This is a genomic window from Micromonospora sp. NPDC023869 (genome assembly GCF_055559695.1).
The window spans coordinates 718,968-761,630 of the sequence record NZ_JBVHKD010000001.1 but is presented as its reverse complement, the minus strand read 5'-3'; the positions used below and the strand labels follow the sequence as shown (position 1 = coordinate 761,630).

42 protein-coding genes (1 of these 42 cut by a window edge) are annotated in these 42,663 nt (G+C 72.0%); 10 read left to right on the top strand and 32 right to left on the bottom strand.

Features of this window, described 5'->3' with window-relative positions; all coding sequences use genetic code 11:
• Both ACZ31C_RS03215 and ACZ31C_RS03210 read left to right on the top strand, forming a co-directional pair.
• The coding region (locus tag ACZ31C_RS03215) for a CARDB domain-containing protein (protein WP_465793973.1) at window positions 1-2,980 on the top strand (2,980 nt) is incomplete at its 5' end.
• A gap of 186 nt (window positions 2,981-3,166) precedes the next feature.
• Entirely contained in the window at window positions 3,167-4,018 is an 852-nt protein-coding gene (locus tag ACZ31C_RS03210) for a Rieske (2Fe-2S) protein (RefSeq protein WP_465793972.1), read from the top strand.
• Between the two features lie 61 nt (window positions 4,019-4,079).
• Here the strand turns inward: ACZ31C_RS03210 and ACZ31C_RS03205 are convergent, their stop codons facing one another.
• From ACZ31C_RS03205 to ACZ31C_RS03150, 12 genes are read right to left on the bottom strand one after another with little or no spacing between them, the layout of a single operon-like run.
• Entirely contained in the window at window positions 4,080-5,213 is a 1,134-nt protein-coding gene (locus ACZ31C_RS03205) for a LysM peptidoglycan-binding domain-containing protein (RefSeq protein WP_465793971.1), read from the bottom strand.
• Between the two features lie 15 nt (window positions 5,214-5,228).
• The gene (locus tag ACZ31C_RS03200) at window positions 5,229-5,654 is read right to left on the bottom strand and encodes a pilus assembly protein TadG-related protein (protein WP_465793970.1); all 426 of its coding nucleotides are present in this window, start codon (window positions 5,652-5,654) and stop codon (window positions 5,229-5,231) included.
• The gene (locus ACZ31C_RS03195) at window positions 5,651-6,115 is read right to left on the bottom strand and encodes a TadE/TadG family type IV pilus assembly protein (RefSeq protein ID WP_465793969.1); all 465 of its coding nucleotides are present in this window, start codon (window positions 6,113-6,115) and stop codon (window positions 5,651-5,653) included. Before ACZ31C_RS03195 ends, ACZ31C_RS03200 begins: the two co-directional genes overlap by 4 nt.
• Window positions 6,100-6,540 carry a TadE/TadG family type IV pilus assembly protein gene (locus tag ACZ31C_RS03190; protein WP_465794350.1) on the bottom strand — a complete coding sequence of 147 codons (441 nt, stop codon included), beginning with the start codon at window positions 6,538-6,540 and terminating at the stop codon, window positions 6,100-6,102. Before ACZ31C_RS03190 ends, ACZ31C_RS03195 begins: the two co-directional genes overlap by 16 nt.
• A gap of 2 nt (window positions 6,541-6,542) precedes the next feature.
• Window positions 6,543-6,770 (bottom strand): hypothetical protein, encoded by a 228-nt coding sequence (locus ACZ31C_RS03185; RefSeq protein WP_396741363.1) that lies wholly within the window; start codon window positions 6,768-6,770, stop codon window positions 6,543-6,545.
• A gap of 27 nt (window positions 6,771-6,797) precedes the next feature.
• Entirely contained in the window at window positions 6,798-7,661 is an 864-nt protein-coding gene (locus tag ACZ31C_RS03180) for a type II secretion system F family protein (protein WP_396741361.1), read from the bottom strand.
• Entirely contained in the window at window positions 7,658-8,599 is a 942-nt protein-coding gene (locus ACZ31C_RS03175) for a type II secretion system F family protein (protein ID WP_396741359.1), read from the bottom strand. Before ACZ31C_RS03175 ends, ACZ31C_RS03180 begins: the two co-directional genes overlap by 4 nt.
• Window positions 8,560-10,089, bottom strand: coding sequence for a CpaF family protein (locus ACZ31C_RS03170; protein ID WP_465793968.1), 1,530 nt, complete (start codon window positions 10,087-10,089; stop codon window positions 8,560-8,562). Before ACZ31C_RS03170 ends, ACZ31C_RS03175 begins: the two co-directional genes overlap by 40 nt.
• Window positions 10,079-10,879, bottom strand: coding sequence for a CpaE/TadZ family protein (locus ACZ31C_RS03165; protein ID WP_350697542.1), 801 nt, complete (start codon window positions 10,877-10,879; stop codon window positions 10,079-10,081). Before ACZ31C_RS03165 ends, ACZ31C_RS03170 begins: the two co-directional genes overlap by 11 nt.
• Before the next feature lie 2 nt (window positions 10,880-10,881).
• On the bottom strand, window positions 10,882-11,550 hold the full coding sequence (locus ACZ31C_RS03160) for an SAF domain-containing protein (RefSeq protein ID WP_350697541.1): 669 nt from the start codon (window positions 11,548-11,550) through the stop codon (window positions 10,882-10,884).
• Window positions 11,547-12,482 carry a hypothetical protein gene (locus ACZ31C_RS03155; RefSeq protein WP_465793967.1) on the bottom strand — a complete coding sequence of 312 codons (936 nt, stop codon included), beginning with the start codon at window positions 12,480-12,482 and terminating at the stop codon, window positions 11,547-11,549. Before ACZ31C_RS03155 ends, ACZ31C_RS03160 begins: the two co-directional genes overlap by 4 nt.
• Before the next feature lie 29 nt (window positions 12,483-12,511).
• The gene (locus ACZ31C_RS03150; RefSeq protein WP_465793966.1) at window positions 12,512-13,084 is read right to left on the bottom strand and encodes a hypothetical protein; all 573 of its coding nucleotides are present in this window, start codon (window positions 13,082-13,084) and stop codon (window positions 12,512-12,514) included.
• A gap of 706 nt (window positions 13,085-13,790) precedes the next feature.
• Between ACZ31C_RS03150 and ACZ31C_RS03145 the strand changes: the two genes are divergently transcribed.
• Entirely contained in the window at window positions 13,791-14,492 is a 702-nt protein-coding gene (locus ACZ31C_RS03145) for a prepilin peptidase (RefSeq protein WP_465794349.1), read from the top strand.
• Between the two features lie 83 nt (window positions 14,493-14,575).
• Window positions 14,576-16,960: a glycoside hydrolase family 65 protein gene (locus ACZ31C_RS03140; protein ID WP_465793965.1), complete on the top strand. Its 2,385-nt coding sequence runs from the start codon at window positions 14,576-14,578 to the stop codon at window positions 16,958-16,960.
• A gap of 100 nt (window positions 16,961-17,060) precedes the next feature.
• On the opposite strand, the gene ACZ31C_RS03135 is transcribed toward ACZ31C_RS03140, so the two are convergent.
• Together ACZ31C_RS03135 and ACZ31C_RS03130 are read right to left on the bottom strand one after the other, a co-directional pair.
• Window positions 17,061-17,513 carry a hypothetical protein gene (locus ACZ31C_RS03135; RefSeq protein ID WP_350697538.1) on the bottom strand — a complete coding sequence of 151 codons (453 nt, stop codon included), beginning with the start codon at window positions 17,511-17,513 and terminating at the stop codon, window positions 17,061-17,063.
• A 403-nt stretch (window positions 17,514-17,916) separates the two neighbouring features.
• Window positions 17,917-18,615, bottom strand: coding sequence for a DUF4386 domain-containing protein (locus ACZ31C_RS03130; protein ID WP_465793964.1), 699 nt, complete (start codon window positions 18,613-18,615; stop codon window positions 17,917-17,919).
• A 240-nt stretch (window positions 18,616-18,855) separates the two neighbouring features.
• Between ACZ31C_RS03130 and ACZ31C_RS03125 the strand changes: the two genes are divergently transcribed.
• Window positions 18,856-19,545 (top strand): TetR/AcrR family transcriptional regulator C-terminal domain-containing protein, encoded by a 690-nt coding sequence (locus tag ACZ31C_RS03125; RefSeq protein ID WP_465793963.1) that lies wholly within the window; start codon window positions 18,856-18,858, stop codon window positions 19,543-19,545.
• Between the two features lie 12 nt (window positions 19,546-19,557).
• On the opposite strand, the gene ACZ31C_RS03120 is transcribed toward ACZ31C_RS03125, so the two are convergent.
• The gene (locus tag ACZ31C_RS03120; RefSeq protein ID WP_465793962.1) at window positions 19,558-20,316 is read right to left on the bottom strand and encodes a hypothetical protein; all 759 of its coding nucleotides are present in this window, start codon (window positions 20,314-20,316) and stop codon (window positions 19,558-19,560) included.
• A gap of 499 nt (window positions 20,317-20,815) precedes the next feature.
• Between ACZ31C_RS03120 and ACZ31C_RS03115 the strand changes: the two genes are divergently transcribed.
• Both ACZ31C_RS03115 and ACZ31C_RS03110 read left to right on the top strand, forming a co-directional pair.
• Entirely contained in the window at window positions 20,816-21,901 is a 1,086-nt protein-coding gene (locus ACZ31C_RS03115; protein ID WP_449953843.1) for a sensor histidine kinase, read from the top strand.
• On the top strand, window positions 21,898-22,572 hold the full coding sequence (locus tag ACZ31C_RS03110) for a response regulator (RefSeq protein WP_465793961.1): 675 nt from the start codon (window positions 21,898-21,900) through the stop codon (window positions 22,570-22,572). Before ACZ31C_RS03115 ends, ACZ31C_RS03110 begins: the two co-directional genes overlap by 4 nt.
• A 26-nt stretch (window positions 22,573-22,598) precedes the next feature.
• On the opposite strand, the gene ACZ31C_RS03105 is transcribed toward ACZ31C_RS03110, so the two are convergent.
• On the bottom strand, window positions 22,599-23,510 hold the full coding sequence (locus ACZ31C_RS03105; protein WP_465793960.1) for a UbiA family prenyltransferase: 912 nt from the start codon (window positions 23,508-23,510) through the stop codon (window positions 22,599-22,601).
• Between the two features lie 229 nt (window positions 23,511-23,739).
• Here ACZ31C_RS03105 and ACZ31C_RS03100 point away from each other — a divergent pair, with 229 nt between their 5' ends.
• On the top strand, window positions 23,740-24,405 hold the full coding sequence (locus tag ACZ31C_RS03100) for a helix-turn-helix transcriptional regulator (RefSeq protein WP_465793959.1): 666 nt from the start codon (window positions 23,740-23,742) through the stop codon (window positions 24,403-24,405).
• On the opposite strand, the gene ACZ31C_RS03095 is transcribed toward ACZ31C_RS03100, so the two are convergent.
• The 16 genes from ACZ31C_RS03095 to ACZ31C_RS03020 are packed head-to-tail and all read right to left on the bottom strand — an operon-like array spanning window position 24,337 to window position 41,100.
• Window positions 24,337-25,113 (bottom strand): 4'-phosphopantetheinyl transferase family protein, encoded by a 777-nt coding sequence (locus ACZ31C_RS03095; protein ID WP_465793958.1) that lies wholly within the window; start codon window positions 25,111-25,113, stop codon window positions 24,337-24,339. The two genes, ACZ31C_RS03100 and ACZ31C_RS03095, sit on opposite strands and share 69 nt — an antisense overlap.
• Window positions 25,113-26,468, bottom strand: a complete 1,356-nt coding sequence (locus ACZ31C_RS03090; RefSeq protein ID WP_465793957.1) for a condensation domain-containing protein — start codon at window positions 26,466-26,468, stop codon at window positions 25,113-25,115. The genes ACZ31C_RS03095 and ACZ31C_RS03090 overlap by 1 nt, the downstream gene beginning before the upstream one ends.
• A complete protein-coding gene (locus ACZ31C_RS03085) occupies window positions 26,456-27,814 on the bottom strand; it encodes an MATE family efflux transporter (RefSeq protein WP_465793956.1) in 1,359 nt (452 codons plus the stop codon). The genes ACZ31C_RS03090 and ACZ31C_RS03085 overlap by 13 nt, the downstream gene beginning before the upstream one ends.
• Window positions 27,807-28,958: an acyl-CoA dehydrogenase family protein gene (locus ACZ31C_RS03080; protein ID WP_465793955.1), complete on the bottom strand. Its 1,152-nt coding sequence runs from the start codon at window positions 28,956-28,958 to the stop codon at window positions 27,807-27,809. The genes ACZ31C_RS03085 and ACZ31C_RS03080 overlap by 8 nt, the downstream gene beginning before the upstream one ends.
• Window positions 28,936-29,505 (bottom strand): acyl-CoA dehydrogenase family protein, encoded by a 570-nt coding sequence (locus ACZ31C_RS03075; RefSeq protein ID WP_465793954.1) that lies wholly within the window; start codon window positions 29,503-29,505, stop codon window positions 28,936-28,938. Before ACZ31C_RS03075 ends, ACZ31C_RS03080 begins: the two co-directional genes overlap by 23 nt.
• A complete protein-coding gene (locus ACZ31C_RS03070) occupies window positions 29,499-30,371 on the bottom strand; it encodes a hypothetical protein (protein WP_465793953.1) in 873 nt (290 codons plus the stop codon). Before ACZ31C_RS03070 ends, ACZ31C_RS03075 begins: the two co-directional genes overlap by 7 nt.
• A 2-nt stretch (window positions 30,372-30,373) precedes the next feature.
• Window positions 30,374-30,664, bottom strand: coding sequence for an acyl carrier protein (locus ACZ31C_RS03065; RefSeq protein WP_350697526.1), 291 nt, complete (start codon window positions 30,662-30,664; stop codon window positions 30,374-30,376).
• Window positions 30,661-31,998: a type III PLP-dependent enzyme gene (locus ACZ31C_RS03060; RefSeq protein ID WP_396741321.1), complete on the bottom strand. Its 1,338-nt coding sequence runs from the start codon at window positions 31,996-31,998 to the stop codon at window positions 30,661-30,663. The genes ACZ31C_RS03065 and ACZ31C_RS03060 overlap by 4 nt, the downstream gene beginning before the upstream one ends.
• Window positions 31,995-33,365: a preATP grasp domain-containing protein gene (locus tag ACZ31C_RS03055; RefSeq protein ID WP_465793952.1), complete on the bottom strand. Its 1,371-nt coding sequence runs from the start codon at window positions 33,363-33,365 to the stop codon at window positions 31,995-31,997. Before ACZ31C_RS03055 ends, ACZ31C_RS03060 begins: the two co-directional genes overlap by 4 nt.
• An 8-nt stretch (window positions 33,366-33,373) precedes the next feature.
• Complete coding sequence (locus ACZ31C_RS03050; RefSeq protein WP_465793951.1) at window positions 33,374-34,306, bottom strand: 3-oxoacyl-[acyl-carrier-protein] synthase III C-terminal domain-containing protein; 933 nt, start codon at window positions 34,304-34,306, stop codon at window positions 33,374-33,376.
• Window positions 34,303-34,581: an acyl carrier protein gene (locus tag ACZ31C_RS03045; RefSeq protein WP_350697522.1), complete on the bottom strand. Its 279-nt coding sequence runs from the start codon at window positions 34,579-34,581 to the stop codon at window positions 34,303-34,305. Before ACZ31C_RS03045 ends, ACZ31C_RS03050 begins: the two co-directional genes overlap by 4 nt.
• Window positions 34,582-34,628: 47 nt before the next feature.
• Complete coding sequence (locus tag ACZ31C_RS03040; protein WP_465793950.1) at window positions 34,629-36,314, bottom strand: acyl-CoA dehydrogenase; 1,686 nt, start codon at window positions 36,312-36,314, stop codon at window positions 34,629-34,631.
• Complete coding sequence (locus ACZ31C_RS03035; RefSeq protein ID WP_465793949.1) at window positions 36,311-37,918, bottom strand: acyl-CoA dehydrogenase family protein; 1,608 nt, start codon at window positions 37,916-37,918, stop codon at window positions 36,311-36,313. Before ACZ31C_RS03035 ends, ACZ31C_RS03040 begins: the two co-directional genes overlap by 4 nt.
• On the bottom strand, window positions 37,915-39,687 hold the full coding sequence (locus ACZ31C_RS03030; protein ID WP_465793948.1) for a fatty acyl-AMP ligase: 1,773 nt from the start codon (window positions 39,685-39,687) through the stop codon (window positions 37,915-37,917). Before ACZ31C_RS03030 ends, ACZ31C_RS03035 begins: the two co-directional genes overlap by 4 nt.
• Complete coding sequence (locus ACZ31C_RS03025) at window positions 39,684-39,902, bottom strand: ferredoxin (protein ID WP_396741309.1); 219 nt, start codon at window positions 39,900-39,902, stop codon at window positions 39,684-39,686. Before ACZ31C_RS03025 ends, ACZ31C_RS03030 begins: the two co-directional genes overlap by 4 nt.
• A gap of 4 nt (window positions 39,903-39,906) precedes the next feature.
• Window positions 39,907-41,100 carry a cytochrome P450 gene (locus tag ACZ31C_RS03020; protein WP_465793947.1) on the bottom strand — a complete coding sequence of 398 codons (1,194 nt, stop codon included), beginning with the start codon at window positions 41,098-41,100 and terminating at the stop codon, window positions 39,907-39,909.
• Window positions 41,101-41,405: 305 nt separating this feature from the next.
• Between ACZ31C_RS03020 and ACZ31C_RS03015 the strand changes: the two genes are divergently transcribed.
• Entirely contained in the window at window positions 41,406-42,410 is a 1,005-nt protein-coding gene (locus tag ACZ31C_RS03015) for an endonuclease domain-containing protein (protein WP_465793946.1), read from the top strand.
• On the top strand, window positions 42,397-42,663 hold the start of the coding sequence (locus tag ACZ31C_RS03010) for a hypothetical protein (protein WP_465793945.1). The gene runs 408 nt beyond the window's last position; only the first 267 of its 675 coding nucleotides appear in the window; it begins with the start codon at window positions 42,397-42,399; the stop codon falls past the right edge of the window. Before ACZ31C_RS03015 ends, ACZ31C_RS03010 begins: the two co-directional genes overlap by 14 nt.

The window sequence follows — 42,663 nt, the reverse complement described above, 5'->3', positions numbered from 1 at the left end:
GGTGACCGGGTACGACGTGTATGCCAACGGTGCGCTGCGGGCGAGTGTGTCGGGTACGACGCTGGCGTACACGGACACGCAGTCGGCGGGTGCCACGGTGTCGTACTTCGTGCGGGCGAAGGACGCGGCGGGCAACGTCTCCGCGAACAGCAACACCGTCACCCGCACCGGCAGCACGCCCGGCGGCACCGACCTGGCCGCCGGCAAGCCGGCCACCGCCTCGTCGATGGTGCACGTCTTCGCCGCGGCCAACGCCGTCGACGGCGACGTCACCACCTACTGGGAGGGCGCGCCGGGCGCGTACCCGAGCACGCTGACGGTCGCGCTCGGCGCCAACGCCAGCGTCAGCGCGATCGTGGTGAAACTGAACCCGGACCCGGCGTGGGGTCCGCGTACCCAGACCTTCTCGGTGCTCGGCCGCGAGCAGTCCGCCACCGGCTTCAGCACGCTGGTCGGCTCGGCGAACTACTCGTTCAGCCCGGCGGGCAGCAACACGGTCACCATCCCGGTCTCGGCGACCGCCGCCGACGTGCGGCTCTCCTTCACCGCCAACACCGGGTCGTCCAACGCGCAGGTCGCCGAACTCCAGGTGATCGGCACCCCGGCACCGAACCCGGACCTCACCGTCACCTCGGTGACCTCCGCCCCGGCCAACCCGGTGGAGACCGACCAGCTCACACTCACCACCACCGTCCGCAACGCGGGCGCCCTGGCCTCCGTCGCGACCACGGTCGACTTCGCCCTGGACGGGACGAAGGTGGGCCAGGCGGCCGTCGGCGCGCTCGCCGCCGGTGCGTCGACGAACGTGTCGACCACCGTCGCGGCCCGGAACGCGGGCAGTTACCAGCTCAGCGCCACGGTCGACCCGGCGAACACGGTGATCGAGCAGAACGAGGGCAACAACGCGTACACCAACCCGACCCGGCTGACGGTCAGCCCGGTGGCCAGCTCCGACCTGGTCGCCTCGGCGGTCACCTGGTCACCGGGTACGCCGAGCGCGGGCGCCACCGTCCGCTTCACGGTGACCCTGCGCAACCAGGGCACCATCGCCTCGGCGAGCGGGTCGCACGGCATCACGCTGACCGTGCTCAACGACGCCGGCACGGTGGTGCGGACGCTCACCGGATCGACGGGTGGCGGCCTCGGCGCGGGCGCCACGGCGAGCCCGGTCGATCTGGGCACCTGGACGGCGGCCAACGGCCGGTACACCGTCCGGGTAGTGATCGCTGCCGACGCCAACGAACTGCCGGTGAAGCGGGCCAACAACACCAGCGAGCGTCCGCTGTTCGTGGGACGCGGCGCCAACCTGCCGTACGACCACTACGAGGCCGAGGAGGGCTCGGTCGGCGGCGGCGCCCAGGTCATCGGGCCGAACCGGACCATCGGTGACCTGGCCGGCGAGGCGTCCGGCCGCCGGGCGGTGACCCTTAACACCACCGGCGCGTACGTCGAGTGGACCACCAAGGCACCGGCCAACGCCCTGGTCACCCGCTTCTCCATTCCGGACGCCCCGAACGGCGGCGGGATCACCTCGACGCTGAACATCTATGTCAACGGGGTGCTGCACAAGCCGATCAGCCTCACCTCGAAGCACATCTGGCTGTACGGCGCCGAGGCCAGCCCGAGCGACTCGCCGAGCGCCGGGCCGCCCCGGCACCTCTACGACGAGGCGAACGTGCTGCTCAACTCCACCATCCCGGCCGGCAGCCGGATCCGGTTGCAGAAGGACCCGGCGAACACCACCACGTACGCCGTCGACTTCGTCGACCTGGAGCAGGTGACACCCCGGGAGAACCCGGACCCGGCGCGTTACCGGGTGCCCAACGGGTTCAGCCACGCCGACGTGCAGAGCGCGTTGGACGCGGTCCGGATGGACGCCACCGGCAACCTGGTCGGTGTCTACCTGCCTGCCGGCACGTACGAGACCGCGCAGAAGTTCCAGGTGTACGGCAAGGCGGTGAAGGTCGTCGGCGCCGGCATGTGGTTCACCCGGTTCCAGACGCCGTCGTCGCAGCAGAACACCGACGCCGGGTTCCGGGTGGAGCCGAGCGCCAGCGGGTCGACCTTCTCCCACCTGGCGTTCTTCGGCAACTACACGGTCCGGCAGGACGGGCCGGGCAAGGTCTGGGGCGAACTCAAGGACGTCGACGACCTCACCCTGGACAACGTCTGGGTCGAGCACACGGTCTGCGCGTACTGGGGAGTGAGCGTCAGCGGCCTGAAGATCACCGACAGCCGGTTCCGGAACACCTTCGCCGACGCGGTGAACCTGACCAACGGCAGCACCGACAACCTGGTCAGCAACTCGGAGGGCCGCTCCAACGGCGACGACGCCTTCGCGCTGTTCTCCGCGACCGACCAGGGGGCGTCGACCGGCAACCACGGCAACGTGTTCGAGAACCTGACCGCCACGTTGACCTGGCGGGCGGCCGGGATCGCCGTGTACGGCGGCTACGACAACGTGTTCCGCAACCTCTACATCGCGGACATGCTGACGTACTCGGGCATCACTATCAGTTCGCTGGACTTCGGATATCCGTTCGTCGGATTCGGGTCCAGCCCACCGACCCGGTTCGAGAACATTTCGTTGGTCCGGGCCGGTGGCCATTTCTGGGGCGCGCAGACCTTCCCGGCGATCTGGGTGTTCTCCGCGTCCAAGGAGTTCCGGGGCATCCGCGTCAGTGACGTGGACATCGTGGACCCGACCTATTCGGGAATCATGTTCCAGACCAAGTACACGGGCAGCCAACCGGAGAACCCGATCACCGACACGATCTTCACCAACGTGTCGATCAGCGGTGCCCGGCGCAGCGGTGACGCCTTCGACGCCAAGTCGGGCTTCGGGATCTGGGTCAACGAGATGCCCGAGGCGGGTCAGGGCCCGGCGGTCGGCTCGGTCACCTTCACCAACCTACGGCTGAGCGACAACTGGCAGGACATCCGCAACACCACGTCCACCTTCACCATCAACCGCAACTGACCCACCCGCTCGTCGTCGATCATGGAGTTGTGGTGTAGATGAATGCCCATAGAAGGGTCAGAACCACCACCACAACTCCATGATCGCTGGGGTGGAGGGCGGGGGCGGGAGGGCCTGCTACGCGGTCGCCGACGATTCGTCCCGGACGACCGGTTTGCGACCGCGTACGGCGGGAAGTCGGTACGGGTGCGAGCGTTGTTGACGAAGATCGAGCAAGCGTCCGGGCTGGACCGGTTCGGTGACCGGTTGCAGCGAGCGGTGCAGGGCACCCTGCGCGGACAGCGGGTCCGGGACCTGCTGCACGGGGTGTGGCTGGGTCATCCGCTGCATCCGGCGATGGTGCAGGTGCCGGTCGGCTCGTGGATGAGCGCGGCCGTCCTGGACCTGATGCCCGGTCAGCGGCGGGCGGCTACCGCGCTCACCACGATCGGCACGGTGAGCGCGTTGCCGGCGGCCGTCGCCGGGCTCAACGACTGGGCGGCGCTCTCCCGTGACCAGCGTCGGGTCGGCCTGGTGCACGCCGCGTCGAACACCGTCGCGCTGGTCCTCTACTCCGGCTCGGTGGCCGCGCGGTTCTCCGGTCGTCACCAGCTCGGTCGTACGCTCGGCTGGCTCGGGCTCAGCGCGGCCGGAGCCGGCGCGTACCTGGGGGGACATCTGGCGTACAAGCAGGGTGCCCAGGTGAACGTGAGCGTCTCCGACCTGCACCTGATCAGCGACGGCTGGCACTCGGTAGCGGAGATGGCCACGCTGCCGCAGCGGCAACTGGTGACCCGCAAGGTGGACGACGTCTCGGTGATCCTCTATCGGCACGGCGAGGACGTCACCGTGATGCTGGAACGCTGCCCGCACCAGAGCGGCCCGCTCGGCGAGGGCGAGGTCACCGAGATCGACGGCCACGCCTGCGTGGTGTGCCCGTGGCACGGCAGCACCTTCCGCCTCAACGGCGGTGAGGTGGTGCACGGCCCGTCCGGCAACGACCAGCAGACCCTGCCGACCCGGGTGGTCGAGGGACGGGTGGAGGCCCGGCTGCCGTGAGGCGGGCCCGACCGGCGACGGTCGGTCCGCACCGGCCGGACCGCCCAGGGCGGTAGGCCCGTCAGTCCTTGCGGTGGCGGCCGACCGGCAGCTCACCGGGCGGACCGCTCCGGACCGGCTGCCGGACGGCGGCGACGGGCACCGGGCGACGCCGCAGGCCCAGCACCGCACCGATCTGCGCCCCGACGATACTGGCCACGGCGAGCACGGCGGAGATGGCGAGCGGACGGTTCACCCGGTCCGGTTCACCGGCCCGCGCCGCACCCACCGTCACCACCGGCGGGTGCCCCTCCGGTGCCTCGTCGTGCGGTGCCGGTCGCCCCTGCCCAGTGGCGGCGGGAGGCGGCGGCGTGGGCGCGGCGGACTCCGGCTGCTCCGCGTCCGGCGTCGACGGCGTCGGTGTCGATGGCGTCGGCTTCGACGGTGTCGGACGCGACTGCTCGGGCGCGGGACGGGCCTGCGCACCGACCAGCCGGCCGGTGGCGTGCGGCCGGGCACCCTGGTCGTCCGCGTCGGTCGGCAGCGTGATCAGTTGGCCGGGGCGGATCCGGTCCGGGTCCCGCAGGTTGTTGAGCGCGGCCAGCTTCCGATAGTCCTCGAAGTCGTCCAGGTAGCGGTCGGCGACCTTGCCGAGGTAGTCGCCCTTCGCCACCTTGTAGACCGGCGCGTCGGCCGTTGTGCGTTCCGTTCGAGACGTCACCGTCTCGAACGCCGTCGCCGGACCGGCAAGCGTCGCCGGTGCGGCGAACGACGCGGTGGCGGCCGGCGCGGAGTAGGCGGGGGCGGTGTACGCCGTGGTGGCGGCGGTTGCCGCCGGGCTGGCAGCGATGATCAACGCGACCGAGCCGACCAGGGCCGCTGCCGCCCGCTGCTGCCGACCCATCCCGGGCAGTCGGGGTGCCGGGCGGCGCAGCGACTGCGCGCCCAACTCCACGAGCACCGATAGCGCGAAGGTGGCCCAACCGAACCAGCCGACGATCGCCAGCGCCCGCAGGAAGACCTGCCCGTCGTCCCGGCTGGTCAGCGTGGTGCCGATCTCCGCGAGTGTGGGCACGTGGTCCGGCAGTGGGTTGCCGGCGAACGCCAGCAACGCGATCGGACCGCCGACCAGCAGGCCGATCAGCACCAGCAGTGCGCCGAATCCGGTCAGCACCCGACCGACCCGCCGTACGGCGGTGCCACCCGATGCGGCCATGGCTACCTTCCTTCCCTAGGGAGCCCCGGTCAGCGCCCGCGCGGTCGCCTCACCGGAGACGGTGACGGTGTTGGAGAAGCCGAAGAGGCCGAGCATGGCCCGGCGGTAGGTGACGGACACCCGTACCCGGATGACGGTCTCGCCGTCGACCACCGGAAAGGTCACGGTGTGGCCGGCGGCCCCGGCGGCGGCGAGGTAGTCCGCGACGGCCGCCCGGGCCTCGGTCTGGTCGATGCGTTTCGGTCCGCCCTCGATGGCGGTCACCCGGTCGATGGCCTGGCCACCGGTCCGGGCCGCCTCGGCCGCCAGGTTCTCGGCGCGTTGCAGCGTGCGGAGTTGACCAGCGCCGTCGAACGCCATGCCGATGATGCCGAGTACGCCGATCATCGCCACGGCGAGGAAGATGCTCACTCGCCCGGCGTCGCCCCTCGCGGCCGTCATCCCCGGCTCCGGTAGCGGTCCAGCGGCGAGGTGAACGAGGCGGTGACCCGATTCCCGCTCGGCATCCTCAGGGCGGAGATCCTGATGTCCTGGTAGGAAACAGTGCAGGCGATCTGCACGGTGACCGTGGCGTCCTGCCCGACGGAGCTGCTGAAGGCCTGACCGAAGGTGGTGGACCGTCCGTCGACCGATCCGCTGAAGGTCACCTGCGGCTCGCCGGAGCAGGACAACCCCCGCCAGTCGAGCTGGCTGCGGACCGCGTCGAGAGCCTCGGTGCGAGCGGTGCGGGCGTCGCGGGAGATGGAGGCTGCGCGGGCGGCGTCGTGTGCCGCCGCCTCCAGTGCCTCGCTGGCCACCGCGGTACGCCCGGCGACTCCGGCCAGCACCATCATGGCCAGGAACGCGGGCGCCAGGACGGCCACTTCGATCGACACCGAGCCCCGGCTCATGGTGCGGTCCATCGTTCCGCCGTCCCGTGTGCGGTTTGTCGAATGGGGAAGCTGACGCCCGGCACCACCGACAGAGAGCGGCCGGTCACCGTGCACGTCACGTCGGTGGCCGAGGCGACGCAGCTCGGCCCGGGGTCGTCCCAGTCGACCAGCCAGTCACCGGCCTGGGTGAGGAAGCGCGCGGCGCGTTCCTCGCCGGCGCCGGCCGGAGCCTGGTGAAGCCGCTGTGCGTTGACTCCGCTCTGTGCCGCGTTGAGCGCGGTGGACCTGGCGACGAAGACGGCGGCGACCTGGATCGAGCCGAACAGCAGGATCAGGATTGCCGGCAGTACCACTGCCAGTTCCACCGGGTTGCCGCCGCGCTCGCCGTCACCGGGCAGCCGACGGTGTCGGATGGCCGTGACCATCCGACACCCGGCGTAGCGGCGGCGGCGCATCGTCATGGCGCTGGCGGTCCGGGGATGCGACCCATCCAGTTGTTGGCGGCGGTCAGAGCCGCTGCCGTGACCGCCAACGCCACGGTCACCAGGCCGAAGATGATCACGGCGGTCGGTACCGGGCTGTCGCCCCGGTCGCCCCGCAGGTGCACCAGCCGCGCTCGCAGCGCGGTCTGTACGTGGGTCAGCCGCACGCCCAGCGCGGCGTTCAGTTCGGTGAGGACGGACATCGGGACTCCTTCGGTCGAGGTCGTGTGTCAGAGGCGGGCGAGGAACGGATAGATGGCGAAGCCGAGCAGGACGAAAACCAGCAGCGCGCCGGGAATGTCGAGTCGGCTGGTCACCCCCTCGGCCCGGGCCAGGTTGTCGGTGCGGATCTGGTCGCGCAGCGAGTCGGCGCGGCTGCGCAAGGTCTCGTGCACCTGGGCGCCCTCGCTGCCGGACGAGCGCATGATCGCGCCGACGTCGCCCAGCTCCGGGATGCCGATCCGGTCGGAGAGGTCGCGGAGTTCGTCCCACGGCGAGTGCATCTGCATCTGGGCCATCCGTAGTGCCTCGGAGATCCGGTCGAAGACCCAGCCCTCGCAGATGGCGGCGGCCCGCTCCAACGACTGCACCGGGCCGTGCGCGGCGGAGAGCTGCAACGCGACCAGGTCCAGATAGGTGCAGACCGCCTGCCGGAACTCGTCCCGGGCCGTCTCGGCGCGGGCGATCAGCGACCGGTGCGCGACCAGCGCGCAGAGCACTGCCAGACCGATGCTGCCCAGCACCGGCACGGTCAGCGGCAGCGAGACGCCCACGGCGAACAGCGTGAAGCCGAGCAGGGCCGGTGCGGCGAGCCCGATCAACGCGGACAGCAGGAGGGAGAGGGCGTACTGCTCGGGAGTGCGGTCGAGCAGGGCCAGTTGCCGGTGCGGCGGACGCAGCCAGCGGGCCAGCCCGGTCAGCCAGTCCAGCCGGCGGTCGGCCGGGGCGAGCCGGGCCGTCCCCGGCGGCTGGTGCAGCCGACGCAGCGCCGGACCGAGCGCCGGGGTCGCCGGGACCAGTTCGCGCACGATCAGGAAGACGCCCAGCCCGACCACGGCACCGCTGAGCACCGCGATGGTGAGGTGCAGGTTCACGCCACCACCTCCCGGGGGTCGGGGGCGGGCAGGAAGCGGGCCGGTCGCGGCGGCTGGCTCATCGACCGCACCCAGGCCAGCAGGCCGACGAAGGCGGCACCGAGCACCGCCATGACCACCTGGCCGAACGGAGTGTCGTACGGCTGCACGTACTCGCGGTTGAGCAGCCCGTACCCGATGGTGGCCAGGGTCATCCCGGTCAGGAAGCGGACCGCGAACCGGGGTTGGGTGCGCTTGGCCTCGATCTCGCGTCGGGTGGCGACCTCGGCGGACGCCGCCGCGGCGATCGAGCCGAGCACGTCGCCGAGGCGTTCGCCCCGGTCGGTCAGGTGCAGGATGAGCGCCGCCACCACCTGGTCGCAGACCGGGTCACCGATCTCGTCGGCGAACGCCAGCAGGGCGGAACGGGCCAGCCAACCGGCCTGGAGCCGGGCGGCGAGCAGGCGTACCTCCTCCTGGATCTCCTCCGGCGCGGTGCCGACGGTGCCGATGATCGCCTGTTGGAGACCCTGCCCGGTGGAGGAGACGTCCTTGAGTCGACGGGTCCACTCGCCGACCGCCTCGATCCGGGCGATCGCCCGCCGTTCCGCCCGGCCCACCGAGAACAGCCAGGGCGTGCCGGGTACCGCCACCGCGACCAGCAACCCGACCACCGGCAGCCCGGTCACCAGGAAGGCCAGCGCGCCCGCGACCACCGCGCCGATCAGCAACGCCTGGTGGGTCTGCTGTTCGCGCACGGTGCCGGAGCCGCGCCACAGCCGACTGAGCCCCGGACCTGCGCCGGGTGCTGGACCGGGCGGGCGGCGGGTGCCGACCAGCGCGACGACCGTGAGCACCAGCCCGGCCACGCAGGCCGCCCCGGAGACCACCGCGATGAGTTGGATGTTGTCGAGCACGGTCACCGCCGCCCGAGTCGGGTCTGCTTGGGGCGTCGCCACGCGCCCTGGCCCGCTTCGATCCAGCGGCTCAGCAGCCGGGCGTCGTAGCCCACCCGCAGCAGTTGGTCGCGGATCCGTTCCGGCAGGTGCCGGGGGACGGCCCGACCGTCCGGGCCGGGCCCGAACACCTGGGTGGTGGTGATGCGGCTGGCCTCGCCGACGCCGAGGACCTCCTCGACGTGCGAGACGAACCGGTGCTTGCGGCCACCGATCCCGGTCTCGTCCTCCACGTTGACATAGACGATCAGGTCGAGGGCGTTGCCCGCCATCCGGCGGGCCTGGTCGACGGTCATCTCCCGGCCGTGCGCCAGCGCCAACTCGATGATCCGTTCGCTCACCCCGCTGGGGGTACGCGCGTGGATCGTGCACATCGACCCCCGGCTGGTGGTCATCGCCTGGAGCATCGGCACGATCTCCCGGGACCGCACCTCGCCGACGATGATCCGCAGCACGCCCATCCGCAGCGAGACCGGGATCAGGTCGGCGATGCTCACCTCACCGGCCGGGCGGCCGTCCGGCCCGCGTTCGCCGTGCCCCTCCCGCGCCTCGAAGCTCATCACCGCCCGGTGCCGCGCGCCGCGCCGAGCAGGCAGCAGCTCCCGGCTCTCCTCCAGCAGCACGTACGGCTCGTCCGGCGGGATCTCGCTCATCAGCGCCCGGATGACGGTGGTCTTACCGGCGCCGGCCAGCCCGGCGACCATGATGTTCAGCCCGGCGCGCATCGACGCGCGGAGGAAGTCCCGCAGCAGCGGGTCGACCATCTCGTCCAGGTCGCCCCGCGCCCCGGCCAGGTCGTCCAGGGTCACGTCGAGCGTGTTGTGCTTGCGGATCACCGCGTACGGGCGGTGGCTGACCAGGAACACGGCGGCCAACCGGCTGCCGTCGGGCAGTTGCAGGTCCAGGGTGGGCTTCGAGGTGGAGAGCGATCGCTCGGTGGCGCCGGCCCGGCGGGCGGCTGCCTGGAGGATCTCCACCAGCTCGTCGTCGCTGTCCGCGATCGGGTCGGCCCAGTCCACACCGCCGCCGTGTCGGGTGATGCGCACCTGGTCGCAGCCGAGGATGTGCACCTCCTCGATGCTGTCGTCGACGAGCAGCGTCTGGAGCCGACCGAGACCGGCCAGCTCGGCGGTGACCTGGTCGAGCAGCAGCCGCTCCTCGCCCGCGGCCATCGGCGTACCGGCCCGGCGCACCGAGTCGGCGTACTCGGCGACCAGTTCGACCGCGAGCCGGGCCCGCTCGGTGTCCTCCTCGTCGACGGTGAACTCCCGGCCGCGCTGCCAGCGGGTGAGCCGCTCGCTCAACTCCCGGCGCAGCTCGCGGACGATCTGGAAGTCCACCCGGGGCCGGGGCGGCGGTTCGGGTGCCGTCGGCGCGACGGGGACCGGCATCGGGGGATGGTGCCGCCCGTTGACCGGTGGCAGCGGCGGCGCGGTCGAGGTCGCGCCGGGTGGCAACCGGCGGGGGTCCGACGAGACCGGCTCAAACCGCATCCGGCACCCCCTGGGTCACCGGCCAGGCCAGTCGGGCCCGTCGCCGTTCCAGCAGCGCGCCGACCGGTACCTCCAGGCCACGGGCCGCGCGCAGCAGCGGTCGGGACGCCCGGACGGTGCCGCCCAGGCTGAGCACCTCGGCGGTACGCGGATCGTGCGGCAACCGGGCGATGACCGGTGTGTGCAACGCCTTGCTGACCTCGGTCTTGCCGTGGCCGCCGCCGACCAGCAGCAGCCGGAGCGTGCCGGGCTGCACCCGGTGCTCGGCGAAGTCCCGTTCGATGGTCTGGATCATGGCGCGGGTGCCGGAGAGGTCGGGCAGTTGTGCCCGGCTCACCACCAGCACCACCGACGCGGCACGCAGCAGCGGCCACGGCGTGCCGACCACGTGCAGCCGTCCACAGTCGACGAGCACGTCGTACGGCGGGTCGCCGTGCTCCAGCCCGCCGAAGTAGTCGGCGAACCGCTGCCAGAGCGGGATGACGCTGCCCGCCTGGGCAGGGTCGACGACGCCGGGCAGCAGCAGCCGCTCGCGCCGGGGCGCGTCCAGGTCAACCAGTTGCGACCAGAACGTCGACTCCAGGCTGCCGTCGCGCAGCTCGCCGACGGCCAGCTCGCCGATGCCCCGGGGGCCGTCGAGCGCACCGCCGAGGTAACCGGCGAGCACCGAGCCGCCGGCCGGGTCGCACTCGGCGAGCACCAGCCGTCGATGCCAGCTCAACGCGCAGGCCAACGCCGTGGTGGTCACCCCCGGCGAGCCCTTGGCCGAGACCAGCGCGATGATCGCCATACTCAGGCCGCCTTGGTCAGCACGACCGCGATCCGGTCCTGGGCGGCCAGCGCCACCACGGCCGGTACGTCCCGAACGGCCAGGGCCAGATAGACCACGACCTCGTCGCGGCCCTCGGTGCTGACCGCGTCGGTGACAGTCGCGGTGAACCGGGTGGCGCTCGACGAGCCACCGCCGCTGCTGTTGCCGTCGTTGTTCGGGGTGCTCACCAGCAGGACCTGGTCGCCGGGGCGGAGCTTCGGTGCGGGGACCTGGGCCGCGCGCAGCCCGAGGGCGAGCTGCTGCTGACCGGGGCCGAGCAGCGGGTCGTCGGTGAGCTGGGCCATGGTCAGCAGCGTCCCCGGGGCGAGCGAGACGGCTGCCCGCATCCCGATCACCTCGGCGAGCCGGCCGGACGGCACCGGGTCGAGTCCCTGCCCGCCGGCCACCTGCACGGCCACCAGGTCGTCCGCGCCGATCACACTGCCCACCTCGACGGTCTGCGCCACCGCCAGGTAGCTGCCGGTGGCGCGGACCGAGGTGATCGCGAACGCCGAGCCCAGGCCGCCGAGGGCGATCAGCAGGACGGCCAGGCCGAGCAGGCCGGGGCGTACCCGGCGCTGCCGGACGACCCGGGGTGGGGCGACCGGCGCGTCCACCGAAGGGTTGCCGTTGCGGGTCGCCACGCTCATCGGGTCACCACCTGAAGCTCGTTGATCTGGATCTCGACCACTCCGGTGGTGCGGGTGACGCCGGGGATGGTGCCGCTCCGGTCGCCGCCCTCCCACGTCACGTCCCAGTGCGTCGTCGCCTGCACCTCGTACGTGTCGGCTCTCGGGTAGCCGCTGTGGTAGCCGCAGTCCGGAGACCTCTGGCCGGCGTGCCGGCCGTTCCGGTCGTACGCGGTGCCCGGGCCGTCGCAGGTGATCTTGACATCGTTGCCCATGTCCCAGACGACCTCTTTGACCACGGCGCGGATACTGACCGTCAGGCCCCGGTCCGAGGCGGAGGCGGTCAGCGGGCCGAACTGGTTGGGGCCGCGTTCCGCCCACATCCAGACCGGCAGGCCGACCAGGCCGGGCCCGATGCTCTTCCTTGGGGCGACCCTGGCCCGGGGAGCGACGAGGCTGATCGAGGCGAAGGCCCGACGGGCCAACTCCTCCGGGTCCGGCGGGGCCCCGAAGCCCGGTGGTGCCTCGGGCAGTTGGACGACCTCCACCGAGCCGAGATCGCCGCCGTTGCAGGTGCGTGTGTACCACCGGTGACCCTCTTTGGCCTCCGGCTGTGGCTCGCGGAGCTTGTAGTAGCAGCCGTCGTTGCTGTTGAACCAGCCCAACGCCTCGCTGTAGCAGGGGATCGTGCGTCCGTTCCACTGGCAGACGCCACTGCCGCCGCCCCCGTTGTCACCGCCGTTGTTGCCGCCGCCGTTGTTGCCACCGTTGCCGGGGGTGCCGGGGTCGTCGTCCCAGACGTTGCAGTTCGGCTGGGCGGGTGGGCACTCGGCGCCGGGGTCGGCGTGTGCCGGCACCGCCGGTCCGGTGGTCAGCAGCAGGGCCAGGGCGCTGCCGAGCAGCGCGCGGCGGACCAGCCGGCGAGCGGGACGTGATCGCCCGGTGTCGTCCACGCGCCGAATGGCTCGCGTCGCGCCCGCGGTCAGCACGGCTGGTCCCGGTGGGCGGCGCCGGTGCTGATCAGCCAGCGACCGTCGGGGTAGCGCATGGCGGTGGCGGTGGCCAGGTGTCGGGAGCCCCGGGTGCCGGGCACGGTCTTCTTCTCGTCGGAGCGGTAGACCAGCCGGTAGCCGGTGGCGTCGAGGCAGTCCTGGATCTCCACCGTGGGCGGTGAGGCGTCCAGGTTGACCGAGGTCACGGCGGGGTCGGAGCGGATCGTGCCGACGCTGACGGCACCGTTGTCGCGGGCCTTGACCAGGCTGAGCCGGACCCGGGTCAGCAGTGGGTCACCGAGGAAGCGGGTCAACTCCGGATGTTGCGGGTCGCTGTGGCGGCTCGCCGTGCGGGAGGCGGTGAGATAACCGGCGTACGCCGCCAGCGCCGCCTTTTCGGCGGCCTTCTCCTCGGCGACCCGCTGCGTGTCGGTCGGTGTCCCGCGTCGTTCGGCGGCTGTCGTGGTGGTCGTTTCCTGAGCGCCGCCGCAGGCGGTGGTCGTGCCGACCGCCGCCACCGCGACCAGTCCGGCCGTCCAGCGGCTGAGCTGCCGTGCTCGCACCTTCGTGCCCTCCTCGGTGCTGATCCGGCGACCGCCGTCGCCGGCGTTTCCCAGGCGTGCGGTAGTGCGACCGGAGGGGCGTTCCCCGGTCCTGCCCGAATCGCAGCCGCATTTACCTGTTTAGATCTCTAGAAATGCACTGCCTGGCTGGTGATGCCCCCGTGAACATGGTTGCGCCACGTCCAAGGGGCGAGCATAAGCTGATGCCGGCCGATGCAACAGAGGCAATTCAACCGAACACGCTGGGTCATGAATGGTGGTGGTGTCGGGTGGTTACCGGTAGGTTGCGGGCGTCGGTCGCGGCGCTCGGAGCGTCGGGCGGGCGCGTACGGTCGGTCGTGCCGAACCGTCGTTCGTGGAGCGGTCAATCAGCCGTTCGTCATGTGACGGGAAATGGCATGTGGTCCGATCTGTCCCCGGTCATATCGGGCTTGAGTTCGCGCCAATTGCATTCCATGGGAATTGCATCAGTCTCTCCGGCGCGTTTCGGCCGGCACTGCGCGAGTGCCGGAGGAGCCCCGGCCCGACGTTCGTTCCACCACGCGCACCGAGCGGACACACTACGGTCCGTGGTGGGGTCGACTGCGGAGTCTGCCGCATGAGCCGGCGCGACCCGAGCCCGCCGCTGCGCCAGCGGGCACCGGCCGAGCACCCACCGCCGCCGGACGCCCCCGCCACCCGCCGGCCGGGTCGGCGCGCCCCGGCCATGCTGGCGATCACCCCGCTGATGCGGTACGCGATCGCGCGGTTCGCCGTACCCGCCGAGGTCGACAACCGCTCCGGCTGCGACGCCTGCGGCGCTCCGATCAGCCTGGACCGGCCGTGGCCTGCGCTCGGGCCGACCGCCCGCTGCGACGCCTGCGGCGCTCGGGTCGGCGCGCCACCGGGCAGCGTCGAGCTGGTCGCTGTGGCCGTCCTCGCCGGGCTGCTGCTGACCCGCCCGCCGGTCGCCGAGTTCGCCGCTGCCGCGTGGTGGCTGGCCTTCGCGATTCCCCTGGTCTTCGTCGACCTCGCGGTACACCGGCTGCCGGACCGGCTCACCTGGCCGGCCGCCGCCGGAACCTGGCTGCTGCTCGGCGTCGCCGCGCTGACCGGTGCCGGGGTCGCACCCTGGGGGCGGGCCACCGCCGCCGGGCTCGGGCTGGCCCTCTTCTTCGCGGTCACCACGCTGCTGCTCGGTGCGCGCGGGTTCGGCATCGGGGACGCCAAGCTCGCGCTCAGCGCGGGCGCGTTGCTCGGCTGGTACGGCTGGAGCCTGCTCGTGACGGGGCTGCTGCTCGCGCTGGTCCTCTCCGGTCTGGTGGCGCTGGTCCTGCTGGTCACCGGCCGGGCCCGCTGGTCGAGCCACCTGCCGTTCGGGCCGTACCTGGTGCTCGGCACCCTGGGGGCGCTGCTGCTGGTGTGGTGAGCGGGTCGGCTCCTGGTGTGGTGCGGGGGCCGGCGGGGAAATGACGGTCCGCAGGGCTCGTCGTCGCACCCCCAGGAGGCGCTGTGCAGAGCACCCCCGACCAGCCGTCACCGCCATCGGACGACCGGTGGCGGATCGTCCGTACCCAGGACGACCTGGACCGGCTCGGCGAGACCGAATCGATCTTCGCGCTGAGCAACGGTTGGGTGGGCTGGCGCGGGACCCTCGACGAAGGCGACCCCTGTGAGATGCCGGGCAGCTACCTCAACGGGTTCCACGAGCGGCGGAAGCTCGACTACCCCGAGGACGGGTACGCCTTCCCGCAGCTCAGCGACACGCTGATCAGCGCGCCGAACGCCACCCTCGTCCGGCTCTGGGTCGGCGGGGAACCGCTGGACATCCGCACCGGAACGCTGCGCACCCACGAGCAGGTGCTCGACCTGCGGGCCGGGGTGGTGGAACGGGTCACCGAGTGGACCTCGCCCGCCGGGCACGGGGTGCGGATCCGCAGCACCCGGCTGGTGTCGCTGCCGCGTCGCCGGGTGGCCGCCCTGGACTGGACGGTGGAACCCCTGGACGACGCGGTGGAGCTGCGGATCTGCGCGGACCTGCTGGCCAACGAGCGGGTCCCGGAGCGCGCCGACGACCCCCGGGCCGCCTCGACGATCCACGATCCGCTGATCGCCGAGCGGCACCACGCCGACGGCACCGACGGCGTCCTGGTGCACCGCACCGAGCACAGTGACCAGCGGATCGCCGTCGCGGTGGCGCACCGGCTGTCGACCTCCCACGAGATCGCCACCAGCACCGACGCCACCGAGGACCGGATCCGACTCACCCTCACCGGGACGGTCGCGCCCGGCGAGCGGGTACGCCTCACCAAATACGTGGCGTACGAGTGGACGCCGGTCGACGACACCGACACCGACGCACTCGCCGACCAGGTGACCGCCGAGGCGTACGCCGCCCGCGAGGCGGGTTTCGACACCCTGCTCGCCGACCAGCGGGCCGCCCTCGACACCGCCTGGCAGACCGCCGACGTGCTGCTCGACGGTGACGAGGAACTGCAACTGGCGATCCGGTTCGCCATGTTCCACCTGATCCAGGCGGGCCGGTCGGACGACGCGTTGAGCATCCCGGCCAAGGGCCTGACCGGTAACGGGTACGACGGACACGTGCTCTGGGACACCGAGCAGTACGTGCTGCCGGTGCTGACGTACATTGCTCCCGGAGTGGCCCGTTCCGCCCTGCGCTGGCGGTACGCGCACCTGCCCCAGGCGCGGGAACGCGCGGCGGAGCTGCGGCTGACCGGCGCGACCTTCCCGTGGCGGACCATCGGCGGCGAGGAGTGCTCCGGCTACTGGCCCGCCGGCACCGCCGGGCTGCACGTCAACGCCGACATCGCCGACGCGGTGCTGCGCTACGCCGCTGCCACCGGCGACGAGGAGTTCCGGGCCGGGGCCGGGCTGGAACTGCTGGTGGAGAGCGCCCGGCTGTGGCACGGTTTCGGGCACTTCACCGACGACGGCGGTTTCCACATCTTCGGCGTCACCGGCCCGGACGAGTACGCCGCACTCGTCGACGACAACGCGTTCACCAACCTGATGGCCCGGCGGAACCTGCGCGGGGCGGCCGACGCCGTCGAGCGGTACCCGGAGGCGGCCGGTCAGTTGGGCGTGGACCCGGCCGAGGTCGCCGGTTGGCGGGCGGCGGCCGAGGCGATGGTGCTGCCGTACGACGCCAAGCGCGGGGTGCACCAGCAGGCGGCCGGCTTCACCAGCCAACCGGAGTGGAACTTCGCCGACACCGGGGACGACGACTATCCGCTGCTGCTGAGCTTCCCCTACCTGGAGCTGTACCGCCGTCAGGTGGTCAAGCAGGCCGATCTGGTGCTGGCCATGCTGCGCTGCCCCGGGGAGTTCACCGCCGAGGAGAAGGCGGCCAACTTCGCCTACTACGAGGCGCGTACGGTCCGGGACTCGTCGCTGTCCGCCGCGCCGCAGGCGGTGCTCGCCGCCGAACTGGGTCACCTCGACCTGGCGTACGACCTGTTCGCCGAGTCGGTGTTGCAGGACCTGTTGGACATCGGCGACAAGACGGGCGACGGGCTGCACCTGGCCTCGCTGGGCGGCTCCTGGCTGGCGCTGGTGCAGGGCTTCGGTGGCATGCGCGACGACCGTGAGCTGCTCTCGTTCGATCCCCGGCTGCCGGACCGGATCGACCGGCTGGCGTTCAGCCTGTGCTGGCACGGCCACCGGCTGCTGGTCACCCTCACCGCCGACGAGGCCCGCTACGAGCTGCCCGACGCCCCGGCCGACACCATCGTCGACCTGTGGCACCACGGCGAGCAGGTGCGGGTGGTCGCCGGCACCCCGACGCACCGCCCGATGCCGCCGGTGCCGGACTTCGGCGACGAGCCGACCGCACCCCCCGGCCGCCGCCCCACCCGCCGCGCCGCCGCCGGCTGAGCCGGCGCCGCACGCTGCTGAGGGCGCCGTGCAGGGGGTGCTGTGTAAGGAAGGGTCCCCTACTAACGCCTCGTGTATAGGAAGGGTCCCTTCCTAACTTCTAGCTGCCCGCCATCCGCTGCTGTACGGCGGCCAGGTCGTCGAAGGCGTACGCCCAGTTGTGGCATTTGAAGCTGCGTAGCCCGTCGATCGGCGAGCGGCAGTCGGTGCAGCGGACACCGGGGATGGCGGCGGGCAGCCCGGTGTTGACGTACCGGCGGTCGCCGAGGATCACGGTGGCGATCATCGCTGGGTCGTGGACGCCCTTCAACGCCGAGGCGACGATGTCGTACCAGGTGATCCGGCGACCGCACTTGGGACAGTCCGGCTGGTCACCGCTGACCCAGAGCGGTGCGCCGATGGTGCGCGGCGGCATGCCGAGCAGCTTCTCGATCCGCCGGACGTCGGCCTCCGGGGTTGTCCAGCGGTGCCGGCCGGGCAGCGACGCGGGTGAGTCGTAGACGGCCTGGAACAGCGTGGGGTCGACCTCCACGGTCTCGCGTTCACTGGTCATCGGCGTCCCTTCCGGTGGTCGGCGCCCCCACCGTGGTGGCCGGCGGGCAGCGGGCACAACCGGATCAACGACACGGCGGCCCGGCCGACCCGCGCAAGGGCGCGCCACCGGCCGGGCCGCCGCTCCCCGAGCGGGCCGCCGCTCCCATGCGGGCCGCCGCTCCCATGCGGGCCGCCGCTCCCATGCGGGCCGCCGCTCCCATGCGGGCCGCCGCTCCCATGCGGGCCGCCGCTTCCACGCGGGCCACCGCTCCCACCCGGATCCCCGCTCCCACCTGGGGCGTCGCGGTGACGGCCACACTCAGGCGAACGTCGTGACAGCGGCGCTCAGGGGCCGTCGTGACGGCGGTGCTCAAGCGGACATCGCGACGGCGGCACTCAGGGGACCGTCGTGACAGCGGCGCTCAGGCCGGCGTCGGGGCGGCGGACCGTGCCGGCTCGGTCAGCGCCGACCGCCGTACGCCCCGGATGATCAGGTAGCCGAGGATCCAGAACTCGCCCACGGTCGCCGGGACGACGAGCAGGTCGGCGAGGATCCCGGAACCGGGTACGAGGTACGTGACGAACGCGTTGAGCACGTAGCCGACGCCTCCGGCCACGAGGGTCCAGCCGAGGACGCGGGGCAGCCAGCCGGAGCGGAGCACGCACCAGCCCATCGGGATCAGCCAGAGCCCGAAGAAGATCCCACCGACCGTCCAGAGGTGACCGCTGACCAGGTACAGCAGTTGCACGGTGGATGCTGCGTCGCCGAACGGGTCGCCGGCCACCTCGACGGCGGTCGCGAGCAGCGCCGCGCTGCCCAGGATGGCGACGGCGTTGACCATGCCGAAGACGGCGATGCTGCCGGCGGCGGTGGCGTCGACGGCGCGGAACAGGCGGTAGAACCAGACGGCGGTGAACGTCTGGGCGAGCACCACGAGCAGTTCCAGGGCGATGCCGACGCGGGCGAGGGATTCGTTGCCGACCAGGTGGGCCAGGGTCGCGTCGGGGTCACCGGCGGCGAAGATCCGGGGCCGGACGGTCAGGAAACCCAGTGCGCCTGCGATGGCGAGGCTGAGGTAGAACAACCCGGTCGCGCGGGCGGTGCGGATCAGGGGGTGCATGGGAAGGCTCCTTCGGGATGCACGTCGGCGCGGCCGGTGTCAGGCCGGCAAGGCGGCGTCGGGTCGGGCAAGGCGGCGTCGGGTCGGAAAGGGCGGCGTCGGGTCGGGCGAGGCGGCGTCGGGCAGGGCAGTGCCGGTCGGCAAGGCAGTGCCGGGCAGGGCAGTGCCAGGCCGAGAAGGCAGCGGCCTTACGACGTAAGGCAACCATACGATGTAAGGTAAAGGGAAGAGGGGGGTCGGATGGGAGCGAGAAGACCTCGGGAGCCGCTGAGCCGGGAGCGCGCCCTCGCGGCGGCGATCGAGCTGGTGGACGCGGAGGGACTGGCCGCGCTGACGATGCGCCGCCTGGCCGCCGGGCTCGGCGTCGAGGCGATGTCGCTCTACTACCACCTGCCGGGCAAGGAGGGACTGCTCGACGGCCTGGTAGAAGCGGTCATCGCCGAGATCGAGGCCGCGGCGGAGGTCGCCGACGCGACGGCGGCCGGCGACGACTGGCGTACGCGTCTGCGACAGCGCTTCCTCGCCGCCCGCGCGGTGATGCTGCGCCATCCGTGGGCGCCCGGCCTGCTCGGCTCCCGCCCGACCGTGCCTTCCGGGGTCTACACCTACTACGATCAGATCATCGCCACGTTGCGCGACGGCGGTTTCTCCTACCGCATCGCCCACCGCGCCCTGCACGCGTTCGGCAGTCTCGCGCTCGGCTTCGCCCAGGAGGTGTTCCGGCCGGCGGCGGCCGGTGGGGCGACCGACGTCGAGGTCGCCGAGGCGGAGCTGGCCGCTATGGCCGAGAGGCTGCCCCACCTGACGGCGATGGTGGCCGCCGAGGCGCACGACGCGGACGATCCCACGCTCGGCTGGTGTGACAGCCAGATCGAGTTCGAGTTCACCCTCGACCTGCTCTTCGACGGCCTCGAGCGCGCCCGGGGGTGACGCGGGAAGCGGTCAGAGCGGGAGCAGGTCCTCGGCCAGGCCGCGTTTCACCTGCCACTCGCCCTCCGCGCCGGTCGGCCAGGGAAAGCCGCCGCTGCCGAAGACCTGGTTCAGGTAGGCGACGAACGAGGTGGTCGTCTCGCCGACGAAGAGCCCGTCCACGCACCCGTCGGGCAGCACGAAGCCGTACGGCCCGCCGCCGCTGGTGTTCTCCTTGTGCAGCCGGTCCGGCGCGACCGGCAGCACGAACACCCCGGGTTCCTCGTCGCTCGCCTGCGCCTCCTGCCAGTCGATCCACTCCTCGTCGTGGTATTCGCGCAGGGACGGCCCGTCGAGGTGGCGGGATCCCTCCAGCTCGATCACCAGCGGGTCGGCCGACGCCGAGTCGGCCCACTCCGGGTGCGTGCCGACCAGCCACACGTCACCCACCAGCCGGACCCAGGAGCACACCGTCATCGGCACCGCGCCGAACCGGTCCCGGAGCCAGTCGGCGCACGCGTCGGCCTGCGCGGTCGGCGGGACGTACGGGTGCGGCACCGGTGTCTGCTCGTCGTCGTTCTCGTGGAACCGGTAGCCGGCGGCGGTCAGCCGCGCCACCACGACCTCGACGTTCTGCCGGGCCCGGCGGGCCATCTCGTCGCAGACCGACTGCGCCTCCTCGGCCAGCTCGGGGCGGAGCCGGATGCCGCTGCCCCACTGGTGCAGCTCGTGCCAGACCTGCTCCCGTTGGCCCCTGCGGTAGCGGCTGAGCCACTGCGGCGACGAGTTCATTGCCGCAGCATGGCGTACGCCTCCGACAGTCCGTCGGCGCGGCGCGCCGCGTGGTGACAGTCGATGTCCACAGGGGACGAAAGGCGGTCCGACATCGGCATCGTCGGGTACCTGGCTCCCCCTTTCGGTCAATTGTTGCTCGCCGTTCGACGTGGGGTTATCCACGATTTGATCGATTACTTCTCGGGTCGCACACATCGGTTTCCGAATATCTGCCGACCGGTCGGTCCAAAACGGTCTTATCGGCCGCTGCGGCCGGCGTTCGACAATCGACGGCCCTGCCTGCGGTGGGCGGCGGTTTGTCGTGGTGGGACGGTCGCTCACTGCGCCCGGGCGGCGACCGTAAGCGCGCACCTTGCTTGCTGTGATCCATGTCTCCTGTTAGAGTGACGCCTCGGGAGCGCTCCCATGAAACAAGCCGGTAATCGGATCCACACGCGGGGACACGTAGTAGGAATATCTGTGGGCCTAATCAGTGGAATCGAATACAGGGAAGCACGTGGGTTATCAGACAAGTACGCACGACGGACTGGCCGAAGAGATCTTTCGGGAGCACCATAGGCGTCTGGAGTCCGCTTCGATCGCGCTGACCCGTAATGCACCGGTGCTCGGTCAGTTGCGGCGCAACGTCCACGCGATCGTCACCGACGTGGCGGAGCAATTCGATCTGCCGGCGTCGGCGGTCGATCCGTCCGCCGATGTCGACGACATCGACGAGGTGGTCGATCATGCGCTGCTGCCCACCGAGATCGGTGTGGACCGGGCGCTGCGCAACATCCATCCGATCGAGTCGTTACGGGCCGCCGCGCTGCTCTTCGAGGTCGCGTTGCCGATCATCCTGCGTCGATACGTCATCACCGATCCGGCCCGGGTCGCGGCCATCGCCCTCGCCCTGCACGACGCCATCTCCCGGCGGGTGTCACTCTCCTCCCTGGCGTACGTGAACTACCTGATCGAGAAGTTGCAGGCGTCGCGCCGCGAGGAGCGTCGTCGGATCGCCCGCGACCTGCACGACCGGCTCGGTCACTCGATCGGCCTCTCCCTGCAGAACCTCGACCTGTCCCGCCACTACGGCACGCACGACCGGCCCCGGGCCGACGCCAAGGTAGGCGCCGCGATGCACGAGATGCGGGAGGCGCTGCAGACCGTCCAGGAACTGACCGCCGAGCTGCGCCGCTCGTTCGGCGCGGACGGCATCGAGCCGGCCCTGCGGGGTTACCTCTCGGCCAGCGTGCCGGCCACCATCCGCACCGGACTGACCGTCACCGGCGATGTCAAGGTCATGCCCCGCGAGGTCGGTGAGGAGCTGTACCTCATCCTGCGCGAGGCCGCCCGCAACGCGGTACGGCACGGCGAGGCCACCGAGCTGCGGATCACGATCGTCGCCACGGAGGACGCCATCAACGCCGAGGTGATCGACGACGGCCGTGGCTTCGACCTGATCGACGCGCAGACCGCCGGTTTCGGGCTCCGGTCCATGGCCGAGCGCGCCGACCTGCTCAACGGCCGGTTCACCATCACCTCCGCACCCGGCAGCGGCACCGTTGTCGCGGTCGAGGTGCCGCTCTACGGCTCGGAAGGATGAACACCTCGGACACCATCCGCGTGGTGGTGGTGGACGACCACAACCTGTTCCGCGAGGGCCTCAAGGAGGTGCTCGGCACGGACCCGAGCATCCGGATCGTCGGTGAGGGTGGCAGCGGCCCGGAGGCGGTCGAGTTGGTCGTCGCCCACCAACCGGACGTGCTGCTGCTGGACGTGGAGATGCCCGGGGCGGGGGTCACGGAGACCATCCGGCAGGTGTTGCACCAGCGCCGGGAGGTGCAGATCATCGTGCTCACCATGCACGACGACGCCGAACTGGTCCGTGAGGTGCTGGAGGCGGGCGCCAGCGCGTACATGTTGAAGACGATCCTGCGGGACGAGTTGCTGGCGGCGGTCCGGTCGGTGCGTCGCCCGTCGGCGAACGTCCTGCTGGCGGTCTCGCGCGGCACGGTCGAGCAACTGGACCGCCGACCGCCCGGCTCGGGCGGGTCGGGTACGGCGCTGACCCAGCGGGAGCGGGAGGTCCTGGTCCTCGCCGCGAGCGCGCTGAGCAACCAGCAGATCGCCTCCCGGCTGCACATCACCGAGGCCACCGTGAAACGGCACCTGACCAATGCGTACGCCAAGCTGAACGCCGTGTCCCGGGTGGACGCGATCCGCAAGGCGGTCGCCCGCCGGATCATCTCCGACGGGCAACGACTCTCCCGCTGACCCGGAGAGACCGGCGGGGTGGTCGCTCAGCTCGCGAGGCACTGGGCGATCACCGTCAGGTGCACCGCGTACTGGGTGACCATGAAGGCCCGGTAGGGGCGGCGTCGGCGGCTGCGGTCGCCGTGGCTGATCCGGGTCAGTACGCAGACGCCCAGCACCACCGCACCGGCCAGCAGCAGTCCGGCCGCCGGCACCAGGGTCGGCTCCGCGGCGGCGACCGTGGCCAGTCCCGCCGCGACGAGCAGCGCGCCGGTGGCGAGCAGCCCCCGCGCGACGCGTTCGGGCAGCACGATCGGCAGGGTGTGCCGACCGGCCAGCCGGTCGCCGGCCACGTCCGGCAGATCCTTGGTCATGCCCACCAGGCCCATCCAGAACGACAGCGCCACGGCCACCGCCGCCGCCCGTGGGTCCGGTACGCCGCCGCCGGCCGCGTGCCAGCCCGCCAGATAGGTGACCAGGCCGCCGGCCACCACCACGCCGACGAAGCCGGGCAGGTTGGCCTTCTGCGGCCGGGGTGCGGCCGAGTAGAGCCAGCCGAGCGCCAGCATGGCCGCCACCAGGACGGCGAAGCCGGCGGAGACCATCAGGCCGAGGGTCATCGCGAGCAGGCTGAGGGCGGCCGCCGCCCCACCGGCGGAGGCGGCGGACAGCGCCCCGGTGGCGAGCGGCCGGCCCGAGCCGTTGTGCCGGTCCTCGGTGCGGTCGCAGAGGCCGTTGAGCAGATAGACCTGCCACGTGGCGCAGAGCCAGGCCAGCGCGCCGACTGTCAGGTCCCGTACCGCGGTCGGATGAAATGGTGGTGCGGCCAGCAGCGCGCCGGTCAGGAAGCGGAGCTGGAAGACGGCCTGCACCACCGGACGGCTCTCCGAGAATGAGAGGCCGACGACGCGGGACAGCGAACCGCTCGACAGCGGATCCGCAATCGACTGAATAGACATCGGCGCACCTCGAATAGCGACACGGCATTGATGCGTCTATTCTCGGTCAGTCAGGTGGTAATTTGGCTCCGTCAACAACGGCAGATTCGTCTACTACTTTGGTCGTAGACCGTCTGCCACCTTCGCGCGGTGGAACCACCACCTCCGTAGCTACCACTACTGCGGCCATTGCCGGATGTTTATGGTGGCCCTGCGACGCTATTTCAACGAGCGGAAGCGAGACGGGGAAATGGTGCAGAAGATGATCTGGCCGGTGATGTCCGCCGGGTACCGGCCGACACTGCCGACCGACGATCTGACGATCGCCGTGGTGGTCGACAACGAGGTGACCCGGCGCGGGGTGGCGGCCGTCGTGCAGCAGGTGCCGAAGGTGCGGTTACGGGCCGGACCGGACGGTGCGGACGTGGTCATCGCCTCGCCCCGGGCCCTCAGCCGTGCCGACACGCTGCGAGGGCACGACGACGGGCGGCAGCACAAACTCCTCGTGCTGCTCGACGAGCCGGACCAGGTCGACATCGTGCGATGGCTGACGCCGGATGGCTACCTCCTGGCCACGGACCTGACGCCGGAATCGCTGCACCGCACGCTGGCGCAGCTGGCCGACGGCCAGGTGGTGGTGCCCGCGGAACTGAGCCGGCACCTGCTCAAGCTGGCCACCGGCCGGACACGGCGGGACCGGGGCCGGTCGCCGGTGCTCACCGCCCGGGAGCGGGAGACGTTGGCGCTTCTCGCCGAGGGGCTGAGCAACCGGCAGATCGGCCGTCGACTCGGTGTCTCGGAACACGGCGCCAAGCGGCTGGTCGGCAGCATCATGACCAAACTGGACTCACCGAACCGCACGCTCGCCGTGGCGATCGCCCTGCGGGAACGGCTCATCCAGGCCGAACCGGCGTAGTCCCGGCCAGGTCCGCACCACCACCCGGTAGTCGGAGGTCCCGGTCAACGCGACCGAGGCCAGGTGCCCGTCGCCGAGCGTGAGATCCCGCACCATCCACGGGCCGGGCAGGCCGGTCCCGCCCCGGCAGCGCAGGCCGCGACCGTGCGACTGCGATCCGGCGACCCGTACCCGGAGTCCCTGCACCAGCCGCCCACCGCTGGCCTTCACGCAGGCTTCCTTGCGGGTCCAGTAGCGCAGGTACCACCAGTCCCGGGCCGGACCGCGAGCGCGACCGACCCGGAACGCCTCGCCCGGCGGATAGAACCGCGTCGCCAGCCGACCCGACGGAGACGGCGTACCGTCCGGGTCCGGTCGGGCCAGGCGCTCCACGTCGACCCCCACCTCCCGCCCGGTGGTGACCGCCAGCAGGGCCAGGTCGGCCGAGTGGGTCAGGTTGACCTTCATCTCCGGCCGCCCGAGCAGCGCCGGCTTGCCGTGCCGACCCCGCTGCCAGACCACCTCCTCCGGCGGTACGCCGAGGTAGCCGCCGAGGATCAGTCGGCTGGTGGCGTGCGCGTGGACGTAGCGGCGGCGGTGGCGAGCGTCGCCGAGCCGGTCGGCCCGGCGACGCTCGTGCGGGTCCAGCAGACGGGCCGGATCCGGATCACCGGCGAGTGGACGGCCCAGCGGTATCCGCCAGACGTGGACGACGCCGTCGAGACGCATCACGGTGCTCCGGTGGCCGCCAGGACCCGTTCCTGCGCCGCGACCGTCACCAGCAACTCCTCGATCTCCCGCAGGATCTCGGCGGCGTCGCTGCGGCCGAGCCGGGTGGTGTCGGCCCGTACGGTCAGCTCCAGCCGGTCCGGCCCGTCCTCGATCACCTTGAGGAAGAAGGTCAGCTCGTCCACCTCGTACCCGGGACCAAAGGTGAGCCGGCTGGTCGCCTGGGCGGTACGCAGCCGCTCGGCGGTCACCTCCTCGATCCGGCCGGTGTCCGGCCCGACCTGTCGCAGGTCGTTGAAGTAGCAGGACGGGTCGGCGGTGGCGGCCAGCGTGCCGCGTAGTGCGCTGATCTCCTGCCGGTCGCTGATCCCGCTGCGGTACGCCTTCATGGCTGTGCCCCAGCAGCTCCGGACCAGCGCGGCGAAGTCCTCGGCGGACACGTCGATCGTGGCCGGCACGTCCTGCACCAGGTTGCCGACGTAGCCCCGCAGCTCCGGCCGGTGCCGGTTGCCGGCGATCAGGATCATCGGCACCCGGTCGTGGCCGGTACGCCGACCGAGGACCTTCGCGGTGGCCGTGAGCAGCACAACCGAGCTGCCGGTGGCGTACCGGGTGGCGAGGGCGTCCAGGGCCAGCTTGATCGCGCTGGAGCTGAGCGTGGCGACGGCGTACCGGAGGTCCTCCGGCTCGCGGGGCGTGAAGATCGCCGACGGGGCGGTCGTCAACTGCTCCCGCCAGTAGGCCAACGAGCGTTCCTGGACCCGTCGCCCCGGCTCGCTCCGCTCGAACTCGGCCAGCTCGACCGGCTGCATCGCGGGCGGTGGCAGCTCCTCGCCGGCCAGCAGTCGGGCTAGTTCGCCGCCGATCACCCGGGTACCCAGGTAGTCGGTGGCCGCGTGCGACACGCAGGTGATCACCACCCGGGGTGCGCCGTCCAGCACGCCGACGGCGGGCCGGATCGGCCACTCGGTCGTGTGGTCGAAGCGGTGCCCCCGGACCCGCGCCTCAAGGTCGTCGACGAGCGCCCGTGGGTCGGGGTCCTCGGCGGTGGCCTCGCAGATCTCCACCGGCAGCTCACCGGCGGCCATCACCTGCTGCGTCAGGTTCCCGTCCGGGGCCCGGTGGAAGAGGGTGCGCAGCGCCTCGTGCCGGCGGACTAGGGCGTCCAACGCGGCGAGCACGCCGGGCAGGTCCACCCCCTCGGGCACCGGGGTGAAGACCGTCGAGTTGTAGAAGGAGGTATCCGGCATCTGCCGGTCGATGTCCACCCAGATGCTGCGCTGGCCCAGGGTGGCGGGGGCGAGCACGCCCCGCTCGCCGTCGATGCGTACCGTCTGCCGGGTCAGTCGCGCCATGCCGCCGCCTCCTTCTCTTCCTGGTCGTGCTCGGTGGTCTCCGGGGTCGCGGTGCCCGCTCGCCGACGGACGAAGAGGACGGTGGCGACGACGGCGGCGATGCCGAACAGGTTGGCGATCGCGATCGTCCAGTAGAGCGGCTCGGGTCCACCGGCGGACCGGGCCAGGTAGCCGCCGACCGCCACGATGCCGCCGAAGTAGACGACGTTCAGGGCGATCGCGAGCGGCCCGCCGCCGACCTGCTCCAGCACCGTGAGCGCGGCGAGGACCAGGCCCATCAGCACGAAGGTGGGCGCGACGATGCCGAGGTAGCGGGACGCCTCGGCGGCCACCGCCGGGTCGGCCGCGGTCACCCGGGCCAGCCAGTCCCGGCCGGTCCAGACCACCAGGGCGCAGACGACGTAGAACGCGGCGGTCACCTGGAGGCCGGCGCGCAGCACGCCGGGCATCCGGTGGCTCTCCCCGGCGCCCCGGTACTGGTTGGCGACGATCGCGGTGGCCGCGCCGATCGCCACACCGGCGACGATCACCACGCTCTGTACCACGTACGCCACCGCGAAGCCGGAGACCACGGTCGCGCCGAAGGCGCTCACCACCCAGGTCAGCGCGAAGTTGCTGGCGAAGATGGCCACGTACGAGGCGAAGACCGGCAGTCCCACGCCGGCCAGCAGGCCGAACAGGTCGGGTCGCCAGGCCAGGGACGTGCCGGGCCGCCACACACCGGTACGCCACAGCAGGTAGCCACCGAGCGCGCTGCCGACCACGCCGGACGCGGCGATGGCGATCGGCACCGACCACAGGCCCAGGCCCAGCCCGCCGGGCAGGCCGAGCGCGGCCACGCCGACGATCTCCACGGCGGCGGCGGCGAGCAGCACCGCCGCGCCCTCCCGGGGGCGTCCCGCGCCCCGCAGGGTGGCTCCGCAGAGCACCGACCCGAGTCCGAGCAGCGCAGCCAGGCAGACCCATCGGACGAACCACACGAAGTCGCTCTGTGCCGCCGCGTCGACCCCGAACAACCGGGCCATCCCCGGGGCGGCCAGACCGAGTAGCAGCAGCACCACGACCGATGCCACGGCACCGATGCGGGCGAACCCGGCCAGCGCCCGGATGCGGCTCTCGGCGTCGTCGCCGCTGAGCGCCGACGCGACCTGGTTCGGTACGGCGAGCCCGGCGTGCAGGGCGATGATCACGAACATGATCGGGGTGAACAACGAGCGAATGTAGAGCGAGTCGTCGCCCATCCGGCTCATCAGGGCGACCACCACGAGCGGGACCAGGACGCCCACCAGGTCGCCGAGAACCATCGGCGAGGCCTGGCGCAGCACCTGGCGGCGGTACTCAGTCATCGTCGAACCTGCCCTTGGTCAGTGCGTGACACACGGTGAGCCGCTGCACGTTGCGGGTGCCCTCCATGAACTCGACCCCCCGTGCGTCGCGGGCCAGCTTGTCCAGCCAGGGATGCGCGAACCGGGAGCCTGGGCCGAGGATCCGCAACGCCTGCTGGGTGGCCTCCTCGGCGAGCTGGGCGGCCTGCGCCTTCGCCGCCGAGGCGTAGTAGCCGTTGCGGGCGTCCCGGTCCACCTCGTGGGCGGCGCGCAGGATCAGTTGGCGTGTGGTGTGTACGCGATGACCCAGCCGGTCCAGCTCGTCCCGACCCCGTCCGGACTGCGATCGAGCATACTCGATGGCCGCCCGCGCGATCCCCAACGCGATGGCGGCCACCCCGGGGCGCAACAGGTTGAACGTCCGCAGGGCGCTCCACATGCCGCGCGCCGAGGCCGGTAGGTGGGCACCGAGGATCCGGCCGGGTGCCACCGGCACGCCGTCGAGGCGGATCGCGCTGATCTGCGCGCCGCGCAGACCGACGGTGTCCAGCGCCTCCGCGTGGTAGCCGGGGGCCGACGTCTCCACCAGCACCGCGACCACCCCGAGCGGCCCCGAGCCGGTACGCGCGAAGACCGTGCCCACCTCGGCGCGGGTCGCGTTGCCGACGTACCGCTTCTCGCCGTGCAGGGTCGCCGACCCGTCCGGCGCCTTGCGCAGCTGGGTGCTCAGCGACATCGCGTCCGAGCCGCGCGCCGGCTCGGTCAGGGCGAAGAACGTCCAGGTGGGACGCGACCGTACCCGCCCGAAGTACCACTCCTGCTGGGCCTCGTCGCCGAGCATCCCGACCAGGACGCCGGAGAGCGAGGCACCCGGTGAGGCGAGGAACATCCCGGCGTCGCCGAAGGCGATCTCCTCGGCGGCGACCACCCGCTCCACGGCGGTGCTGCCGTAGTACGTGTACCTGCCGATCCGCATCGGGTCCGGTTGCAGGTGCGCGGGGATCATCGTCTTGCCCACGTAGTCCACCGCGGGCAGGTCCAGGTGCCGATAGACGGTGTCCGGGTCGCGCTCCAGGTCGAAGGAGTACGGCCGCAGCTCGGCGGCCCACTCCCGGGCGTGCTCGCGCAGCACGCGCAGCCGGTCATCCGGCTCGATGATCGCCATGGTCAACTCCGTCGAGGTACGCGTCGGCCAGCAGTTCGGACAGGTGCGCGATCCCGCCCGGCCCGTCGGTGAGGAAGCCGCCGGCACCGAGCAGCCGCAGCGACGCGCGGTCGGCGTCGGTGAGCTGCCGGTGCAGGTACGCGGCGAGGGACGGGTCCGGGTCGTGCTCCAGCGCGTCGAGGACCGCGGCGACGCCCTGCTGCTCGGTGACGATCTCGGCGAGGCTGCCCTGGACCAGTTGCTGCTGGATCAGCGGCACACCGCCGGTGGTCCGGCCGGTCAGGTACTCCCGGGCCTGGTCGAGCAGCCACTGCGAGACGCCGAGCCGCATCCAGGTCAGGCCGAGCACCCACCCGGCGGGCCGGTTGTCCGTCCCACCGGACCGATGCTGCCGCTCGGGCGGGCACAGTCCGTGTCCGCGCGGCCCGTGCACCGTCTCCGGTGCGTCGGTCGCGGTCACCAGCGCCGTCCAGCCCGCCACCAGTCCGTCCCGGCGGGCGACCGTCCGGCAGTCGGCCAGCGCGACCACCGCCTGTGCGGTCACCACGTCGGGTCCCAGGCGAGCACGTTGAGGTAGCGCAGCACCGGGTCGTACTCGGCCAGCACGGTCCGGCCGGTCAGGTGCCGGGCGGTGGTCCAGATCCCGGTGCAGAGCGCGCCCGATGCGACCCGGTGCACCCGCTCGGCCCGCAACTCGACCTCGGCGGTGACCGGCACGTCGTACCCGGCCACCAGCTCGAACGGACGGCCGTCCCGGGCCGAGATCTCGTCCAGGACGTCGACCAGCAGCGCCGCTGCCGCCGCCGAATCGACCTGGGTGCGCTGGGCGAGCAGCACACCGGCCTCGCCGGGGGCGGTCGGCCGGAAGGCGTACGCCACCGCGACGTCCTCGGCCGGCACCCGCTCGGTCGCGTCCACCTCCCACGGGAGGTTGCGCTGGTCGAGGACGACAAGTGCGGTGCGGGCGTCGGCTGCGGCGTCGCGCAGGTGGTCGGCGGCCAGCCGCAGTGCGGTGAACGGCGCGGTGGCGCCTTGGTCGCTGACGCAGAACACGGTCGGGCGACCGGGTGCCGCCTCGACCAGGTAACACCCGGCCGAGGCCCGGGAGTCGATGTCCGGCGTGGCGAACGCGAGGACGACCCGGCGCAGCGCGTCCACGCCCGGAGTCAGCTCGGCCACCACCGTCGACGCCATCGTCGTGTACGAGGTGACCTGGGCCTTGGCGAGGAACTCCGGGTCGTAGGAGCGGCCGTAGGCGCCCACCATGTCGGCGAGGTAGCGGTCCAGGCCGTCGTCCTCGATCGGCCCGTTGCCGCGAAAGGTGCGGGCGGCGGACGCCGCCGGCCGGACCGGTAACTCCCGCAGGAGGCCGGTCCGGTCGGCGGCGAGCCGTGGTGCGACTGTGGTGAACACGGTCAGCGGCTCACGTGCTCGTTGACGTACTCGGAGAGGGTGGTGACGGTCTCGAAGTGCCGCTGCTCCAGGTCGTCGGGGTCGAACTCGGCGCCGAGCTCGTTCTCCAGTTCGAGCAGCAGCTCCAGCACGCTGGTCGAGTCGAGCCCGAGGTCGTCGAAGAGCCGGGTGTCCGGGGTGATGGTGGCGACGTCCCGCTTGAGGACGGCGGCGAGCGCGGTCCGGACGCTGGCCACCACGGCCTCGTCCACCACCGGAGCCTGGGGCTGCCCCTGCACAATCGTCTCGGTCATGACACGCGAATCCTTTCGTTCGAGGGGTGTCCGTTGCTGGTGACGGTCGACACGAGCCGGGCCGGTGCGGCCAGCTCGTCGTGCGTCGGCTGTCGGCTGAGCAGGTCCTCCGGGTCGTCCCGGTGCCGGACCAGGTAGGCGTGTCCCTCGTGGACCAGCACCTCGGCCGGGTAGCCGTGGCTGAGGAAGTGCACGGGGGAGGCGGTCGGCCCGTACGCCCCGGAGCGCAGCACCCCGATGAGGTCGCCGGGACGGACCGTCGGCAGCGGCACGTTCTTGCCGATGGTGTCGTTGGGCGTACAGAGCGGGCCGGTGACCTGCCACTCCGCCACGGCCGGTTCGGCCGGACGGTTGAGCAGGACCATCGGGTAGTTGCGCTTGACGAAGGAGCCGGTCCCGACGGCCGCCATGTGGTGGTTGGTGCCACCGTCGGCGACGGCGAAGCGCTGGCCCATCGACTCCTTGACGTAGCGGACGCCCACCACGTACACGCCGGCGGGCGCGGTCAGGTACCGACCCAGCTCCATGATCACGCGGGTGTCCGGGTGCCGGTCGCGGAACGCCGCGACCACCGGGTTCACCCGCTCGGCCACCAGGGCCGGGTCGAGGTCGGTCTCGCCCTCGAAGTACGCCACGCCCAGCCCGCCGCCGATGTCGACCATCTCCAGCGGGAAGCCGTGCCGCTGCGCCAGCCGCTCGGCGAGGTCCAGGATCCGCGCGGTGTTCTCGGCGATGACCTCCTCGCTGAGGATCCGGGTGCCGAGGTAGGCGTGCACGCCCATCACCCGGACGTTCGACAGGACGCCCAGGTCGGGCGCGGCGAAGAGCTGCGCCTCGTCGATGCCGAACTGACGAGGCTTGCCGCCCATGGTCAGCCCGCCGCCCTTGACCGCGAACTCCGGGTTGACCCGGAGCGCGACCGGCGCGACGACGTCGTGTTCGGCGGCCACCTCGTTGAGCAGTTCCAGCTCGCCGAAGGACTCGACGACCACCGCGTACACCTGCTCACGCAGGCAGGCGGCCAGCTCGTCGCGGCTCTTGCCGGGCCCGAGGAAGATGATGTCCCGGGGTGCCACCCCGGCCCGCCGCGCGGTGATCAGCTCGGTCAGCGACGACACCTCGGCGCACGCGCCGTAGCCGTGCAGCACCGCGCAGACCGACAGGTTGGGGTTGGCCTTCAGCGAGAAGAACATGTCCACGGCGGGGTGCAGCCGGTCCCGCAGGCCCTGGTACTGCCGCCGCAACTGCTCGCCGTCGTAGACGAACATCGGCGTGCCGAATCGCTCGGCCAACTCGGTGATGCCGATGCCCTGCACGTCGTGCTCGGCGGTCATGATCCGGTCCTTTCGGTCAGGCCGGCGACGACGCCGGCCACGTGTTCGTCGAGCTGGCGCACCCGCTCCTCGGTCGGCGCGATGACCAGCGCGTAGAGCCGGCCGTCGAAGCCGCCCTCGCCACCGGCCGCGGCGTTGACCGTGGCGAAGTTGTTCACCAGGACGCCCTCCTCGCCGGCCCGGGTGAGCAGGACGTCGCCGATCGCCCCGTGCAGCCGCTTGAACGGCAGCGGCTCGGGCAGCCGCAGCGGGTACTGCCGGGCCAGCGCCACCCAGCCGGCGGGGACGAAGCGCTCCTGCAACGGGAGCTGGTAGGTGGACATGTTGTTGCGGGCGTTGATCTCGGTGACCGGGAAGAGGCGCTCGTCGTCGCCGACCATCGCGTCCACGCCGACCACCCCGACGTACCCGTCGGCGTGCAGCCGCTCGCCGAGCAGCCGGGCCGCCTCCCGGATCTCCGCCTCCTGGCGCGCGTCGAGCCGGGCCGGGATGCGGTGTCCCTTGTGCACGCCGGACTCGGTGATCGCCTCCTTGACGAAGTCGAACCGGACGTCGCCGTCGCGCCCCACGGTCATCTGGTAGTTGAGGTCGGCCCGCTTGGCCACGAACTCCTCCACCACCAGGGCGACCCGGTCGGAGCCGGTGGTGCGCGCCTTGCGGCTCACCATCCGGTCCATCTGGTCCAGCCGACGCGGGTCGTCGACCACGACGATGCCCTTGCCGGAGACCCCGTACGCGTCCTTCACCACGACCCGGCGGCCGGCCGTGAGGACCTCCTTGGCCCAGGCGACCGCCGCCGACCACTCGGCGATCGTGACGCAGCCCCGACCGGCCGGCTGCCGCAGGCCCACCTCGTCGGCGACCTGCCGGCTGTAGACCTTGCTGTTGACCGCCTTGCAGGTCGGCGCGGAGCTGCCGGCGATCCGGACGCCGGTGCGGGCGGCGATCTCCTCCTCCAGCACCGAGACGCCGTGCACCGACAGGTACGCGCCCTGCTCCGCCCACTGCGCCATCCGGCTCAGCAGGTCGGAGTCGGCGAGTACGTCCTGGCTGACGGTGTGCTGCGGGTTCTGCGCCGCGACGGTGTGGATCTCCGGGAGCTGGACCCCCAGGCCGGTGAGGAAGGCCAGGTAGTCGGGATCGGGGGCGGCCTTGAGCAGCACCCGGTCACCCGGTCCGGCGAGCAGCAGCGCGAACTCGTCCATCCGGTTCACCACCGCGCTTCCGGTGCCGAACGCCATCCGGGGCAGGCCCGGCTCGTCCTCGCCCCACACGTCCTCCACCTCGAAGTTGCCGAGGAAGACGAAACGCGCGTCCGGGTCGCCGGTCACCGCGGTCTTGAGCCGGGGTATGAACGGTGTGGTCATCATGCCTCCTAGTGCTCGAAGACCATGGCGGAGAAGGTCGCGCCGAGCCCGACGGCGACCATCAGGTAACGGTCGCCCGGCGCGAGCCGCTCCAGTTCCAGGGCCGTCTGGTAGTTGATGAAGGAGTCGGCGCAGAAGCAGTGGCCGGTCGAGGCGACGTTGTCCAGCAGCACCCGGTCCACCGGGTAACCGAGCTGCTTGCACAGCCGCACCCAGGAGAGCCGGTTCACGTTGTGCGGCAGGATCAGGTGCACGTCGGAGAGCGCGACACCGGCCTGCTCGACCGCCGCCAGGACCACCTCGGCGAGACCGTCCTGATAGATCGCCTCGAACTCGGCGGCCCGCGCGGCGTCCATCCGTAGACCGGCGTTGAACTGCCCGTACGTCCGGGTGGCGTAGCCCAGCAGCCGGTCGTGGTCGCCGCCGAGGCCGACCAGGACGGCGGCCGAGCCCTCACCCATGAAGGTGGTGTTCGGGATGAGCTGGGCGGTGGGAGTGAACGCCTTCTCCCCGGCGAAGACCAGGGCCAGCGCGTCCGGGTCGCCGTCGGCGGCCAGCAGCTCACCGGCGAGGTGCACGGCGAGCAGCCCCGACGCGCAGGCGTGCTGGGTGACCGCGAACGAGACCGCGTGCTCCAGGCCGAGCGCGGTGCGGACCTGGTGCAGCGGGTTCTCCGGGTACGGCGCCACGGTCTGCAACGTGCGGGCCTGGAGCACGTACCTGACCTGGCTCTCGCGTCCGGTCAGCGCGGTCAGCTTGCCGGCCGCGTTGATCATCATCTGGGCTAGGTCGCCGTCCGGGTCGTAGCGCACCTCGGACAGCCCGTAGAAGCGGCGGAACGTCGCCACCTGCTTCGGGTCCATCGCCAGTTGGGCACCGATCTCCTCGATCGGCACGACCGACGACGGGAGATAGGCGGAGACCGCCTCGATGGTGGTCACCGGGCACCCGCGGGTTCCTGCTCGGCGATCAGTTCGGTCAGGTGCGCGGTCAGTTCGTCGATGGTCGGGTGGTCCCAGACCAGGGTCTCGCTGAGCCGCATGTCCAGGTGCGTCTCGATGTCGCCGCAGAGGGCGAGCGCATAGACCGAGTCCAGGCCGTACTCGGCGAGGCGGACGGTGGGGTCGATCTCGTCCTCGGGCCGGCGCAGGTACTCCGCGACGCAGCGGGTCAACCAGGAACGCAGGTCGCCCGCGCCCTCGGCGTTGGATGCCATGTGGGTTTCCTTCCTCGAATGGTTGGCGGTGCGGACTGGCTCCCGGGTCACCCCGGCAACACCCGGCGGGACAGGTCGAAGCTGCGTCGCTCCGCGTGCCGGGCGGCCAGTTCCTGATAGAGCGGCTCGCGGTGGTCGCCGGGGCGGTCGTCGCCCGGACGGCCGAGGCTGCGGGCCAGCCGGTCCAGCGCCGCGGTGACCCAGGCCGGGTCGTCGTCGCGGGCCAGCCAGACGTTCAGGCAGGCCGAGGCGGCGAGCACGGTGGCGTACCGGGCGGGCAGGTCGAGCACCTCGACGCGGGCGTCCACGCCCAGGTCCGAGGGGTGCAGCGCGGCGCCCGCCTCGGCGAGGTCACCGAGTTCGGCCCGGAACTGCTCGGCCAGCCGACGGAGTCGCTGCTGCTCCGACCCGTCACCGAGCCGGTCGACGGCCGCGCCCAGCGACCCGGCCAGGCCGTCCAGTCCACCGGCGGAGACCCGCAGCCGCTCGAACGGCAGCTCGGGCAGTTCCTCGCCGATCCGGAACAGCGCCGGGTCGGCCGGCTCCGGGTGCACCCAGCCGCGTCGTGCCAGCAGCGGCACCTGGGGAAGCATGGTGCCCAGGCAGGCGACCCGGGCGGCGTGCCCGAACCCGGCCGGGGCCAGGTCGCGCAGCAGTTTCTGGAAGATCGCGTACCGGCCCTCGCGCAGATAGAAGTGCGCCCCGAGCACCAGGGAGAGCTGGTGCATCGAGTCCATCAGCCGCTTGGCGACCAGGTACTTCACGGCGGAGGCGTACATGCTGGTCTGGCCGGGCAGCAGATGCAGCGCGCGGGCCGCGACCAGGCCGAGGCTGTCGCAGATCAACAGATCCAGGTACGCGTCGACGAGCAGCCGCCGCACCTCGGGCTGGTCGGCGACGCGGTGCCCGTAGAGGCGTCGGTCGGCGGCGAAGTCCATGGTCGACCGCAGGCCCGAGTCGAGGACACCGGCGAGCATGCTCGGGATCGCGGTGCGGGTGAGCTGGAACGAGCGCAGCGCCGTCTCGATGCCCTGACCGGGCCGACCCACCACCGCCTCGTCGTCCACCGGGCAGTCGGTGAACTCGATGCCGCCCAACTGCACGCCGCGCATGCCCACGCTCGGGTAGCGGGCCAGGTCGCGCATCGCGCCGTCCGGCAGCGTCTGCTTGTCCACCAGGATCTGCGAGTGGCTGCGGCTGCCCGGCCGCTCGTCGGTGCGGGCCAGCAGCACCAGCCCGCGTGCCCGCGTGACGTTGGTGACCACCTCCTTGCGCCCGGTCAGCCGCCACCCGCCGGACGTGCCCGGTCGGGCCGCGAACTCGGCGCGGGAGAAGTCGTTGCCGTGCGCCAACTCGTGGTACGCCGAGGCGATCTTCTGGTTGGAGAGCAGCGTGTCGGCGACCCAGCGGGTCTGCGTCGGCGAGCCGGAGGCCCACACGTTGACAGACGAGATGAACGAGCTGACGCCGTAGCCGAGGCCCAGCGACGGGTCCCGCCGGAACACCGTCCGCAGCACCTGGATCAGGTCGTCGGCCCCGGCCAGCCGCCCGCCGTGGCGGCGCGGCACGAATTCGGCGTTGAGGCAGTACGCGTCGAGGGCCCGCTCGGCCGCCCCGAACACCTCGTCCTTCTCGTCGGCGGCCAGCGCGGCGGCGGCGCCGGTCGGGTTGCCGTCGTCGGACGGGTCGCCGAGCAGGCGTTCCAGCTCGTCCAGCCGGGCGGGGGCCGTCATGACAGCTCCTTGAGGTCGTCGGTGAGCCGGTCGAAGGCGGCGGGATCGGGCCGGAGACCACCGAGGCGGCCGACGATCAGGGCCAGCGTGGCGGCCAGTTCCGGCCGGGCCGGCTCGGCGGACCACCGGTGCAGTACGGCAGCGGCGGCCAGGCACCACTCGTACCGTCGGGCCAGCTCGAACGCCTCGACCCCGGCCGTCACGCCCTGCGGCGGCAGGGCGGCCATCTCGTCGTGCAGCCGCTCGGCGGAGTCCAGGACGTGCGCGGCGAGCCGGACCACGCTCTCCGGTGCCGACGTGCGGACCTGCTCCAGCAGGAACGGCAGGCTCTGCACCAGGCTGCATCCGGCGCGCGAGAACAGCTCCAGGCGGCTCGGGTCGGTGGGCGCGCCCACCTCGACGCCGCGCAGCCCGGCGACGTCCCGGACCCGCTGCCGCCAGCCGGCCACCAGACGCGGGAACTGGGTGATCAGCGAGTGCCGGTTGACGAAGGTGTTGCCGTCGAAGATGCCCACGATGCGGTGATCCCGTTCCAGCTTCTGGAACGCGCCGTCCGCGTACACGGTGGTGAGGAACGCGCGGGCGCCGAGCAGCTCGCCGCAGCGCGCGATCGCCTCGTCGACCAGGCTCGGCGTCAGCGCCTTCGCCACCGCCGAATAGACGCTCATCTCGCCGGTCAGCGCACCGGCCGCCCGTCCGGCGAACAGCACCACCGACTCGGCCACCAGCGCGGCGGCGGAGATCTCCCCGAAGCTGCGCCGCACGTGCGGCAACTCGATCAGCCGACGGCCGTAGAGTTCCCGCTCCCGCACGTACCGCAGGGTCAGTTCCCGGGCGTGGTCGACCGCGCCGAGCGAGAGCCCGGCCGCCATCACCCGGGTCAACTGGAGTGCCTTGAGCACGATCTCCAGGCCCGCCCCGGGCCGCCCGACCAGCGCCTGTGCCGGCACCACCGCACCGTCGAACGCGATGCCGCTGATGTCCGCGCCCCGGATGCCGTGCGTACGCGCCTTCGGCAACGTGCGGTAGCTGCCCGGGGCGAGCCGGTCCTTGTCGACCAGGAACAGGCTGTGGCCGCGTGCCCCGGCGTCGGTCGAGGTGCGGGCGAGCACGCAGACCGTCCCGGCCCGGGTGGCGTTGTTGATCGGCCACTTCTCGCCGTCCAGGCGGTACCCGTCCGGACACTCGGTGGCGGTCAGCTCGCCGGCCACCAGGTCGCTGCCGTGCCTCCGCTCGGTCAGCGCCCAGGAGACCACCGCACCGGCCCGGACCCGCGCGCCGAGCCGCTCGGCCCGTTCCGGGTCACCGGCCACCCAGACGCAGACCGCACCCAGGTAGGTCTTGGCGTGCGCGATCGCGGCGGTCAGGTCGTGCCGGGCGATCGTCCGGACCACCTCGACGAGCTGCGTGTGATCGGTCGACGCGCCGCCGAAGCGCGCCGGCACGTACCAGTCGGGAACGCCCAGCTCGTCCAGCAGCCGTACGGCGTCGGTGGGGAACGTCTCGGTCCGGTCCAGCTCGGCGACCCGGTCCGGGCGGAACGCCTCGGCCGTGGCCAGGGCGGCGTCCAGCAGGCCCGGTGAGATGGTGGTGACGGCGTTCATCGGGCCACCCCGGCCAGCTCACGATCCCGGTCGACGGCGTCCAGGTGCGCGCGGACCTCCGGGGTGAGGTCGGCGTACGTACCGGCGAGCGAGCCCTCCTGGAAGGCGCGACGGACCGCGACCCGCTGGATCTTGCCGCTGGTGGTCCGGGACACCCCGCCCGGGCGGACCAGCAGCACGCTCGCCTCCACCCCGAACTCGCGGGACAACCGGTGCCGCACCGCCGCCGAGATCCGGGCCAACTCCTCCGGCGTCGCCCGGCCCGCCCGTACCTCGTGCACCAGGACCACCTGCTCCTCGGGCACCGGCACGCTGAACGCGGCACCGACACCGAGCGCCAGCGCGGGATGCACGGTGCGCGCCTCGGCCTCCAGATCCTGCGGGTACAGGTTGCGGCCCCGGATGATCAGCAGCTCCTTGATCCGCCCGGAGATGTACAGCTCGTCGTCGAGGCGTACCCCGAGGTCGCCGGTGCGCAGGAAACCGCGCTCGCCACAGGCGGTCTCCGCGTCGAAGACGGCGGCCGTGGCCTCGGGGTTCTCCCAGTACCCGCGCGCGACGCTCGGGCCGCGCAACCAGATCTCGCCCACCTCGCCGTCGGGGAGCAGCACGTGGCGCTCCGGGTCGACGATGCGGATGTCCATCTCGGACGTCGCGCCACAGCCGACCAGGTCACGGGTGGCCTCGTCGGCGTCCAGCCCGACCGGTCGGGCCTGCCCCCGGCCCAGGTGCTCGGCGTCGACCCGGGTGATCCGGGGGAGTCGGTACTGCCCGGCGCAGGAGACCGCAAGCGTCGCCTCGGCCAGCCCGTAACCCGGCCCGATCGCCTCCGGCCGCAGGCCGTAGGGCCCGAACCGGTCGCGGAAGCGTGCCAGCGTGCTCGCCTGGACCGGCTCGGCGCCGTTGACCGCGACCCGCCAGCGGGACAGGTCCAGGCCGGCGAGCCTCTCCTCGGCGATCCGGTTCAGGCACATCTCGTAGGCGAAGTTGGGCGCCGGGGAGATCTGCACGTCGAAGCGGTCGACCAGGAACAGCCAGCTCTGCGGGTGTCGCAGGAACACCGAGGCGGGCATGTGCACGGTGGTGCTGCCGACGTACAGCGGGGAGAGGAAGAGCCCGATCAGGCCGAAGTCGTGGTGCATCGGCAGCCAGCCGCCGTGCCGGGCGTCCGACGGCGCGCCGAGGATGCGCTGGTAGACCCCCGCGTTGTCGGCCAGGTTGCCGTGCGTCACCACCACGCCCCGGGGCTGGCTGGTGGACCCGGACGTGTACTGGAGGAAGGCGATCCGGTCCGGGTCGTCGGGCAGGGCGCGGAACTGCCCGACGTCGGGCAGCGCGGTCGCGTCGGTCACCAGACGCGGCAGGTCGCCCACCCCGGCCGCCTCCGCCCAGGTGGCCACGTCACCGGCCACCCGCTCCTCGGTGAGCAGGGCGGCGGCCCGCGCGTTGCGGACGATCGCGGTCAGTCGCTGGCTGCGGTGCTGCTGCCCGTCCGGCACCGGCACCACGATCGGGATGACCCCGGAGTACAGGCAGCCGAGGACGGCGAGGGCCAACTGCGGACCCGGCGGGTAGAGCAGCATCGCCCGGTCACCGGCGTCCAACCGGTTTTGGAACAGCGCGCCGACCCGGCGGGCCGCGTCGTGGATCTGGGCGTACGAGTAGCTGATCGGGGCGTCGTCGCGCATCGGGTCGGCCACGTAGGTGAACGCGGTCCGCTCGCCGAACTGCGCGGCGTTGACCTCCATCCGGGCACTGAAGCTGGTCACCGTTCACGCTCCTGCTGAGTCGTCTGAATCGAGATCGCTCGGTTGGGGCACAGTTGCGCGGCCTCCCGGACGGCCGGGACCCGATCCGGCTCCGGCTCGGCCACCAGCAGCACGACCGTCCCGTGGTCGTCCTCGTCGAACACCTCCGGCGCGAGCCGGACGCAGTGCCCGGCGCCGAGACAACGCTCCGCAGCGACGGTGAGCAGGGGCGTCATCGGGTCACCACCGCACCGGCAGCCGACCGAGCCCGAACACCACGCCCTGCCGGACCGGGATCTGCTCGACCGGTACGGCCAGGTGCAGCCCGGGAAGCCGGGTGAACAGGGCCCGCAGCGCGATCAGCAGCTCCAGCCGCCCCAGGTGCTGGCCGACGCACTGGTGGATGCCGAAGCCGAAGGTCAGGTGGCCGCGCGCCGCCCGTCGTACGTCCAGCACGTCGGGATCGGCGAACCGCTCCGCGTCCCGGTTGGCTCCGGGCAGCAGCAGCACGATGCCCTCACCGGCCCGGATCAGCTCGCCGTCCACCTCCAGGTCGGCGGTGGCGACGCGGACCGTGGCGCCGGTGAGCGACAGGTACCGCAGCAGCTCCTCGACCGCGTCCGGCCAGCGCTCCGGCTCGGCCCGCAGCAGGTCGAGCTGGGTACGCTCGGTGAGCAGCGTGAGCACGCTCATGCCCAGCGTGTTGACGGTGATGTCCTGCCCGGCCAGCACGATGGCGATGCCCAGCCCGGCCGCTTCCTCGACGGTCAGCTCACCCTCGTCGATCCGCTCGGCGAGATCCCGCAGTTGACCGTCCCGCAGGTCGTCCCGACCGTCGGTGAGCAGGTGGGTCAGGTAGCCGGTCATCGACCGGACCGGGTTGAACCGCTTGTAGGTGACCGTCTGGAAGTGCTCGACGTCCGCCTCCGGCACTCCGAGCAGCCGGCCCAGGACCTCCGCGACCAGCGGCTTGGCGAACACGTCGAGCAGGTCCACCGGCGGCGACTCGGCCAGCATCCGGTCCAGGTAGGCGTCGGTGTACCGGACGATCTCCGGTTCCCAGGCGCTGATCCGCTTGAAGGTCAGGCTGGGCAGCACCGCCCGCCGTTGCCGCGAGTGCTCCGGCGGATCGGTCCGCAGTAACGCCTCGATGGTCGCCGAACCGCTCTGCCGCAGCCCCGCCATGCCGGGCACCGGCAGCGGCATGTTCGGCTGCCGGACGTCCACACTGGTGTCCGGGCTGGCCAGGACCGTCCGGGTCGCCGCGTACCCGGTGACCACCCAGACCGGACGGCCGTCGAACAGCCGCGCCCGGGTGACCGTCCCGCGTTCCCGCAGCCCCCGGTATTCCTCCGGCGGCTGGTACGGACATCTGCGTTCCAGGGGCAGCTCGGGTAGCTGCGTGATGTCTTCCGTGGCCACGGCTCTGCTCACCGGTACCGCCCCTCTCTCCCCCGCTTGTCTCATCGAAGACGAGTCTGCGGAGGTGAGAGAGCTTCGATAAGAGACCGCCGGGCGGCGGAAAGAGCGCCCGGCCGGGTATACCCGGCCGGGTATGGGCCGTTCGGTCGACGGTCGGTCGTATCCGAAGTCCGGAAGGCGACACCTCACTGGCGCCCAGCGCTATAGCGCCTTCCGAAACGGATTCGTACCCTGTTCCCGGACGTCAGGGGTCGATGGTGGGAGGGGTCGATAACGCTGTTCACCACCCCGCTCGCTGATCTTTCGGACCCGACGCGATGAGCCGGAATCCGTTCGACCTCCCCTCGGATCGGGTGATCGCCCTGCCCGAGGCGCGCATCGACGCGTTGGCCACGGTGATCGCCCGTGACCAGAGGGAACTGGCCGCCGTCGTGCACCGTCCCTCGGTACGCCACGCGATGCCGGCCGACGTCGTGCACGCGGCCGTGGACCGACTCGAACAGGTGGCGGTCGAGCTGCTGCCGGCCTGGTTGCCGGAAGCGGCGCAGACGACCCGGCCGGACACCGCCGGCCTGGCCGCGATCCGGGCCGCCGCCGGGGCACGGGCACGTCGTGACCACTACCCGGGCACCTTCCTGCCGGACCTGGCCGTCTTCGCGGTGAGCGCCCGACGAGCCCCCACCACGCTCCCGCTGCGTACCCGGGCCGCCGCGCTGACCCGCCTCGTCGCTGACGCGTTCGGTCGGCGCACGGTGGTGATGCTGGTCGAACCGGACGCCGCCGACGCGGCCGTCGTCGCGGCCGGGGCCGGGTGGCTGGTGCACCACGGTGGCCCGGCCGTGTGGCTGACCGGAGAAGGAGCCGCCCGGGTCGAGGGGCTCCCGGCGTACCGGGTCGAGATGCCGCCGCCGTCACCCGCACCGGCCGGCCGGTCGGGCCAGGCGGTCGTCGGGAAGCCCCATCCCGCCAGCGACGTCGAGAAGCTGCTCGAAGCGGCCCTGGCCGCCGAGATCTGGGCGGCCGGACGGCGGTGGAACCAGAGCCACCAGTCCCATCCGCTGAGCGCACCGGTCCGGCTCGACCTGCTGTGGCCGGACGAGCGGTGCGTGGTCGAGATCGACGGTCCGGAGCACTGCCGGCCCGATCGTTTCGAGGCCGACCGGCAACGGGACGTCCAGCTCCAACTGGACGGGTACGCCGTCCTGCGCTTCACCAACGCACGAGTAATCCACGACGTCGGCGCCGTGGTCCAGCAGATCGGTGAATATCTGCGGAACCGTCGCCGGGGCATACCGGAAGGACCTCTTCATGGCCGGCGATGACCTGACCGCATCCGAGAGCGCGATCCTCGTCGTGCTCATGGCCGAGGCGCGGGAGGTGCTGAACACCGAACTGCGTCAGCGGTACGGCCTGGACGTCCGCAAGCCGCAACGGGACAAGCTCACCCGCCTGCACTACGTGGCCAGCCGTAAGAGCGGCTCGACCTACGCCCTCCAGCTCGACGACAAGGGCTGGGTACGGGTGCAGACCGAGTTCGACTTCACGCTGCGTGGGGCGTCGGCGCTCGGTGCGGCG

Excerpts from the sequence above, each read along its gene's own strand:
- ACZ31C_RS03205 (WP_465793971.1), bottom strand. The coding sequence starts at position 5,213 with ATGGCCGCATCGGGTGGCACCGCCGTACGGCGGGTCGGTCGGGTGCTG.
- ACZ31C_RS03200 (WP_465793970.1), bottom strand. The coding sequence starts at position 5,654 with ATGACGGCCGCGAGGGGCGACGCCGGGCGAGTGAGCATCTTCCTCGCC.
- ACZ31C_RS03195 (WP_465793969.1), bottom strand. The coding sequence starts at position 6,115 with ATGGACCGCACCATGAGCCGGGGCTCGGTGTCGATCGAAGTGGCCGTC.
- ACZ31C_RS03190 (WP_465794350.1), bottom strand. The coding sequence starts at position 6,540 with ATGCGCCGCCGCCGCTACGCCGGGTGTCGGATGGTCACGGCCATCCGA.
- ACZ31C_RS03185 (WP_396741363.1), bottom strand. The coding sequence starts at position 6,770 with ATGTCCGTCCTCACCGAACTGAACGCCGCGCTGGGCGTGCGGCTGACC.
- ACZ31C_RS03170 (WP_465793968.1), bottom strand. The coding sequence starts at position 10,089 with ATGCGGTTTGAGCCGGTCTCGTCGGACCCCCGCCGGTTGCCACCCGGC.
- ACZ31C_RS03165 (WP_350697542.1), bottom strand. The coding sequence starts at position 10,879 with ATGGCGATCATCGCGCTGGTCTCGGCCAAGGGCTCGCCGGGGGTGACC.
- ACZ31C_RS03160 (WP_350697541.1), bottom strand. The coding sequence starts at position 11,550 with ATGAGCGTGGCGACCCGCAACGGCAACCCTTCGGTGGACGCGCCGGTC.
- ACZ31C_RS03145 (WP_465794349.1), top strand. The coding sequence starts at position 13,791 with ATGCTGGCGATCACCCCGCTGATGCGGTACGCGATCGCGCGGTTCGCC.
- ACZ31C_RS03135 (WP_350697538.1), bottom strand. The coding sequence starts at position 17,513 with ATGACCAGTGAACGCGAGACCGTGGAGGTCGACCCCACGCTGTTCCAG.
- ACZ31C_RS03130 (WP_465793964.1), bottom strand. The coding sequence starts at position 18,615 with ATGCACCCCCTGATCCGCACCGCCCGCGCGACCGGGTTGTTCTACCTC.
- ACZ31C_RS03125 (WP_465793963.1), top strand. The coding sequence starts at position 18,856 with ATGGGAGCGAGAAGACCTCGGGAGCCGCTGAGCCGGGAGCGCGCCCTC.
- ACZ31C_RS03120 (WP_465793962.1), bottom strand. The coding sequence starts at position 20,316 with ATGAACTCGTCGCCGCAGTGGCTCAGCCGCTACCGCAGGGGCCAACGG.
- ACZ31C_RS03110 (WP_465793961.1), top strand. The coding sequence starts at position 21,898 with ATGAACACCTCGGACACCATCCGCGTGGTGGTGGTGGACGACCACAAC.
- ACZ31C_RS03105 (WP_465793960.1), bottom strand. The coding sequence starts at position 23,510 with ATGTCTATTCAGTCGATTGCGGATCCGCTGTCGAGCGGTTCGCTGTCC.
- ACZ31C_RS03100 (WP_465793959.1), top strand. The coding sequence starts at position 23,740 with ATGGTGCAGAAGATGATCTGGCCGGTGATGTCCGCCGGGTACCGGCCG.
- ACZ31C_RS03095 (WP_465793958.1), bottom strand. The coding sequence starts at position 25,113 with ATGCGTCTCGACGGCGTCGTCCACGTCTGGCGGATACCGCTGGGCCGT.
- ACZ31C_RS03090 (WP_465793957.1), bottom strand. The coding sequence starts at position 26,468 with ATGGCGCGACTGACCCGGCAGACGGTACGCATCGACGGCGAGCGGGGC.
- ACZ31C_RS03085 (WP_465793956.1), bottom strand. The coding sequence starts at position 27,814 with ATGACTGAGTACCGCCGCCAGGTGCTGCGCCAGGCCTCGCCGATGGTT.
- ACZ31C_RS03080 (WP_465793955.1), bottom strand. The coding sequence starts at position 28,958 with ATGGCGATCATCGAGCCGGATGACCGGCTGCGCGTGCTGCGCGAGCAC.
- ACZ31C_RS03065 (WP_350697526.1), bottom strand. The coding sequence starts at position 30,664 with ATGACCGAGACGATTGTGCAGGGGCAGCCCCAGGCTCCGGTGGTGGAC.
- ACZ31C_RS03060 (WP_396741321.1), bottom strand. The coding sequence starts at position 31,998 with ATGACCGCCGAGCACGACGTGCAGGGCATCGGCATCACCGAGTTGGCC.
- ACZ31C_RS03055 (WP_465793952.1), bottom strand. The coding sequence starts at position 33,365 with ATGACCACACCGTTCATACCCCGGCTCAAGACCGCGGTGACCGGCGAC.
- ACZ31C_RS03045 (WP_350697522.1), bottom strand. The coding sequence starts at position 34,581 with ATGGCATCCAACGCCGAGGGCGCGGGCGACCTGCGTTCCTGGTTGACC.
- ACZ31C_RS03040 (WP_465793950.1), bottom strand. The coding sequence starts at position 36,314 with ATGACGGCCCCCGCCCGGCTGGACGAGCTGGAACGCCTGCTCGGCGAC.
- ACZ31C_RS03035 (WP_465793949.1), bottom strand. The coding sequence starts at position 37,918 with ATGAACGCCGTCACCACCATCTCACCGGGCCTGCTGGACGCCGCCCTG.
- ACZ31C_RS03025 (WP_396741309.1), bottom strand. The coding sequence starts at position 39,902 with ATGACGCCCCTGCTCACCGTCGCTGCGGAGCGTTGTCTCGGCGCCGGG.
- ACZ31C_RS03015 (WP_465793946.1), top strand. The coding sequence starts at position 41,406 with ATGAGCCGGAATCCGTTCGACCTCCCCTCGGATCGGGTGATCGCCCTG.